50 protein-coding genes and 2 rRNA genes (1 of these 52 cut by a window edge) are annotated in these 57,671 nt (G+C 67.3%); 35 read left to right on the forward strand and 17 right to left on the reverse strand.

The window, feature by feature from the left end:
• Positions 1-30 precede the first annotated feature (30 nt).
• The 12 genes from OG254_RS35000 (at position 31) to OG254_RS35055 (ending at position 13,556) form a co-directional block, all read left to right on the forward strand.
• Positions 31-342: a WXG100 family type VII secretion target gene (locus OG254_RS35000; RefSeq protein WP_147999007.1), complete on the forward strand. Its 312-nt coding sequence runs from the start codon at positions 31-33 to the stop codon at positions 340-342.
• A 116-nt stretch (positions 343-458) separates the two neighbouring features.
• Complete coding sequence (locus OG254_RS35005) at positions 459-749, forward strand: WXG100 family type VII secretion target (RefSeq protein WP_405589831.1); 291 nt, start codon at positions 459-461, stop codon at positions 747-749.
• A gap of 234 nt (positions 750-983) precedes the next feature.
• On the forward strand, positions 984-2,270 hold the full coding sequence (mycP, locus tag OG254_RS35010; RefSeq protein ID WP_405589833.1) for a type VII secretion-associated serine protease mycosin: 1,287 nt from the start codon (positions 984-986) through the stop codon (positions 2,268-2,270).
• 75 nt (positions 2,271-2,345) lie between these two features.
• Positions 2,346-2,708, forward strand: a complete 363-nt coding sequence (locus OG254_RS35015) for a hypothetical protein (RefSeq protein WP_405589835.1) — start codon at positions 2,346-2,348, stop codon at positions 2,706-2,708.
• Positions 2,709-2,744: 36 nt separating this feature from the next.
• Positions 2,745-4,307, forward strand: a complete 1,563-nt coding sequence (locus OG254_RS35020) for a hypothetical protein (protein WP_405589837.1) — start codon at positions 2,745-2,747, stop codon at positions 4,305-4,307.
• Positions 4,308-4,423: 116 nt separating this feature from the next.
• On the forward strand, positions 4,424-5,743 hold the full coding sequence (locus OG254_RS35025) for a S8 family serine peptidase (protein ID WP_405589839.1): 1,320 nt from the start codon (positions 4,424-4,426) through the stop codon (positions 5,741-5,743).
• 658 nt (positions 5,744-6,401) lie between these two features.
• The gene (locus OG254_RS35030; protein WP_405589841.1) at positions 6,402-6,740 is read left to right on the forward strand and encodes a hypothetical protein; all 339 of its coding nucleotides are present in this window, start codon (positions 6,402-6,404) and stop codon (positions 6,738-6,740) included.
• The gene (locus OG254_RS35035; RefSeq protein ID WP_405589844.1) at positions 6,737-7,861 is read left to right on the forward strand and encodes a WXG100 family type VII secretion target; all 1,125 of its coding nucleotides are present in this window, start codon (positions 6,737-6,739) and stop codon (positions 7,859-7,861) included. Before OG254_RS35030 ends, OG254_RS35035 begins: the two co-directional genes overlap by 4 nt.
• Before the next feature lie 533 nt (positions 7,862-8,394).
• On the forward strand, positions 8,395-9,273 hold the full coding sequence (locus OG254_RS35040; RefSeq protein ID WP_405589847.1) for a hypothetical protein: 879 nt from the start codon (positions 8,395-8,397) through the stop codon (positions 9,271-9,273).
• A 370-nt stretch (positions 9,274-9,643) separates the two neighbouring features.
• A complete protein-coding gene (locus tag OG254_RS35045; RefSeq protein WP_405589849.1) occupies positions 9,644-10,771 on the forward strand; it encodes a hypothetical protein in 1,128 nt (375 codons plus the stop codon).
• 890 nt (positions 10,772-11,661) lie between these two features.
• The gene (locus OG254_RS35050) at positions 11,662-12,348 is read left to right on the forward strand and encodes a hypothetical protein (RefSeq protein WP_405589852.1); all 687 of its coding nucleotides are present in this window, start codon (positions 11,662-11,664) and stop codon (positions 12,346-12,348) included.
• Positions 12,345-13,556 carry a S8 family peptidase gene (locus OG254_RS35055; protein ID WP_405589855.1) on the forward strand — a complete coding sequence of 404 codons (1,212 nt, stop codon included), beginning with the start codon at positions 12,345-12,347 and terminating at the stop codon, positions 13,554-13,556. Before OG254_RS35050 ends, OG254_RS35055 begins: the two co-directional genes overlap by 4 nt.
• 152 nt (positions 13,557-13,708) lie before the next feature.
• Here OG254_RS35055 and OG254_RS35060 read toward each other — a convergent pair whose 3' ends face one another.
• Together OG254_RS35060 and OG254_RS35065 are read right to left on the reverse strand one after the other, a co-directional pair.
• Positions 13,709-14,293: a hypothetical protein gene (locus tag OG254_RS35060; protein ID WP_405589857.1), complete on the reverse strand. Its 585-nt coding sequence runs from the start codon at positions 14,291-14,293 to the stop codon at positions 13,709-13,711.
• Between the two features lie 40 nt (positions 14,294-14,333).
• The gene (locus OG254_RS35065; RefSeq protein ID WP_405589859.1) at positions 14,334-14,870 is read right to left on the reverse strand and encodes a hypothetical protein; all 537 of its coding nucleotides are present in this window, start codon (positions 14,868-14,870) and stop codon (positions 14,334-14,336) included.
• 173 nt (positions 14,871-15,043) lie between these two features.
• Here OG254_RS35065 and OG254_RS35070 point away from each other — a divergent pair, with 173 nt between their 5' ends.
• The 7 genes from OG254_RS35070 (at position 15,044) to OG254_RS35100 (ending at position 20,054) form a co-directional block, all read left to right on the forward strand.
• A complete protein-coding gene (locus tag OG254_RS35070) occupies positions 15,044-15,370 on the forward strand; it encodes a hypothetical protein (RefSeq protein ID WP_405589862.1) in 327 nt (108 codons plus the stop codon).
• 21 nt (positions 15,371-15,391) lie between these two features.
• Positions 15,392-16,543 carry a PE-PGRS family protein gene (locus OG254_RS35075; RefSeq protein ID WP_405589865.1) on the forward strand — a complete coding sequence of 384 codons (1,152 nt, stop codon included), beginning with the start codon at positions 15,392-15,394 and terminating at the stop codon, positions 16,541-16,543.
• 239 nt (positions 16,544-16,782) lie between these two features.
• A complete protein-coding gene (locus tag OG254_RS35080) occupies positions 16,783-17,421 on the forward strand; it encodes a hypothetical protein (protein WP_405589868.1) in 639 nt (212 codons plus the stop codon).
• 229 nt (positions 17,422-17,650) lie between these two features.
• Positions 17,651-18,064 (forward strand): hypothetical protein, encoded by a 414-nt coding sequence (locus OG254_RS35085; RefSeq protein WP_405589871.1) that lies wholly within the window; start codon positions 17,651-17,653, stop codon positions 18,062-18,064.
• 99 nt (positions 18,065-18,163) lie between these two features.
• Positions 18,164-19,294: a hypothetical protein gene (locus OG254_RS35090; protein WP_405589874.1), complete on the forward strand. Its 1,131-nt coding sequence runs from the start codon at positions 18,164-18,166 to the stop codon at positions 19,292-19,294.
• A 22-nt stretch (positions 19,295-19,316) separates the two neighbouring features.
• The gene (locus tag OG254_RS35095) at positions 19,317-19,601 is read left to right on the forward strand and encodes a hypothetical protein (protein WP_405589876.1); all 285 of its coding nucleotides are present in this window, start codon (positions 19,317-19,319) and stop codon (positions 19,599-19,601) included.
• 51 nt (positions 19,602-19,652) lie between these two features.
• Positions 19,653-20,054, forward strand: coding sequence for a hypothetical protein (locus OG254_RS35100; RefSeq protein ID WP_405589879.1), 402 nt, complete (start codon positions 19,653-19,655; stop codon positions 20,052-20,054).
• 93 nt (positions 20,055-20,147) lie between these two features.
• Here OG254_RS35100 and OG254_RS35105 read toward each other — a convergent pair whose 3' ends face one another.
• On the reverse strand, positions 20,148-20,672 hold the full coding sequence (locus OG254_RS35105) for a hypothetical protein (protein ID WP_405589882.1): 525 nt from the start codon (positions 20,670-20,672) through the stop codon (positions 20,148-20,150).
• 459 nt (positions 20,673-21,131) lie between these two features.
• On the opposite strand from OG254_RS35105, the gene OG254_RS35110 reads away from it, so the two are divergent.
• Positions 21,132-21,725, forward strand: a complete 594-nt coding sequence (locus OG254_RS35110; protein WP_405589885.1) for a hypothetical protein — start codon at positions 21,132-21,134, stop codon at positions 21,723-21,725.
• 459 nt (positions 21,726-22,184) lie between these two features.
• Here the strand turns inward: OG254_RS35110 and OG254_RS35115 are convergent, their stop codons facing one another.
• The 3 genes from OG254_RS35115 to OG254_RS35125 all read right to left on the reverse strand — a co-directional run bounded on the left by OG254_RS35115 (position 22,185) and on the right by OG254_RS35125 (position 28,663).
• A complete protein-coding gene (locus OG254_RS35115) occupies positions 22,185-24,341 on the reverse strand; it encodes an SUKH-4 family immunity protein (protein ID WP_405589888.1) in 2,157 nt (718 codons plus the stop codon).
• 96 nt (positions 24,342-24,437) lie between these two features.
• Positions 24,438-26,597 (reverse strand): SUKH-4 family immunity protein, encoded by a 2,160-nt coding sequence (locus tag OG254_RS35120; protein WP_405589891.1) that lies wholly within the window; start codon positions 26,595-26,597, stop codon positions 24,438-24,440.
• An 80-nt stretch (positions 26,598-26,677) separates the two neighbouring features.
• Positions 26,678-28,663, reverse strand: a complete 1,986-nt coding sequence (locus OG254_RS35125; RefSeq protein ID WP_405589894.1) for a toxin glutamine deamidase domain-containing protein — start codon at positions 28,661-28,663, stop codon at positions 26,678-26,680.
• A 223-nt stretch (positions 28,664-28,886) separates the two neighbouring features.
• Here OG254_RS35125 and OG254_RS35130 point away from each other — a divergent pair, with 223 nt between their 5' ends.
• Positions 28,887-30,446: a hypothetical protein gene (locus OG254_RS35130; RefSeq protein ID WP_405589897.1), complete on the forward strand. Its 1,560-nt coding sequence runs from the start codon at positions 28,887-28,889 to the stop codon at positions 30,444-30,446.
• A 39-nt stretch (positions 30,447-30,485) separates the two neighbouring features.
• Positions 30,486-30,740, forward strand: a complete 255-nt coding sequence (locus tag OG254_RS35135) for a hypothetical protein (RefSeq protein WP_405589900.1) — start codon at positions 30,486-30,488, stop codon at positions 30,738-30,740.
• A 495-nt stretch (positions 30,741-31,235) separates the two neighbouring features.
• On the opposite strand, the gene OG254_RS35140 is transcribed toward OG254_RS35135, so the two are convergent.
• Entirely contained in the window at positions 31,236-31,820 is a 585-nt protein-coding gene (locus tag OG254_RS35140) for a hypothetical protein (RefSeq protein ID WP_405589902.1), read from the reverse strand.
• A gap of 108 nt (positions 31,821-31,928) precedes the next feature.
• On the opposite strand from OG254_RS35140, the gene OG254_RS35145 reads away from it, so the two are divergent.
• Positions 31,929-32,324 carry a hypothetical protein gene (locus tag OG254_RS35145; RefSeq protein WP_405589905.1) on the forward strand — a complete coding sequence of 132 codons (396 nt, stop codon included), beginning with the start codon at positions 31,929-31,931 and terminating at the stop codon, positions 32,322-32,324.
• 36 nt (positions 32,325-32,360) lie between these two features.
• Here OG254_RS35145 and OG254_RS35150 read toward each other — a convergent pair whose 3' ends face one another.
• Together OG254_RS35150 and OG254_RS35155 are read right to left on the reverse strand one after the other, a co-directional pair.
• Positions 32,361-32,888 carry a hypothetical protein gene (locus OG254_RS35150; protein WP_405589907.1) on the reverse strand — a complete coding sequence of 176 codons (528 nt, stop codon included), beginning with the start codon at positions 32,886-32,888 and terminating at the stop codon, positions 32,361-32,363.
• Positions 32,889-32,982: 94 nt separating this feature from the next.
• Positions 32,983-33,639, reverse strand: a complete 657-nt coding sequence (locus OG254_RS35155) for a hypothetical protein (RefSeq protein ID WP_405589910.1) — start codon at positions 33,637-33,639, stop codon at positions 32,983-32,985.
• A 110-nt stretch (positions 33,640-33,749) separates the two neighbouring features.
• On the opposite strand from OG254_RS35155, the gene OG254_RS35160 reads away from it, so the two are divergent.
• Positions 33,750-34,178, forward strand: a complete 429-nt coding sequence (locus OG254_RS35160) for a hypothetical protein (RefSeq protein WP_405589913.1) — start codon at positions 33,750-33,752, stop codon at positions 34,176-34,178.
• Between the two features lies 1 nt (position 34,179).
• On the opposite strand, the gene OG254_RS35165 is transcribed toward OG254_RS35160, so the two are convergent.
• From OG254_RS35165 to eccCa, 6 genes are all read right to left on the reverse strand, one after another.
• On the reverse strand, positions 34,180-34,485 hold the full coding sequence (locus OG254_RS35165) for a hypothetical protein (RefSeq protein WP_405589916.1): 306 nt from the start codon (positions 34,483-34,485) through the stop codon (positions 34,180-34,182).
• A 40-nt stretch (positions 34,486-34,525) separates the two neighbouring features.
• Positions 34,526-35,857, reverse strand: a complete 1,332-nt coding sequence (locus tag OG254_RS35170) for an SUKH-4 family immunity protein (protein WP_405589919.1) — start codon at positions 35,855-35,857, stop codon at positions 34,526-34,528.
• Positions 35,858-35,950: 93 nt separating this feature from the next.
• On the reverse strand, positions 35,951-37,903 hold the full coding sequence (locus tag OG254_RS35175) for an ATP-binding protein (RefSeq protein WP_405589922.1): 1,953 nt from the start codon (positions 37,901-37,903) through the stop codon (positions 35,951-35,953).
• A 123-nt stretch (positions 37,904-38,026) separates the two neighbouring features.
• Complete coding sequence (locus tag OG254_RS35180) at positions 38,027-38,344, reverse strand: DUF397 domain-containing protein (RefSeq protein WP_405589925.1); 318 nt, start codon at positions 38,342-38,344, stop codon at positions 38,027-38,029.
• An 84-nt stretch (positions 38,345-38,428) separates the two neighbouring features.
• Positions 38,429-38,812: a hypothetical protein gene (locus OG254_RS35185; RefSeq protein ID WP_405589928.1), complete on the reverse strand. Its 384-nt coding sequence runs from the start codon at positions 38,810-38,812 to the stop codon at positions 38,429-38,431.
• Positions 38,813-38,964: 152 nt separating this feature from the next.
• Positions 38,965-42,909 (reverse strand): type VII secretion protein EccCa, encoded by a 3,945-nt coding sequence (eccCa, locus tag OG254_RS35190; protein ID WP_405589931.1) that lies wholly within the window; start codon positions 42,907-42,909, stop codon positions 38,965-38,967.
• A 277-nt stretch (positions 42,910-43,186) separates the two neighbouring features.
• Here eccCa and eccD point away from each other — a divergent pair, with 277 nt between their 5' ends.
• The 6 genes from eccD (at position 43,187) to OG254_RS35220 (ending at position 50,274) form a co-directional block, all read left to right on the forward strand.
• Positions 43,187-44,644, forward strand: a complete 1,458-nt coding sequence (gene eccD, locus OG254_RS35195; protein ID WP_405589934.1) for a type VII secretion integral membrane protein EccD — start codon at positions 43,187-43,189, stop codon at positions 44,642-44,644.
• A gap of 197 nt (positions 44,645-44,841) precedes the next feature.
• Positions 44,842-45,129 (forward strand): 30S ribosomal protein S15, encoded by a 288-nt coding sequence (gene rpsO, locus OG254_RS35200; protein ID WP_147994107.1) that lies wholly within the window; start codon positions 44,842-44,844, stop codon positions 45,127-45,129.
• A 302-nt stretch (positions 45,130-45,431) separates the two neighbouring features.
• The gene (locus tag OG254_RS35205) at positions 45,432-47,654 is read left to right on the forward strand and encodes a polyribonucleotide nucleotidyltransferase (protein WP_405589938.1); all 2,223 of its coding nucleotides are present in this window, start codon (positions 45,432-45,434) and stop codon (positions 47,652-47,654) included.
• A complete protein-coding gene (locus tag OG254_RS35210) occupies positions 47,651-49,030 on the forward strand; it encodes a M16 family metallopeptidase (protein ID WP_405589941.1) in 1,380 nt (459 codons plus the stop codon). Before OG254_RS35205 ends, OG254_RS35210 begins: the two co-directional genes overlap by 4 nt.
• Positions 49,031-49,059: 29 nt before the next feature.
• Positions 49,060-49,812: a 4-hydroxy-tetrahydrodipicolinate reductase gene (dapB, locus tag OG254_RS35215; RefSeq protein ID WP_405589944.1), complete on the forward strand. Its 753-nt coding sequence runs from the start codon at positions 49,060-49,062 to the stop codon at positions 49,810-49,812.
• 9 nt (positions 49,813-49,821) lie between these two features.
• The gene (locus tag OG254_RS35220; RefSeq protein ID WP_147994111.1) at positions 49,822-50,274 is read left to right on the forward strand and encodes a hypothetical protein; all 453 of its coding nucleotides are present in this window, start codon (positions 49,822-49,824) and stop codon (positions 50,272-50,274) included.
• A gap of 61 nt (positions 50,275-50,335) precedes the next feature.
• On the opposite strand, the gene OG254_RS35225 is transcribed toward OG254_RS35220, so the two are convergent.
• Together OG254_RS35225 and OG254_RS35230 are read right to left on the reverse strand one after the other, a co-directional pair.
• Entirely contained in the window at positions 50,336-50,890 is a 555-nt protein-coding gene (locus OG254_RS35225) for a PH domain-containing protein (RefSeq protein ID WP_405589947.1), read from the reverse strand.
• A 90-nt stretch (positions 50,891-50,980) separates the two neighbouring features.
• Entirely contained in the window at positions 50,981-51,217 is a 237-nt protein-coding gene (locus OG254_RS35230; RefSeq protein ID WP_351188753.1) for a hypothetical protein, read from the reverse strand.
• 210 nt (positions 51,218-51,427) lie between these two features.
• On the opposite strand from OG254_RS35230, the gene thyX reads away from it, so the two are divergent.
• The 5 genes from thyX to OG254_RS35255 form a co-directional block, all read left to right on the forward strand.
• The gene (gene thyX, locus OG254_RS35235) at positions 51,428-52,168 is read left to right on the forward strand and encodes an FAD-dependent thymidylate synthase (RefSeq protein ID WP_351188756.1); all 741 of its coding nucleotides are present in this window, start codon (positions 51,428-51,430) and stop codon (positions 52,166-52,168) included.
• Between the two features lie 200 nt (positions 52,169-52,368).
• Positions 52,369-53,268 (forward strand): 4-hydroxy-tetrahydrodipicolinate synthase, encoded by a 900-nt coding sequence (gene dapA / locus OG254_RS35240; protein WP_405589950.1) that lies wholly within the window; start codon positions 52,369-52,371, stop codon positions 53,266-53,268.
• 157 nt (positions 53,269-53,425) lie between these two features.
• Positions 53,426-55,111, forward strand: coding sequence for a ribonuclease J (locus tag OG254_RS35245; protein ID WP_147994116.1), 1,686 nt, complete (start codon positions 53,426-53,428; stop codon positions 55,109-55,111).
• 511 nt (positions 55,112-55,622) lie between these two features.
• Positions 55,623-57,148 (forward strand): 16S ribosomal RNA (locus OG254_RS35250).
• Between the two features lie 307 nt (positions 57,149-57,455).
• Positions 57,456-57,671 (forward strand): 23S ribosomal RNA (locus OG254_RS35255); it runs 2,905 nt beyond the window's last position.
• Together the 16S and 23S rRNA genes form the textbook arrangement of a ribosomal RNA operon.

Genomic DNA, 57,671 nt, shown 5'->3' on the forward strand with positions numbered 1-57,671 from the left:
GATTAACGACGACATGGGGGAAGGTTCATCATGGCCGGCCAGTTCCGGGTAACAGAGGACGAACTCACCAAGCTCTCCGGTGACATCAGCACCGCGAACGGTCAGCTGCAGGGCGAGATCCGCCGCCTCAACGGAGTGATCGACCAGATCGCCGGCGGTTGGAAGGGCCAGGCGGCCCAGTCCTACCGCCAGCTGCAGGACCGTTGGAACGCTGACGCGAAGCGGATGAGCGACATCCTCAACGACATCAAGGAAGCCGTGGACTCCACGCGGAGCAACTACTCCGCGTCGGAAGAGCAGCAGAACTCCGAGATCAGCAAGATCATGTCCGACTTCGGCTGATCCAGCCGAGCGGAATCCGGCTGTTCCAGCCGATCCGGGACGACCAGGACCCATTGAACAGGTCGGGTCGACCCAGTCGATCTCCACAGACTTCCAACGATTCTTCCTGAAAGGGAATGACGATGTCGATCCTCGTCAATTACGCCACGATCACCAACGCGTCCACGGACGTGAAGTCGACCGCCGGCCGTATCAAGCAGCAGCTCGACGACCTCGAGGCCGCCGTCAAGCGCGTCGCCAACTCCTGGGAGGGTGAGGCGCAGGAGGGCTACCAGCGCAAGCAGCGCGAGTGGGACCAGACCGCCGCTGACCTGCACGCCACCCTGCTGAAGATCTCCACGGCGCTTCAGAGCGCCGCCGAGAACTACCAGTCCACCGAGAAGAGCAACGCCTCGACCTGGGGCTGAGCCCGTCGGCGACCCGAGGGACATGAGATGACGGGATTCGGCCCAGTGGACGCCACGGCGTTTGCTGGGCCGACCTCTGCTTCGGGGTCGTGCACAAACTCCGCGGGAGTGCACACGGCAAATCCCGCAAACATTCACACACATCGCCACACGTGTGACACCTACATGACTCAGCTTCGAAGGAAGCAGCCAGCAAGGGAAGCCCTGGGGGACCTGAACATGAGGGGCCTGAGCGTGAAGGGCCGAACGGCCCGTTCGCGTAGCCGCACCGGCCGCGACAGTGGAACCCGCGCACTGCAGCGGGTTTTCGGCGTGCTCGCGGTGACCGGGGTCTGTCTGGCTTCGGCGCCGCCGGCGGCACTGGCGGACTCGGCGGCCGCCGGTTCGGGCAGCAGCCCGGACTTCGGCCTGTCGGCCAGCACGGAATGCGTCTTCGGCGGCGACGTCATCAAGTCCACGCCCTGGTCGCTCCAGCGGATCCTCCTGGACCAGCTGTGGGGACAGGCGACGGGCAAGGACGTCAAGGTCGCCGTGATCGACACGGGCGTCGACAAGTCCAACGAACAACTGCGCAGGGCCGTGTCAGGCGGTAAGACCTTCGTCGACGGCCCAGCCACCAAGGACATCGAAGGCCACGGCACGCGCGTCGCGGGCATCATCGGCGCGCGCCCGCTCAAGGGCACGGGCTTCGTGGGCATCGCCCCGGACGCCGAGATCCTCTCCTACCGCTACACGGGCGGGGAGGAGAAGCAGGGCAACTCACGGACGATGTCCCAGGCGATCGCCGCCGCGGTCGCCGCGGGCGCGAAGATCATCAACATCTCGTCGGACACCGCGAACAAGGAAGACAACGACGAGCTGCGGGGCGCGGTCGAGGCGGCCGTCGCCGACGGCGCCCTGATCATCGCGGCGGCGGGCAACGACGGAGCCGACGGCAAGTCCGCGGACACCTACCCGGCCTCCTACCCCGGCGTCCTGGCGGTTGCAGCCTCCGACCGCAACGACGAACGCGCCTTCTTCTCACAGTCGGGCGACTTCGTGGACGTGGCGGCGCCCGGCGTCGGCATGGTCTCCACAGTCCCGACGGACGGCCAGTGCACGGCCGACGGCACGAGCTTCGCGGCGCCGTACGTCGCGGGCGTCGCGGCACTGCTGAAGGACAAGTACCCGGACTGGAACGCGGCCCAGATCGCCACGCGCATCGAGGAGACGGCCCAGCGACCGGGGCGGGGCCCGAACCGGTACATCGGCTGGGGCGTGGTCGACCCGGTCGCGGCGTTGTCGGACGGTTCGACACCGGGTACCACTCCTACGCCGGATCCGCCGGTTGCGGCTGGGGCGGGCGGGGTCGTACCGATGGCTGTGACGATGGGCGAGAGCGAGACGGAGCGGGAGCAGCGGGTCGCGATCTACGTACTGGGTACGGGACTTGCGCTGGCTCTTGTGGCTGCGGGGAGCGGGGTGGCTGTGCGGGACTGGCGTGGTCGGAGGAGTGGACGGTCTGGACGGGCCGCCGGGTAGTAGTCGTACAGGGCTATGACTTGGGCACCGAGTGGGTGCTGACAACTTGAGGAACAGGGGAGAGGACAACGGGGTATGAGTAACGGAATGCGGGTTGACCTGAGCGAGCTGGATGAGGTCATCCGGAAGCTCTGGCGACTGCTGGACGACATGGACAAGGCTGGCACCACGTCGAAGTACGACACGGCAATTCCGGACCATGCCTTCGGTCAGACTTCTGGAGAAGTTGTGTTCCAGGAGGCCGCGAATCTTCACGGGGCTCAGGCCGAAATGAAGACCAAGATCGAGGGCATCATCAAGAAGCTCCATGAGTTGATCGACGACTTCAGCACGAAAACCTCGAAGGTCCGGGACAGGTACAACAACGAGGAGGGTGAGATCAAGAAGAGCGTCGGGGGCGACTCGGGCGGATCTACCAAGGGCCAGCTGGCGACATAGTTGGGTTCCGGAAAGCACTGACGAGGGGAGTGGGCCATGGCCGATGCGGCATCGGAATACAGGGCAAGCCAGGACTACGCGGCAAACCAGGAAAAGCAAAGGCAGGCAGACCAGCAGAAGAATCATGACCGCCTCATTGAGTCCGACAAGGTCGGGCGCAATAACGTGCCCTTCAACCGCGCGACCGAGAACGGGCAGACGCCGTTCGTTGAGTACTCGGTCAACGGTTTGCGCAAGATGATCATGGATTCCAATCCCGGAAAAATTTCGGAGGTTGGAACCCACTGGAAAATGGTCCACAACATCCTGTCCGGTGGCGACGGTGACGGCGCGTCCGGCGGTGTGGACGAGGTTTCCGCGAAGGACAGCGTCGCGGGCATGTTGAAGAGCGCTGTCGACACCGTCCTTGAGCACTGGGAAGGCGAAGCGGCCCAGGCATTCAAGCGCAGGGCGGAGAACGTCGCTGTCCAGATTCGCAATGGGTCTGCACACGCCAACTTCACGGCGGAGCAACTCTTTGCGATCAGTAAGGACCTCGACGCCGCCAAGAGCAAGATGGCAGACATTCACGAACCGTCCAAGCTTGAGAGCGCGGGCGACAAAATGAATGACAACTCCAACCGCGATGACGGCCAGGCGCACAAGGACCTGGCTGCAGGCGTCAGCGCCGGCACCGTTGCCGAGGCGAACGAGAAGAACCTGTCGCTGGGGATGGAGCGTCGCCTGCAGGCCATGGCGGTGATGGAGGAGCTGGCCGCCAACTACAAGGTTTATGGGCAGAACCTGAAGAGCGGCGGTGGCGTAAGAGACGACGGCGGTATTGAGCCTCCGAACAACAACGTCTCGATGCCTCCTCCGATCTCGATGCCGGGATCGTCAGCTGGCGGACCCGGTGCGGCGCGTGCGGGCAACAAGCCGTGGAGCGCAGGTTCGACCGCCAGCATCAAGCCAGCTCCCACGGTGCCGCGTGACCAGGGCATCAAGGGAGGTACACAGCTCCCGACTACCAAGACAAACGTGGACAGCATCTCCCCGGGCCTGACGGGGACCGGCCCCACCCCGGGCTCTGTGGGCGTCAGCGGCAGTGGCGGTGGTCTCGGCACCGGCGGAGCGCAGAGCTCTGGCATCGTGGGTGGCGGAGTGCCCGGTCTCGGGGGCGGCGCTGCCGCACGCGGCGGGATCGGAGCCGCAGGCGGTCGTGGTGGTCTGGCTGGTGGCGGTGCGGCAGCAGGCCGTGGAGCCGGAGGCCGAGCCGGCATGGGCGGCATGGGTGGCGGCGCCGGAGCAGGTGCGGCCGGCCGAGGCGGTGCTGGCGCTGGCGGTCGTGGAGCTCTCGCGAAGTCCCGTGGCGGCGTGGTCGGTGCGGCCAAGGGGGTCACCGGAAAGGGCGCCGGTGGTGGTGCAGGCCTGCACGGCAGCCGCGGGGGAACGCAGCGCGGCGCTATGGCAGGCGGAGCCGGCGGCATGGGAGGCCGCGGCGGTCGACGGTCCGAGGATGAGAACAGCAGGGGCGACCGTCCCGACTACCTGGTCGAGGACGAAGAGACCTGGATCTCGGAAGAAGACCGCAACCGGAACGTGCCGCGGACCATCGAGTAGATAGGCAAGCGACCGGGCGCTGCTTCCGGTCCGCCTTGAAGGCTGGCACAACCAGTCTCAGTTGAGTGAGGAGCAAGGAATTGGGTGTCAAGCGAGTCTGGTCCACGACAGGAGTCGTGGCGTTGACAGGAGCCTTGCTCCTCACTTCAGCCCCCACTGCCTCAGCGGATTACATCCGAGACAGGCAATGGGTCATTGATGTCATTGATTTCAAGAAGGTTTCGTCAGAGTCGCAGGGGCAGGGTGTCACTGTAGCCGTCGTCGACACCGGAGTGGATGGCAGCCACCCTGACTTGACGGGTCAGGTACTGAAGGGCAAGGACTTCACGGGAAGTGGCGGAGACGGCCAGAACGACACCGTCGGCCATGGTACGGGCATGGCAAGTCTCATTGCAGGTCACGGACATGGGGCGAACAATTCCGCTGGTGTGATGGGGCTGGCGCCCAAGGCCAAAATTCTTCCCATCGTCGGTGGAACTAAGGACGATTTCGAAGACCAGCAGTGGGCAGCTGGTGTCCGCTATGCCGTGGATCAAGGTGCCTCGGTGATCAACCTGTCATTCTCTGACCCTACTGCTGTGCCAGGGTCAGAAGGTGCAAAGGCCGTCGCATACGCGCAGCAACACGATGTTGTTGTCGTTTCAGGCACAGGAAATGATGGCGCTGTGGATCTCGAATATCCAGCTAAGCTGCCAGGTGTGGTGGCAGTAAGTGCTATTGATGAGTCGTTGAGCATTTGGGACAATTCTAATTCCGGCACAGGAGTAACCCTTGCCGCTCCTGGCGGGAATATTGTCCGAGCAAACCCTAGCAAGTCCAGCGGATACTCGGAGGGCAGCGGCGTATCCGACGCAACCGCCTACGTCTCCGCCACCGCAGCCCTCGTCCGCGCCAAGTACCCCGACCTCACCGCAGGCCAGGTCATCAACCGCCTGATCAAATCGGCCACGTTGCTCGACCACGACGTCAAGAAGACACCTGACGATGAGTACGGCTACGGCATCATCCGTCCGTACGCGGCATTGACGAGGGACATCCCCAAGGGCTCCAAGCAGGGCCCTCTCGCCCAGGCCTCGCCGTCCACGTCCACGAATTCCGGCGCCGCCTCCGGCGACAACGACAGCACGAGCCAGGCCGCGAAGAAAAAGAAGAAGTCCTCGTCGGGCAGCATCCTTCTCATCGCCGGCATCGCAGGCGCCGTGGTCGTGATCGGCATCCTCTTCGCGGTACTCCGCAGCCGCCGCAACGGCGGTAGCGGCGGCCCCGGCTCCGGAGGCGGAACCCCTCCTCACGGCACGGGCTACCCGCCCCAGCCCCCGACGGGCTATCAGCAGTACCCCAACACGGCTCCCAACCAGGGCTACCCCACGCCCCCGGGACAGGCCCCGCAGCACCCCAACCCCTACGCCCAGCAGCCCCCGCACCAGGGGCAGTAGGGATAACTCCCCCTCGCGCAGTTGTGAGCTCGGAACTACCGGACCTGAACTCCAAATCCGCTGCCCATGTGGCTCGGCTGCGCACAGCGAGCCACTTCACCACCATCTTGCCAGTGCTTGCAATCCTGTGCCTTGGCTGCACTTTTTTGCTCGATCATGTCTGGCACGATGTTGAGGTTATCGCTGAGATTCTGCAGTGAATGTGAAGCCAAGAATGAGAAGGGGGCTTGCCCAATGGGCATCGTTGTCCTTTTGGTTGGTGTTGTTGGCCTTGGATCCGTAATTGGCGCCGTTGTGGTTTTCGCCGTCCTGCGCAACCGCCGCAACTCCGGCACCGGCCCTCTTAACCCAGGCGCCGGAGCATACGTCCAGAACACGGGCTACCCGCCCCAGCAGCCGATCCACCCAAGTACTCAGCAGTCATACCCCTCAACTCCCCATCACGGACCTCCCATTCCTCCCGGACAGTCCCAGTACCCCCATCCCCACGCTCAACAACCCCCGCAGTACGGGCAGTAGTCGATTCAAATTCTTCCATTAGGCATTTCACTCACAGCTCTTCTCGCCTGAGCGAAAGAGGTCACTCTGACTTGAAATGCCAGGGAAGGCTCAGCTGCTCTCTGCCCGCAGCATATAGGTCATCAAAGTTGGGACGGCAATGGCTGACGACGGAACCTCGTATTACGAACCCGGAGCGGGAAGGAGCCTGGCCCGCAAGTTTGAGATGCAGGCGTACGACCTGCGGGCCTACCTCAAGAAGTTCGAGGAGGAGACCGGGGAAGAAGTGATCACCGATGGTTTCGGCGTCCTGACGGAATCGGAGGAGGTCACGTCGGCATACATCTCATACTCCGCGGATGTGGCCAGCGCCATGAAGGTGGTACATGAGCACTTGGACAGGATTGCGGATGCTTTGCGGAAGGTGAACAGGGACACCGAAGTCACCGACGATGACCTTTCGGTCCTTTTCGGGAAGCATTCGGACGGTGACCGGTGAGCGGGAACGAGTCCGTAGCCGAAGAGATCATCGAACTCGGCATTGAGATCATCAAGCCAGGCGGTCGTCCGGATGAGTTGAAGGCTGCAGCCAAGGCGTGGCGGCAGCTGAAGTCCGAAGTCGACGGCATGGTCAAGGACCTGGACAAGGACGTCAGGGCCACCGTCGGGCATACATGGCGTGGTGAGGCAGCCAATGCCTTCCAGGCCCATTGGGACGAGTTCGCCGTTGCCGTGCGGAGCACGACCGACGATTTCGACGAAGCCGCCAAGGGCCTCGAGGACGCTGCCGAGAGTATTAAGCAGGTCAACGAGGAGATTGAGGGCATCTACGCGGAGATCGGGATCTCTATCGGCGTCTCCCTGGGTATGTCGTTCCTCACGCTGGGTGTGTCGGCGGCGGTCGGCACAGCGCGAGTCACCATGTTGGTCACAAGGGCTCTCGACGCCGCGGGCAAGCTGGGGAAGCTCCTACGGGCGATCGCCACCGCTTTCCGTACCTTGTACAACTCAGGCAAGGCGGGGAAACTCGTCGCTGAGGGGCTGCTGAACTGGGCTGGTGGTACCGCTGGCGGCATGGTAACCAGCCAACTCAGCGGTAAGGGCTGGGAAGTCGGAACCAATATGGTCGGAGGCCTGGCGGGCGCGACCGTCGGGACTGCCGCTGGCAAGGCCGCGACCGCACTGGGCGGTAAGGAGGTCGTCAGTGGGATAGCCGGCGGTGCGGCTGGAGGGATGTCGGGAGACTACCTGGACTCCCTGCGCAAGGGTGAGGACTTCGACATCAGGCAGAGTGCTGTCACCGGTGTCGCCGGTGGGGCCGCTGGTGGACTCGGTGGCGGGGCAAGAGCGGTTGACAGAGGCCTTGACGATATGGCTCGAGGCCTGAGAAACGAGAACGACTTCGCCTTCGGTGGTGATCGACCGGAGCACCAGCAGACTGGAATCGACGCGGCCTTCGGGGCCTCGACTCCCATCGCGGGAGGCGTGTCCGCGAACACCGCGAAGGATGGTTTCGACGGCGTGGACGAGAGTGCTGAAGGGGCTCAGAAGTCCGCCGGGCGAGGCGTTGACGGGGATCACAGGACATCAACGGATCGGATACGCGAGGACTTCGGCTGATGAGTAGCGCGGAAGCGACTCGTGCGCCCATCGCACTGTCGACCAGGGCCGGAGTGTGGTGCGCGGGGCTGGGTTTGCTGGCGGTGGCGTCAGTGCTTGGCATGTGGTTGTTCGTTACGGTCCCGGACGTCCGGCGACTGCTGATTCTCGTTTGCCTTGGCTGTGCGTTCGTTTGTGTTGTCGAGATCGCGCTACATCAACGGTTTTCTGGGGGCCGACGGTCGGTGGGTGACATCGCCTTGGCGGTGTGCACTCACACTGCCGAAACGGCGTCTTCCTCGACCGCGGTGGCGCCCACTGTGCCGCGGACGCTCCCTTCGAGGCGGGGGCAACAACTTCGCAGTCTCGCCTGGGTGATCGGGATCGCTACAGTGCTCATAGGAATCTTTGCGCTGACGGTGGGAACCCCGCAGAGGTCGGAGCTGGTCGAGCGTATCCACGCAGCCGGAGCCGAGTTCGGAGTCGCACGGGCGGAGAAGGTCAGTGATGTGCGGCGAAAGCCCTCCAGGGGCAAGGACCCTTACACAGCGACAGTGATCGTCCAACTGCCCGCTGGAGCCGGTGTCGAGCCCGCGTCAGCAACGGTCAAGACGACGACGAAGCAACCGTTGAGTCCCGGGGACCCAGTGGACGTGTTGTACGCTCCCGCGCAGCCGCGCCTGGGGGCGGTGGCTGGGGACGAGTTCAGCCTCGGCTCTGAGCTGCGTGGAGAAACCATGCCGGCCTACATGCGTTGGCTGTTCGTCGCCGCGTGGATTCTCAGCTGCATGGCAGCCGTCAGTCATGTGTCGAGGCGGCATGGTTTTCGCTCGTTTTCCCGTCTGGGCAGGAAAGACAAGGCCATTCGAGGACGCTACACCCGAGTTGGTGGTCCTGGAGCTACGGCTGGCCAGGAGTCTTCAGGGAAGGAAATCTACCTCGAAATTCAAACGGACTCCGGATACGCTCACTTTCGCACAAAAGTCGGCAAGCACGGTTTGCCTGTCGTTATGGAACAGCAGCAGCTCTGGCTTTGCTGGGATGCTCACCGGGGAGCATCGGCGTCTCGGTTCTCTCCGAGTAGGACGCCTGCGGTGTTGGTATTCGACACGGGGCTGGTCGTGCACGGGATGATGACGGTCGACGAGGCAAAGATGCTGAATGACAGTGGGGTTTCAATAGAAAAGCTGGGGCCTGCGCCGGAAGCGGATCGACCGTTCCGGCTGTTCGACTTCCGTGCCCAGTGGCCGAGCTATGTCGAGCCGCTGGTATTGCAGACCTCCGCTGTGGCCCTTGCCTGTGCCGCGCTGTTGACCTTCGACGTCGCGGATGGGTGGCGATGGACGGCAGGAATCGTTGGCTTTCTCGGAGTCTTCGCTGCTGCTGGAGCGTATGTGAGCGAGGAAGCTTCCATGAAACGCGCCGCAGCCTAATGCTTGTCTCGTAAATGATCTCTGACTGGTGTGGACAAGGTCGGTGATCGATCCGACCGCGGGCCTATCCGGCGAGGTTCAAGCAAAAGGGTGCAGACCAGCCGAAGACGGCGTTCGGCCGTAAGCAGCGCAGTCTTGAGGAAGATTTCGGATGATGACAAGGTCCAGCACCCTGGCCCGCTGCTTGGCTCTGCTGGGCCTCAGCATTACGGCTGCGGTCGCCGCAGTTCTGATCCAGCCCTCCACTCGGCCACCCAGGTGGGACCTCTTCGCTTGCCTCGTGGTGGCAGCAGCAGCTGCTGGCGGCGGAGTCCTCTTGCTCCGCCGTCGCCCCGCTGATGACCTGGGCATGGGGGGCAAACACTGGTGGGTGGAACAACGTAACGGTTGGGTCGGGTTCGCAGCCTGGTCCTGGGTGGTGCCCGCGTTTTTGGTGGCATATGCAGCGCTGTCTCCAACCCCTGCAGCGTGGGAGATCGTTGACGCGGGTTCGGCGATGCGTACGACGGAAATCGAGAAGGTCCTCTCCTCGAAGTACGTAAGCAGTCAGCGCACCGGGCATTACACCTCCACAGTGCTGGTATCTGTGCCTTTCGACCAGGGGCCCCAGACCACCGAGGTGGAAATGACCTCGAGCGACAAGCCGAAGGCAGGAGGAGAGATCTGGGTCCTCTTCGCGCCGTCATCACCGGACCTGGAGGTATTTGTTGGGGATCGGCAGTCGCTTGAGGAGAAGATCGGTGGGCGGGCAGACCTCTGGACGGTCTTCTTGACTCTGGGGTGTTTTGCCTTCTGCTGGTTCATGAATCTGTTCGGCCGCTGGCGCTCTGATCCCGTGGTCGGCCTCCACCGTTCCCGACAGCAAGGCACACTTCACGCATTGCCCGTCTCCGTCACAGGGGTGGGAGCGGCTCTCGATGAGCGGCCGGCGTCTACATCGGTGACCAAGCAGCTCAAACCCCGTATTTGCCTGACAAGCGCGGAGTTCGGTGAGCTGTATCTGTATCTGGATGACATCGTCGACCCCCTGCCCCTGGCGCAGCCGCTCGCGGGCGTCCGTGGCCACGTCTACTGGCGACGGCCCACTCGGCAGCTCCCGTACGCGAATTCGGTCGGTTATGCCGTACTGATTCTGGACGGACAGCGTTACGTCGCCGGTTGGCTTGAGTCTCCGGACGCTTCAGTCGACCTGCCTGTGAGCGCACTTGTCCCAGCGGACCGGGAACTCCCCACAGTGGGCGAACCCCGTGCGCTTCACCCCGCCTCTCCCGTGGAGGCGAGCGTCAATTCGACCGTATTGAAAGCGCTCCTACTCGGCATCGCGCCCCTGGTCGTTATCACCTTTGGCGTGGGTGACGTGGCGACGGTTGCTCTCGCCGGCGCGTCCGTACTGGCAGTTCTGATGGGGCGGAGGCGTGCGGGACTTCAAGTGAAGCGACACCTTGAAAGCCTCGCGCCCGGCAGCGACTTGGGCACGGGCACGATCCGCGGAGCCTGATTGCCAAATCTGCGGGGTGAGGGATCTACGGATGCGCGGATGCCATCAACGTGGCACCGAGCCCCGAGGAGTCTTCTCCCCGGAACCATCACCCTCAGCTGTGCTGCGGCCGTTCCCCCGGCGGCGCTGTGTCATGCCTTCTGGGCGATGCGGCCAGGCGAGCAGTCGTAGTCCTAGGCCGTAGGCGGAGGAGGCGTCGTCGAGTTCCTTGCTCCCGGTGGTCTTCGGACCAGTCCTTGAAGGCCTCGGACGCCCCGTCGGGGTTCTCCCGTTCGCAGCACTTTCACATTTTCTCGCGAGGTAGATACCGGCGTCCGTTGCAGAGCAGACACCGCACCATCGGGGCAGGAACCTTCAATGAGATCGTTATACGAGTTCACGGGGCCGGGCAGGCCTTGCGTCTGCGAAGGTCATAAGCTGTCGTGAGATTCGCGGGGGCGCCGAAAGGTGCGCGAGTGGCTGTAGTTGGGCTTCGTAGCAACCTGGGTTGCGAGTCAGTTGAGATGTGGGCTCTGTCACGGGAGGCCGGACCACCCATCGTGCTCCCTCGCGGATAGACCTGTGAGAGGGAAGAACCGATGTCTTATCCCACGCCGCCGGGGAGCGGCAACCCGTACGGGCAGCCTCCCCCGCAGAGTGGTTGGCAACCGCAATCGCAATCGCAACCGCAACCGCAACCGCAATGGCAGGGCGCAGGCCCTGTGCCGCCGCAGACCCCGGCGGCACCCCCGGGGCCTCCGTCGCCCTATCCGGGGCCGTCTCAGTACGGCGCGTACGCCCAGCCCGGGAGCCCAGTCCCCGGGAACCCCATGCCCGGGGCACAAGTACCTCCGACGGGTGGGGGTGGCGCTGCCCGGAAGGTAATCGGCGGACTGCTCACCGTGTTCGGCGTGCTCGGCATGCTCGGCGGCGGGGCGTTGGCGGCTCACGCGTACAGCAACAGCCAGCAGGCGATTCCCAACTCCGCCTATGGGCCGACGCTATGGCGCAACGAGACCACGGAAGTGCTCTTCCCGGAGACCGTCGGCGAACCGCCCAACTACACCCACGGCGCGGCGGACAAGGAGGTCGCGCAGTGGAGCCGTATGGGCATCTCCGAGGACACGTCGTGTTCCAAGGGGCTCAGCGGAGAGACCAAGCAGACGGCGGAGCGGCTCGGCTGCGAGGCCGTTCTGCGTGCCACGTACGTCGATCTCACCGGTGAGATGGTCGCCACCGTCGCGATCACCGTGCTGCCCGAGGGTACGGCCGGCCAGGAGATGGGCGAGTACTTCGACGACCAGGAGTACGCGGATGTCCCTGACGCGGCCGTGGTGCCGTTCGCGGTGCCGGGCACGCTCGCCGCGAAGTGGCAGGAGAACAGGCGCAACGGCATGGGCGGAACCGCGCTGGGAGGCGACCAGCTCCCCTACGCCGTCGCTGTCACGACCGGCGCGGTCAATGGCCGTACGTCGGGCAACCTGCCTGGTGATTTCGGCAGTTACGGCGCGGACGACGAGGACAGGAAGCCCTGGATGGACGCGGGGAACGCGCTCAGCGAGAGCTTCTTCACCCATCTCCGAAACCTGGAAAGGTGAGCCCCGCAGTGAAGCTCCGGACCGTACGCGCGACCTCGACCGCGGTCGTTCTCACCGGCCTGCTGTGCGCGCTGGCCACGGCTCCCGCGCAGGCGGCCACGCCGGTCGGATGGGAAGGCACGGCACTCAGCCTGTCCGCGGCCCAGCAGCTGAGCCAAGGCGACGGAGTGACGGTCGCGGTTCTCGACAGCGGGGTGTACGCGGACCATCCCGACCTGAAGGGCAAGGTGACCACCGGGCCCGACTACCGCCAGGACGGGTTGAAAGAGGGCGACTCGGAGTGGGGGCAGCACGGGACCGCCATGGCCTCGGATGTCCTCAAGGTGGCCCCGAAAGCCAAGATCCTCTCCGTACGCGTCATCGACGACAAGCATCAGCAGGAGCGCAGCCAGGAGGAGTTGGAGGACGATTACCGGAATCGAGACGGCAACCCGATCGCGAAGGGCGTCAAGTACGCGGTCGACCAGGGTGCCGACGTGATCTCCATGTCGCTGGGCAGCGACGACTTGTTCTCCTCCTACGACGAGGCTGAGGCCGCCGCCCTGGCCTATGCCACACGCCGGGGTGTGACGGTGCTCGCCTCGGCCGGTAACTCCGGCGACGCGCTCAACGGGGCCTCGTACCCGGCCGGTTACGCCGGCGTGATTGCCGTCGCCGCCACACAGCAGAACGGCACGCGCGCCGATTTCTCGACCGTGCACACCTACAACGACGTGGCCGCACCCGGCGTCGACATCGTCAGCGCGACGAACACCGGCGGCTACAAGCCAGGCGACGGCACCTCACCGGCCTGCGCGCTGGCCGCCGGCGTCGTGGCGCTCATGAAGGCGAAGAACCCGAAGCTCACCCCCGCCCAGGTGAACGGCGTCCTCATCGCCACCACCCATCGCCCGGCGGGCGGCGGCAGCGCACTGCTCGGCTACGGCCGGATCAACGCGGCCGCGGCCGTAGAGGCGTCCGCTTCCCCTCCCGCGGACGAGTCAGCTCCGGTGGCATACAAAGGCAAGGAACACCTGGCGACCCCGGACGGCACATCGAAGACAACGCATCCGGAGATGGATCAGGCGCTGTGGTTGACGGGCCTGGTCGCCGCTGGTGTGGGCCTGGCGCTTCTGGCCGGTGGTGTGATGCTGGCGTTGTCGGGCCGGCGCAAGCAGGCTGCCCAGGCGCCCAGCGTGATGCAGCCTCAGGGGTCCTTCCCCGGCTGAGCCCCACCGTCGTACGACGAAAGCTCTCGTTGCCAGGCAGCACGTCCTGGCAACGAGAGCCTTCTCCTACGTTGGGGATGCGTGGCGATCAGCGTCAGCGCGCCGCGTCCATACGGCGACCCCCGTTTCCCGCGGGCACGCCCGGGCCTACGTCACGCGAAGAGCCCCACCAGCAGGCTGGTGATGAGGCCGATCCCGGCCACCAGGGTCGTGATGAGGTAGGGGCGGAACCGGCGTCGGCTCCACGGTTGCGTGGAGGAGAAGCCGGTGGTGGCGCCCAGTACGCCGATCGACAGGGGCATCAGGCCACCGAAGAACCACGCGAAACCGATGGCGATGGCGCCGACCCAGCCATGGTCCAGCTTGTAGGAGGTGTCGCCCGTCTTGAGGGCCTCGATGACGAAGCCGCGTTGGTGCAGGGCATCGCTCTTGACCTCGGCGTTGAGGTCCTTGGCGGTGCCGTCGGCGGCGACGAAGGTGCCGTAGCACCACCTGGTCTTCGTCTTCTTCCGTGAGCTGCTCGACGTGCTCGAGCGGTACTTGTAGTCGACGGTGCAGGTGTCGACGGTGAGATTGCCCGGGGTGGATGTTGCGTAGGTGTAGGGGCCGAGGTAGGCGCCGAGGGCCATGAGGACGAGGGCCACGAGGATCAGGCCCGCGCCGATGAGGCGGCCGAGGCTCGTCCGGTCTCCCGGGATGGCGGCGTTCGGCGCGGCGTTCCCTTGTACTTGTGTCATTGAGGGTTCCTCGGAAATTTCAGAGACGGGGATACGGCTGTCACAGGACGAGGGCGCAGACGAGCGCTGCCAGGGCGCCCAGGGCGAAGAGGCCGCCCAGGACGGGGCCGGTGACGGTCTGGGCCGGCAGGCGCTGCCAAGAGGCCGCGAGGCCGGGGCCGTTGCGGCCGCCGAAGCCGGTCAGGAGGCAGTAGATGCCGATGGCCAGCACGGAGAGGCAGAACGCGAGAATCGCGGCGTCGTCGCCGGGGTCCCGGTCCTGCGGCTGCTCGAAGGTGTCATCCACTTGCACCACGGGGATTTTCGCCCCGGCTTCGAAACGCGATGACGTTTCCACCACAACATCTCCATAGGTGGCCTTACCGTCTTGTGCGCTCCATTGTCCGGTGCAGCTGAACTTGAGTTCTGTAGAACGCCTGTGCGTGCCGTAGTGGGTCTTCGTGTGTGTTTCACATGAAGAAATCGTGAGGGTTCCTTCGGTGCCATCACCTGTGAGTTCACTGCGCAGTTCCGGAATCGTCACCGCGGTGACGACCGCGGCTACGAGAAGCAGCCCCAATCCGAGGAGTCGTCCCATCCATAGGCTCCCCGTGCTGCCGTAACGTGGCTGCGTTGTGACCACTCTTGGCGTCCCCTTGAATAATTTGGCGATCTCTTGACTGCCGGGTTGGCAGGGTTGTGCGCGAGGAGTCTAAGGTATCGGTCTGTCGTCCAATATGAACTACGGCAAGGGGAGTTCGGGGGAGAGCCATGGAGTTCGACACCTTTAGCGTGGACACGGATGTACTGCGAAGGCAGGGAGGGAAGTTCACCGACCTCGGAGGTGATTTCTCCACCGCGTCCAAGCGGCTTCAAGATGCCCTCGAAGTGCTTGGAGAACCCTGGGCGGAGGCGGACTTCGGGGAGATCTTCGGTCAGGTCTACACGCCGATTCGCGACGGAATCTTCACATCGATGGACAGCCTTGCGGAACGGCTTCAGAAGATCGGCGACAACCTGCAGGGCATGGCGCGCAATTACGACGCATCGGATACGTCGAACAGCGGCCTGATGAACGGGATCTCCGGTCAACTCTAATTAAATTCGGGGGATATAGGCATGTCGCTCACACTGCCCGGTGAGCTGGTCTGGGTGCTTGACCTCCTCGGCTACACCTGGCCGGAGGTCGACGAGGAAGCACTGCACAAGGTTGCCGAGACCTGGCGGGCTTTCGGCGAGGAACTCGAAGAGATCCAGAGGGAGGGCGAGGGCCTCGCCCGCACCGTCGTCGCCCACAACTTCGGCACGGCTGTCGATGGGTTCAGCAAGGACTGGGGTGCCTACACCGGCGCGAACGGTGAGGACCGCTACCTGCCGGATGCGAAGACCGCGTGTGAAGTGATCGCCTTCGCGTTCGACGCGGCTGCGGTGGCGGTGCTCACGGCGAAGCTGGCCGTGATCGCCCAACTCATCGCCCTGGCCATCGAGATCATCGCGGCGCAGGCGGCCGCTCCCTTCACTTTCGGGCTGTCCGAGGTCGGTGCGCTGGGCGCGACACAGGCCACGCGACTGATTGTCCGAGAGCTGCTGGACCGGCTCAAGAGGGAGGTCATGGAGGCGGTCACCAAGGCCATGGAGCACGCCACCATGGACGCCGTAAAGAAGATCGCGAAGGAGCAGCTCGAGAAGATCACCAAGGAGAAGGTCAAGCAGTTCGCCAAGGACCAACTCAAGGAGCAGGCCAAGCAGTTCGTCCAGGAAAAGGTGGTCGACGCCGCGAAGGACAAGGCCAAGGAAGCCGCCGTCGGAATGGCGCAGAACATCGGCCAGCAGAGCATCGAGACCTACTTCGACGCGCGGTCCGGTGTCGACCTCGGCGAGACGGCGGACGTAGCGAAAACGGCGGCCGGTGACTACGTGGACGGCCTCAAGAACGAGGTCACTGGGGGCGAGGGGTCGACCTTCGCCGACTATGTGGACCCGACAACGCACGTGAACAACGCCGTGGACACCGCGACGGAACGGGTCACCGGGGCGGCCGGAGACCGCGTGCAGCACGGTGTCGACGCGATCACCGGACGGGAGGCCGACACCGGGCAGGCGTCCGACGGCCCTGCAGCCACCGCCTCGACGGCGGGCTCCGGCGCTTCGGGTGCCACGCAGGCGCCCAACAGGCCGGCGGCCACCGCCACCGCAGCGGCGCTGGCCGGCTCCCGTTCCTCCGGTTCCTCGGGGGGCGCAGACGATTGGGCGCGAAACGAGTTCGGCTGACGCCCGCTCCTGTTTCAGCTGTGCCCCGGCAACCACTCCCACCGAGGGGGCCATCAGAGCCGGAACCAGCAGGAACCGGCCGGGACTGGAGGGGTGAGCCGTACGTCCGACAGGCCGTCTGTGTACGGGCCTTGCCTGCTTCCCGCACCAGCAAGCAGGCAAGGCTCATGCACCTCGAACAAGGCCTCGTGCGTTAGATTCGCGGCAATGATCAAGTGGAGTGCGAGGGGCCTTTTCAGGTGAGCAGATCGGACCGTAACCAGGAGACGCCCGCCGACCGGGCGCGGGCGTTGGTGCCGGCGGGCGAGGAACTGCGTGGTCAGCACGGGGTCTCATTGGCTTACCGGGCGCCGCTGCCCGGCTACTTTCGCCGCCCTCGCGCCCTGCGATCCGAGCGCCGCACGCTCAGTAGCTGGTGCATGCTCCCCGTGTACGGGGCTGTGAGGCTCTGTTCCCTCACCTGGAACCCGGTCGAGGCGCTCGTCGAAGCCTTCACGGAGCGAGAGCCGAAGAAGCCGGGCAAACCCTTCCGCGGCGGCTGGAACAGCATGGCCGGCCACCTGGCCCGCGCCACGCTGCCTCGGACCAAGAACCGCACGGCCGTGATGATGCAGATCACCGACCGCCACCTGCAGCTTGTGTACGTGTCCTGCGCCCGCTCTTTCACGGGCACGCGCGGCTCGGTCGAGGTGGGGTGGGTCACTGATCTTCGCCACGTGACCTACGTCCGCGACCGAAGCGACGTGACGGGCGGCGACCACGAGATCGGCTTTGCCGACGGCTCGTGGTGCTCGGTCCACTTCGGGGGCCACGGCTGGAGCCGTATGGCATCGGCGTTCCCGGTCAGATTGAGTCACCTCGATCTTATTCCTGGCTGAACGGGGAGAAGTCGAAGAATTGAGGGTATAAGGGATCAGGCCTCGGTAAATGATGGTGAATGATCGACTTCGCCAAGTCGGCGGCTTCACGGAGGCCAATGAGTCGCAATCCTCGTTGAGTTGAAGCGGCCTACACGATTCCCGCCATGGTCGTATGTTGAACCGTTCGCAGGTGCGTTGGTAGGTTCACGCCGGTCGACACCCGCCGAACCTCCGATGAGGTAATCCCTTGGACAGCGCCGCGAACAGTTCCGACAAGCGCGTAGACGACTCCGAGTTTCTGGAGATGACCCAGCAGGACCCTGCCCAGGCCAAGATCCTGAAGCAGTCCCTGGAGCATCTCGCCTCGGGGCTGGGAGGCCCGGCGCTCAAGGAGATGGCCCAGGAGGTCCTCTCCGGGCGCATGGGGTTGCGTGAGGCGGCCAATGTGTCGGCCTACGCCGAGGAGGCCGTGGAGCGGTCGGCTCCGCTCGCCGAGAAGTGGGCCTCCATGTCCGACAGTGAGCGTGAAGCGCTCGCCGTGGACGGGGAGCGCCGGCTCGAGGAGGAGCGGCGGCAGCTCGACGAAGAGCGGCGTGCGGCCTCCGAGGACCGGTCGAGTGCGAAGGGGCGTCACGACGGGCGTGGCTGGTCCTTGTACTGAGCGGGCGTATCTGGTGGTCAGTGGTCGTACGCCTGGTGCGTGGCCGCGCCCGGCGGCCGGACCGCCGACCGTTGAGCTGATGCAGGCGATGGGGGAAAAGTGGACTTTCGAGTAGAACCGGGTGCGATCGACGGCTTCTCGAAGCTTGTGGGCCGTGCCGCGGATGGCAGTGCGCAGGCGGTTTCCTACACCGGCACTCACGCGCAGATCGAGACGTCGGTGGGCGGGGCGGCCTGGGACCTCGTCGCGGGTGATCACGAACAGTACGTCAGCGAGGCCAAGAAGGCCCTGGACAAGGTCAAGGGCCTTCTGGAGGCGTCCGAGAAGGAGCTGACGGGCACGGCCAAGTACTACCGGGCGACCGACACCGACCAGGCGGCCAAGCTCGACGCGACCTATCCGGGCTCCAAGGTGTCGGACGGGAGTTCCGGGGGCGACCCTCAGGACTTCAACGACGCGAGCGACGCCGTCGATGTGCTGAAGCCACCGGGCGACCCCAGCAACCCCATCGTCAAGTACGCGTCGGGCCACGCGGACGAGTACCAGATGAATCCCGTGCAGAAGACGCTGGGCAGCATCCTCGACCTGGGCAGCCCCTCGGCGATGGCCGTGGAGGCGTCCAAGCTGCTCTTCGATTTCGACCCCTTCGCCGAAGTGACGAACTGGGTGTTCGGGGACTGGAACAAGTACAACGACTGCTCCGACGTATGGGGCAACCTCGCGTCGTTCTGCGACGCGGTGGCCGCCAATGTGCGCAAGGGCAGCCAGAACGTCGGTCTGAGCTGGGACGGCAACGCCGCGAACGCGGCCACCGTGTATTTCGACGAGTTCGCCAAGAAGCTCGACGAGATCAAGGAGACCTTCAAGTCCCTGCAGACCTGTTATGCGCAGGCGGCGCAGATGGCGTTCCAGTTCGCGGAATTCCTCAAGTCGTTCCTGGTGATGTTCTGCGACCTGCTCGTCATCTGGCTGGTCAATCTGCTCGCGGCGCAGGCCGTCAACCTGATCCCGGTCGGTGGGCAGGCCGCGTCGGTGGCCATGTTCGCCCTCGCCGCGGCACAGGCCATCCGGCTCATGCAGCTGTGGGCCGAGGCGGCCCAGGCGTTCGACAAGTTCGCGATGGCGCTGAGCGCGCTCGGGATGGTCATGTCCGCGGCCGTCAACGGATTCTCGGCGGCGGACGGTTTTCCCCAAGTGGGCAGCAGCAGCTACGACCACCAGGCCGTATAGCGGAGAAGGAGATCGAGGAACGATGGGTTTGCTTGGCGGGGCCGACGATCTGGAGCGATTCCTCACCCGCTCGTGCTACTTGAGCATCGGGTCCGTCCCGGCCTGCTGGGCTCTCATGATCTTCCTCATCGGAGACGGTGGCTGGCGATTCAGCTTTCTGCTGAGTGCCGTCCTCCCGCTCGTCGCCGCTTATCTAGGGGTCCGCGCCAAGCGGGAAATTCGTACGGGGATGTCGGCCACGGCGTTCGGGCTCGCCTTCGCCTCAGTGCCGTTGATGCTTGGACTGGCGTATCTCGAGGGCTCGTGACGTGATCGGCTCGCCGCCTGCGCGTGGTCGTCCCCGATAGGCTCGGTTGCCATGACAACGCATGGCGGTAACGCGGCGGACGGGTCGAACGGGGCGGGCGGATCGGGCCTGCGGCCACTCTCCTCCGGGGCGAGCGCGGACGAGCTGCGGGCGGAGTTCCAGGCTCAGGGCCGAACGGGGCTCGCGGAGGGACGGCGGCGCGACGTGCGGCAGGCACGGGGGATGTACGCGGCGTTCGCCGGGTTGGTCGCCGTCGTCTGTCTGGTCCTGATCGTCGTACGTCTCGTTCAGGGCGATGCGCTGGGCGTCTGGGTTGCCACGTACGCCGTGGGTGTGGCCCTCGGCGGTTGGGGTTTTGTGCTCGCCCGGATCGGTCACACGCGCTGGGCGATGATGGTCACCTGTATCGCGGCAGCGCTGGCAGGTCTCGGCGACAGCCCCGTTTTCCGCTGAGGCGGGTCGGGCGGCCGGCTGACGGCCGGGGTTCGGCTCAGCTGCCGACCGGGCACCAAGCGCTGGCCGCCCGGACCGGCATCTGAAGAGACGTCACGGCTGGCGGCGCCTGCTACCGATGAGGTGAGCGAGGCCCCACGCAGCGGCTGCGGCGAGCACGAGGCCGAGCGGGGAGAACCAGTCGACTCCGCCTTCGACTTCGTTGTTCCACCACGACTTGGCAGGGAAGAAGGGGTCGGCCTCCATCATGTCCCCGATGGCGGCGGGCGATTGCCCATCGGCGATGATGAGCGGGAGGGCATTGGTGTAGCCGAAGAAGGCGCCGAGTGCGGCGATGATGGCCCCGCTGATGTGGGCGCCGGTGTTGCGGTGACCCACCAGGCCGACCAGGCAGCCGACTACCGCACCGTTGATCAGCGCGTGGCCCAGGTAGAGGGTGTTGGCCGTCGTGATCGACTGGTCCTCGTACGTGGCCAGGATGAGACCGCTGTAGAGCAGCGAGACGATGACCGAGGCGAAGAACCCGAGGAAGGCCGCGCCGACCGGATGACCGCTCGCGTTCGGCAACTGCCCGAAGGGGGGCGCCTGGAACGGCGGTGCGGGGTGCATCTGATACATCGGCTGCTGTCCCGGAAAAGGAGCCATTCCGGGCTGTATCGGGGGCTGTCCCGGGACAGGCGGGGGCCCTGCCTGCATCGGCGGTTGGCCGGGGGCCTGCATCGGGGGCTGCACCGGAGGCGGCGGGGGGCCGAACCCCGGCTGCTGCAGCTGGTGCTGCTGCGGAGCAGGCTGGTTGTACGGGTTGCTGGGAGCCTGCGGTGGCTGTGAAGGCTGCGGTGGCGGTTGGAACGGCGGCTGACTCATTGAATTCCCACGGAGTGAACTGACTGGAACAGCAAGCTATCAGTGAGACAAGGAGGGGGCCGTGGGAGTCGGAGCGGGCGGCGTGAAAGGTGCGGTCTCCCAGCGGTTTGACCTGTACGCACCGACCTCGCCAAGATCTCCGGGGCCGAGGTGTGAGCCGAGGCCGGGGCCACAGGCCGGCGCACGAGCACCACGCAGAGGAACGGGACAGCATTGAAGACGGACGCGAGCGGCGAGCGGAACCTGCGGAAGAGCGGAATGGGAGGGCCGGACACCGGCCACGCTGCTGCGAGACGGGGCGCCGGCAGTCGTATCGGGGCCGGGTTGCTGGGCATTTTCGTCCTGTTGTTCGGCCTGGTTCTCGTCGCGGTGGGCTACGAGCAAGGTCCCAGGAAGGTGTCGGGCGGCACGCAGGGGACGATCACCATCGAGCGTTGCGGCAAGGACATCATCGGGGACGACGTGGAGTGCTCCGGCACCTTTCGTTCCGACGATGGCGGGGCCCGTTCCGACGTGGAGGACTTCGAGCCAGGTGAGGGCTTGGACAAGGGCGATGAGGTCCAGGTGGTGGGAGACGGCACGGGGTATTTCAACCGCGGCACCATCGCGTCGTTCTACGTCGAGGCCGTCAAATCGTGGTGCGTCGCCGCCACCATGTTCGGAGTGGCGACTTTCCCGCTGAGCACCGCCTTCCGCCGCGCGACCCGCCCCATGCGGCGCGGGACGTTCATCACCGGCCTCAGCCTGCTTTTCGGCGGCCTGCTGGGCTGTGGTGTGTGTGTCCTGGTGAACTCGGTGCTCGTTTAGTGGCCTCAGCGGAGGCGGAGGGCTGTGAGGCCTGCGGGAGCCGTTGTCAGTGGTGGGTGCCAGGATGGCCGTATGAGTGAGGAGCTGGGAGGCGTACTGGCCGACGCCTTGGCCGACGTACTGGCCGACCCCGCACGGCTGTTGACCGCTGACCGTGAGGCGCCTCCGGGCTGTACCTCGCTGTGAAGGGACCGGGCTTGCGCTTTCCGGCTGCCGGCCCCCGGCCAGGTGTCAGACCCATTCGGTCCCGCAGGAGGCCAAGTCCCAGGTGCTGTCCTCGAAGTCGTGGCCCTCGAGGATGAGCGTCCAGGCCTCGGCCCGGGCGGCGGTGCCATCGATCTGCTCGCACCACCTGGCGAGGCTGAGCTGCGCGTCCTTGTGGTCGGCGACGTAGGGGTAGCGACCCGGATGCGCCCGGTTGCGCGCGGAATGCGTCGCCGAGTAACCGGGCCCGGTCCGTCAGACCCGGTCGTCGAAGTTGTAGTCCTCGAAGACCCTTTGCCAGCCCTGTGTCTGGTAGGCCTGGGGGTCGATGAGGTTCAGCCAGTGGCGCAGGTCCGACTCCGTGTCCTCGATCGACCAGTCGGAGGCGCGCCACCAGTAGTAGAGGCGGACCATTGCGACGAACTGGGCGAGACTGCTTCCGGCCAGCTCGTCCTCGATCCCCGACCAGCCATCCAGCAGCACGCGCCCGTCGCGGCCGTCGAGGAGGAGTCGCGCGCCTTGCCAGACACCGAGGGAGAAGTACGTGGACTCCGTCTCTTCCGGTTTGCCGAACGGCTCGGCAACCGGGTGCAGGCCCATGTCCTCAAGGGCGGTGGTGTCGAGTTCGAGCAAGCCGGTGACACAGGGGAAGCCGACGTCGGAGAGGAACGCGCGTGCGCTGCTGCCGGAGAGGGCGGCCGGCAGGGTCTCCTGCGGGAACCGTTTGACCGCCGCGGTTCCGAAGATGTCCGTCAGCCAGTCGGTGGTGGGGGCCAGGGCCTGGGCGGGCAGGTCGGCCCGGGCTAGCGTCGTGTCGGTGGCCACCAGACGCTTGAGGAGGCCTGGTGCGTCCTCCTGTCCGGCGCTCTGGTTGATCTCGACCACGCACACCCCGTCCATGGTGGCCAGAGCGATGTGATGGCCCGAGCGCACGCCTTCACGGATGTACTGGGGCATGCGGGGCAGATCCACTTCGCCGCTGGCGGCTCCGGCGGGGCGCCACCCTTTGGGCCCCTGATCCGCCTGCGTGGTATCGGACGTGTCCGCGATCTCAACGGGCTCGGCTCGGGGCGTGCCCGTTGCCAGGTCCCAGGTGCCGATGTGTTCGCGGCCTGTGCGGGCTGTGACCACATCGCCGATCGGGGTGTGCACGATCTGGAGCGTCTGGACGATTGGGCGCCTGACCACTGCGTCCGTGCTGAACACGCCGGCACCGATGCCTTCGGCCCAGAGCGTCCGCCAGGGCAGGGCCACGCGGCCGGCCGCCGACAGGAGCCGATCGGCGGCTGCTTCCTCCGTCGGCCCGGCCTGCATCAGGGCCAGGTGCAACAGCGCCAGCCACTCACCCTGGGACGAAGGCCGAACACCACGGCGCGCCAGGTAATGGAGACGGGCCCCGGCACTCCCTTGCGGGATGGGCAGTCCATGAAACGCGGCCTCGAACCCTTCGAAGAGCGACTCGTGGCCGACCCCGGCGAGCGCTGCCGTGTCCTCGAGGAACGCGTTGAACCGGCCGGCCGCTGCTGCGTGACCGGCCAGGGCGCGCTTGGCGTACCAGCGTGTTGCCTCGGGGGCGTCTGCGGCCGACAGTGCGGTGACGACGCGTGCGTGCCAGGACCTGGCCTCCTCGGTGGGCATCGGCGTACGCAGATGCCGGGCCGCTGCCTCCTGCTTGAAGGAGATGAGGGGAGTGCCTGTCCCGTCGTCCGTCCGGTGGATCCAGTCCCCGGCCGCCGGGTCGTCGAGCAGCGACTCCAGCCCGGACTCGGGGATGTCCCGGCCGAGGGCGGAGCAGAGCAGGGACCACACGGGCAGGGGGACGAAACGGTGCTCGGCCAATGCCAGCGCGTTAAGGGCGGACGACAGGGCGGCATCCTCGTCCGGCTCTGCGCAGGGGGGCATACTCTCGAAGCCCCCCTGCAGGGTCAGATGCCGTCCGCCCAACTCGTCGGCCCTGCCCGGGGCATCGTCGACTTCGACCAGCAGGCGCATCCGCAGCCCGCGCGGATGGAACGTGATCAGCGCCCGTGCCACCCGATCGAGCACACGCTCCGGTTCGCGCGAGGTGCGCAGCCGACCCGCCCACTGCGTGTTCGCGAGCACGACCACGGGGTCGTCGCTGATCCGGCGGGCCACGGTGCCGAAGTTGTCGCGGAAGGAGTCCGGGGCGGCGATGCCAAGGGCTGTCGCCACCTCCCGGGCCACCTCCTCCGCTGACTTGCCGACGCAGTCGACGTGGGCCGCGGCCGGGTGGCGGGCAACGACCTCGCGCAGCAGCGCCGTTCTGCCGCTGCCCGCGCGCCCCCCGATCCACAGCCAGGCGCTGGTGTCGCGAGGCCGGTCGATCCACCGCAGCGCACGGTTCAGCGCTAGTTGTGCTGTGACTTCATCCGGGTTCGGGGTGGTACTCATGCGTCAGGTCTTTCCTACGTGCTCCTTGGCGGCGCAGTCCTCGTTGAGTCGGGGGGTAAGTACGAGCAGGGTCATCGGTCGGTCAGGGGAGATCGGTCAGTCGGTGGTTCGCAGTGCAGCAGTCCAGAAAGTGGAGGCTGTGTCTGCATCGTCGAGGTCGGGCAGCGTGTCCTCCAGATCGTCTCTGATCGCGACGCGCTCGGTACGGCTCCCCGCCGCGGCCAGCATGCACCGGGCCACAAGGTAGTGCTGGAGCAGGTCGATGAACGCGGCCAGGCTGCTGGCGATCAACACGGCGCCGGTTTCCTGCTCTCCGCCGTCGTCGGGCTCGTCGTCGAAGTAGGCATCGAAGTCGTCTTCTGCGCTGCTCCAGTCGTCCGCACCGAACAGGACGACCTGCCCCGTTCCGCCGTCCAGGACCAGGTCACCGGCACCCCACGTACCGATCTTGTAGTACTCACCTGGGACGGCGTCTGCCGGCAGGTCGCCTGGGTCGAGCGGGGAGAGACCCACTTCGTCCAGAGCCTCGAGCCGGATTGCGGCGCCTTCGAAGGCGGGCAGTCCGACGTCCGTGAGAATTCGGCGTGCCTCGGCGTCCGTCACCCCCTCGGGCAGCAGGCCGGTGGGCAGGCGACGTACGACGCCCGGTTCGAAAAGGTCGGGGTCGTACGAGCCTCGGCGTCGTGCTGTCCCGCGGTGCAGCGCGGGGAGGAAACCGGAGTCGTCGAAGAGCGGCTCCCCGTGCACCTTGCTGAGGCGCGGACTTACGGCGGGGTCGTGGAGCTCGACCGCGAAAATGCCGCCGAGCCCCGTCACGACCAGGAGGTCGCCGACCCTCACCTGATCCGACACGAAAGGTGGTTCCAGGGTGTCGAACACGGTCAGATCGTCCCAGTCGGGTGTGACGTTGCGTTCCAAGTCGGTGAGCCAGAGGGGCTCGCGCCGCCCCGGTGCCGGCATCGCCTCCGGCCAGGGGCCGGCCAGCTCCTCGCCGGTCTCGGCGTCCCAGACTCGGTATCGCTCGTCCCATTCCCCCGGAGCGGAAACGGCGTGCCGGCCAGGGAGATAGTCCTCGGGGGCGATGACCGGGTCTCCCAGTGGACCGGGCCGAACGTACGCGGCGTTCAGGGCACCCGGCGGCCGCCAATGGGCCCAGCGCACCTGCCACGGCAGCGGCGGGCCGGACGAGGCGATCTGGGCGGCGGTCTCCGTATCGCCACGCACCGTACTCATCAGGTGCAGCCACGATGCCCATTCACCCTGGGACAGGGAATCGACGCCGCACATCCACAAGTTGACCGCGTCCCCGGCCGGGGACGAACCGTTCACGACAAACGAGCCGTCGGCGTGGGCCGCGTCGATCAGGGCGACTTGATCGATATGGGCAACGAGCCGGCCGGAGCGCTGAACGGAGTCGAACTCGCCGGCCTGCACGGCATGCATCGCCAGTCCTTGTGTCAGGTACTGGCCGGTCGGCGCTGCCGCGGGCTGATCGCGCAGCCAGGCGACCAGCTCCACATTCACGGCTCGTACGATCTCGGCATCGGTGGTCAGACGCAGCGTCTCGGCGTGCCGCTCGTCACGGAAGCGGACCCAGCCGTCGCCCTCCACCTCCAGCAGCTCGCCAGAAGCCGCCAGCGTTGCGGCGACATCCGGAGACCGGCCCACCTGGGACCCCAGCGCCTGGGCGAGGGCGGTCCACACAGGCAAGGGAGCACGACGGACCTCGGCCAGTGCGAGTGCACGCAACGCTTCGGTGTCCGTGCCGTCGGACAGGTGCTCCACAGCCTCTTCGGAACTGCTCGGTTGCAGTGCCACGACCAAGTGATCGTGTGCCAACCGGACATCCGGCACGTCCCGTTCGATCACCACCTTGAGACCGCCGCCCACGGCCAGTTCACCGGTGAAGTGGTGCACCATGCGCTCAGGCTCCGTGGAGCGCCGAGTACGGCCCGCACGGTGGGCATTGACGATGATGACCAGCCCGCCACCGAGCGGGGAGTCTTCAAGCTCGAATCCCCAGTCCGCCCGCTTCTCCGGCAGAGCGGTGAACCCAGCAGCCCTCATGACCCGATCGATGAGGTCCTCACAGGTCAGCCCGGTGGCATCCACGAGCACCGCCTCGCTGCGGGCCTCACTCAGCCGCAGCAGTGTCTCTGTCCGTCCGGACCCAGGAGGGCCGGTCAGCTCGGCCACTCGCCGGGTCCCACTGTCCGACCACTCCAGGAGCTCTGCCAGGGCTTGTTCGGGTGACACGGGTGAAGGGGTGGGTGTCTGACGGCTCATCGCTGAATCTGCTGACTTTCGGTGAGTTCACACAGGGACGGGCTAGGGGGCTACTTTAGCTGCGTCGCGATCCCCTTCCAGAGGGCTTCGACCTTCCTGACATGTCTGACCATCTCTCGATCGCGGGCCTTCTCATTGGCGGTAACCGGGAATTGCTTCTTGACCTGAGCCGTGATCTTTTTCTTTTCGTCATCGGGAAGAGCGGCTCTTGGGTCCAACCCGAGTTCTGCCCGGCGTTGCTTCTGGAGTTCCCTGGTGAGTTCAGATCGCTGCTGATCCGCTGGGTCGGCCCGATATGTGGTGCTGTAGTACACAGGCGCACCGGCCAGACGCTCACCCAGCAGATTTGAGCAGTTGGAACTCCCGAGTCCGCCCTTCTTGTCGCCACACGGCTCGCGTTCGGTGTACAGAGCGGAGATCGTGTAGTTGCGCCCTGTGCCCTCATTGGCCTTGTTGACGTCGTCGATCCAGTCGGCGATGTGTCTTTCCGAATGCAGACCGGTAACCCCTGACCGGCTTGGGAACGACGAGTCCGTTACGTACTCGATGGTGCCGTCGTCCCGCTGCAACTCGACTACTGCGAAGTTTCGTTGAGTCAGGTCCGGTGTGTGGGTCTCCGGAACCCCGAGCTTCGTCATCAACTTTCTGACGCGCTCGCCGGGGGTCTTGTGCTTGGCGGCGCCTTCGGACTCCTTGCCGTTGTCCATCGGGTTGCTGTTCACGCCGTACTGCTCGTGAGCCGATTGGCTGAGACGAGCCAATGTGGAGATGACCAGCATTTTCTCGCCCCGGTTCAGGGACTCGAATCCGGGCAGGGCCTTGTTCAACCCATCGGAGGTGAAGGTACGCGGTCGATCCGGCGAGGCATCAGGGTCCGACTCGGAACCCGCGGCCACATTCAGCACATGAGCGAGATGACCGCTCTGGGCCCAGTCCCGCAGCTGTTGGTCGACGTGGCCCTGCTGCAGGCGGAAAACAGGATTGGTCTGGCGGACACGCTGCTGCGAATCGTCCGGGTCCAGGTTGCCCTGTTGCTCCTTCTTGTCGCCGAACTCGCGGTCCAGACGTGGGTGAGAGTCGTCGGGGTGTGGTTCGAGTCCGGCCTTCTTGTCCTTGCCGTCCTTGTCGCCGCTGTCGTCCTTGTTGTTCTTGTCGTTCGGGTCCTTGTCGTCTGCATTCTGGCCGTTGGATGGCTGGCCTGCCGGTTCGGCAGCTGGTCTCCGCGCTGTGTCGGCAGACGATTCCGGGGTGGATCGAGGGTTGCTGCGGTTGGCATCAGGGCTGTTGGAGTCCGTGGCACCGGGCCGGTTCGGAGTCACCGGCTGCCGGTTCGAGTCCAGCGGAATCGCGAAGACACCGTTGTTCCCACTGTGCAGCGGCTTCGAACTCTGCTGCCCCGTCTGCGCGTCGATGTATGTGATCTTGCCGTTGTGGTTGACGGCGTTCCACGCGTGCGCCCGTCCGTTGGCGTCCTGCGTGATGATCACGGCCTGTGAGCCGTGGCCGCTGTTGCGGAGGGTGTTCTCCAGGCGGTTGAAGGCGTCGCGCCCGTTGCCCATGTCGTTGAAGCGGGCGCCGAGCGTGCTCTCGATGCGGTCGCGGCCGCCCTTCTCGCCGCGGTCCGAGGGGTTGCCGTCCGCGTCCAGATCCGGCGTACGGCTGGCCGCTGCCGTGGGGTTGCCCGCGTAGGTGTCCACCGTGGACAGGGCCACGTCGACGCAGTTGTTGTTGCGGCCGGGGGCGTCCCGCCCTTCGCCGTTGATGCGCTCGACCCAGCGGCCGTCCGCCGGGTTCGGCGGTCGGGTGGGGTCGCCGTTCTCGTCTCGGGGGACCGAGTTTTCCAGGGCGTCCTGCTCGGCGCGGGTGGGGTCGGTGACGCCGCCCGGGGGGTTGGTATTGCGGGTCTGGGAGGCCGGGGTCGGGGTCTCCTTCGGCTTCGGGGTGTCCGAGGAGTCCTGCTGGTTGGGGTTGTGCGGGGTGGAGTCCGGGGTGTGTGGCGTGGACTGCTGGGGCTGGTTGTTCGGCGTCGGGGTCACGTGGTGGACCGGGACCGGGACGACCTGAGGCTGCTGCTGTTGGTTCGGGGTGTTCGCCGGGGGCTGCTGGGTGGTGGGCTGCGAGCCCGGCTGGTTCGGGGTGTTCGGGGTGCTGCCCGTGGGCTGGTGGGGTGGCCTGGTGGGGGAGTGGCCCGCGCTCGGCTGGTTCGGGGTGCCGGGCGTGCCCTGAGCGGCGGGGCCGGGCTGGGTCGACGAGTTCGGGGTGCTGTTGCTCGGTGTCGAGGAGTTCGGTGTACCGCTGCCCGGTGTCGAGGAGTTCGGTGTACCGCTGCTCGGTGTCGACGTGTGCCCGGATCCGGCGCCGGTCGATGTAGAGGGCGTCGTCGTCGGACTGCTGGTGGACGGCGATGCGGTCCTGGGGGGAGTCGACTGGGCCGTGTTCTGGTTCGGAGTGGTCGTACTCGGGTTCTGGCTCGGGGTGGGAGTACGGGTGCCGCCCGACGAGTCCGTGGTGTTGCGGGGTGTCGTGCTGCCACCCGGCGTGGTGGTCCCCGGGTTGTTGCGCGGCGGAGTGCGGTCCCCCGGCGTTGTACCCGGAGTGTTCCGCGGCGTGCTGCCGTCGCTCGGGGTCGCATTCCCGGGGCGCTGGGTCGGTATTCGACCGTCCGGCGTGCTTGACGTACGCCCATCCGCCGTACCGGGTGTACGGCCGTCCGGTGTGGGTGTCGGCGTGCTCCGAGGCGTTGTCGGCGACGTGGCGCTCGGCGTGGATGCGGGGCCGGTCCCCGTGGTGGACGGCGTGCCGGCAGAAGGATTCCTCGCCGGGCCCGAGCCGGGATTCGGGCTGGTAGCGGACGTACTGCCGCCGGAGGCGCCCGTGCTTTGGTGCCCACCCGGAGCCGCGCCCCCGGTGGAAGGCGCCGTAGGCGATGTCGGCATGGCCGAGCCGCCGCTGTCCGAACGGCCGCCGGTACTGGAGGGAGACGGGTCGGCCGTGGACGTCGGTGCCGCGTTGGACTGCGTGGGGGCGGTGGCGGCCAGGCTGTCGATATTGGTGCCGATCGAGCCGCCCCCTGGCGAGGACGACGTTCCGCCGGACGATGTGGGCGTGGGCGCGGACTGGACGCTCGGGGACGACAGGCCGGACACGGGAGAGCCGGCGCCGGAGTGCGAAGGGCCGGACGTGCTCGGAGTGCTGGACGAACCGTTGGAGTCGGAGCCGTTGGACGCGGGACCGCCGGAGGAGGGGTCGTCGAAGTCCGACAGGGACGGCCCTGAAGACGGCGTCGGCCTTGAGTACGGGGTGTCCGAGGAGGACGGGTTCCCGGAATCGGAACCCGACCCGGAGTCGGAGCCGGGGCCCGCACCGATGTTGGGTGCGCCGATGTCGTTGCCGCCGGTGTCGGCGGAGATGCCGCTGCCTATGTTCGTGCCGGGGATGTTGCCGTCGCCCGTACGCGTCGAGGTGGAGGAGTCCGATCCCGACGCATTCGAGTCGGAGGACGATGAGTTGGAGGAAGAGGAGTCCGAGGAAGAAGAACCCGAGGAAGAGGAGTCCGAGGATGAAGAATCCGAGGATGAAGAACTGGAACTCCCCGCCCCGGAGTCACTGCCGGAGTCACTGCCAGTGTCACTCCCGGGCAACCCCGACTCCGACGCCCCGTCGTATCCGTCGATTCGGCTGTCGATAGCGTTCCGGGCCCGGCTTCCGGCCTTCTGGCCCAGGCTGTCGCGCACGCCTTCGGCGAAGGTCTGCGGGCTCTGCCTGAGGGCATCAAGGCCTGCGGTGCCGCCGGCCTTGAGGGTGGCTCCGACGTCGTAGCCTTCCTGGGCGCCGAAGCCGACGTTCACGGTCTGCCGGATGAGGTCGGTGATGATCGCCTCGATCGCCGAGATCGCGGGTTCCTTCAACGTCTCCACGATCGCCTCGATCATGGCCTTCTTGAGCTCGTCGAGGAGGCGTCGGACGATCAGGCGGGTGACCTGCATGGCGCCGAGGCCGGCGACCTCGGACAGGCCGAAGGTGAAGGGCGCGGCGGCATGGGCGGCGACGATCTCGATCGCCAGGGCGATCAGCTGGGCGATCACCGCCCACTTGGCGAACTCGACGAGGTAGGCGCAGGCCTCCAGCACATTCGCGATGAGGAAGGCGGCCTCGGCGGCGCTGCGGAGGTAGCCGTCGTTGCCGCCTCCGCCGTCGAACTTCTCGTAGGCCTTGGTGAACTTGTCGATCGATTCACCGGCGTTGTGGGCAGTGACCTGGCGCGCGCTGCTGTTCGCCGTGGTGTGGAGCTCGTTGACCTTCTCGCCGAACTCCCGCCACACGGTGGCGCAGTCTCTGAGCTTGTCCTCGTTCGCCGTCGGCCACCGGTAGCCCAGCATCTGGAGAACCCACTCGAGCTCGTCCGGCAACATCATCGCCACAGCAGAAAGCACCCCCGTCAGACAACACGGCCGTACAGCTCCCTCACCAGCCAAGGGAAATCACACAGGAGTACAGCCGTCCGCAAAGTTTACGGACTCACCTGCCGATGACTTCAGGGGTTTGCTGTCACAAGTCCGTTCCAGGTCGCCGCTGTTGTCCGGGGCGGCGCGGTACGAGGCCGACCGGTCACTGCGTACGGCCCTGAGTGCGCTGTCGGTGTCCCTTGATGTCGGGTCGGCCGACGTGGCCCTCGGCGCGTTCGGAGTCGCCGAGCCAGATGTGCGGGACGTAACTCTGGACCGCCGAGACCAACTCCTGCCGGCAGGGGGCGGGGAAGGGGAGGCGGTAGCGCAGGCGGGGCAGGTCCGGATGCAACGGCTCCTCGTCGCGGACGAGGGTCCACAGGACCGGGTCGTCCCGGTCCATGGGGCCGGCGGGGAAGAGTTCCAGGGAGTAGACCTTCTGGCTTCGGCCGAACCTGCTCCAGTACAGGCCGACTCCGGCGAGGCTCTGCCAGGGGATGACGTTCCGAAGCTTTCCGTTGTCGACCCACAGGCCCGTGGGGTCGACCAGGATCCGGGCCCGGCGGTTCGCCCAGTTGGCGATGAAGAGGAACACGCCGAGCGCACCGAGCAGCAACATGAACCCGAGGCCCACGAATCCTGCCGGGTTGGACTCTCCCTTCTGGTTCCCGGTAGCAACCAGGACCGCGCCGAAGGCGCCCACGGCGCCCATCGCGATGAGCAGGACGGAGCAGGGGAGCCCGGTCATGGCGCCGCGACGGCCGGTACGTATGACCAAGGCGTCCGGGGCGGGGGAGGGAGTGTGCGAAGGCAACATGGTGCGTGAGCTTAGCGAATTGACCTAGGCTGCCTCCCCATGACGACGCACGGCCGGGAACTCGGCGGGGAACAGCTACAGACGCAGGTGCGAGGCGGCGAGGGCGAGCCGGTCCCGCCCGGCGTGGACGAATTCCGGGCGAGTTTCCAAAGGCAATCGGATCCGGGGTTCGCGAGACAGCGGTCGCAGCAGGCGCGGAGCGCTCGCGGCGGGCTCATGGGCGCCGGGGCGTTGGTGGCGCTGGTCTGCCTCATCGTGATCGTGGGGCAGCTCAAAAGCGGTACCCAGGCCGGTGTGGGGACCGTGGTGTACGGCCTGAGCCTCGCTTTTGCCGGTCTCAGCGTGGAGTTGGCGCGACGCGCCCGCACCCGCTGGGCCATGATGGCGATCATTCTCGCGGCGGCGGGCGCGTCGCTGGCGGATGCGCTGCCCTGACTCTCTCGAGTTCTGGTCAGCGAGCCGCAGGCCTGATCAGACCTTGGTGAAGCACAACGTGTAGTCGAAGCCCCGGCTGTTGCGGTACTGGATGCCGTAGTCGTACGTCGACGAGCATTCCTGGTCCTGGCCGGGCAGCAGGGCACCCGTCTTGTACTCGGCCTCGGGCGAGCCACAGTCGACGACCGTCGGCAGCGGCTTGCCCTGCGGGTCCGCGACCTTGACGCAGTCGCCGATCTCCGGGTCGTGCGTCTTGGCCTCCTCGGCCGCCGCGGACGCCGAAGCCTCCGCCTTCGCCTTGCCGCCGGTGGGGCTGGTGTTGTAGTCCCAGACCCAGTAGCCAAGGGCGCCGAACACCGCGATGACGATGACGGCGGACTTCACCACCCGCAACAGACCTCCCGGCTGCGGTCCCTGCGGTCGCTGCGGCCCGCCGGGAGGCTGCGGCTGCTGCGGATATCCGTACGGGGCCTGAGGCTGCTGAGGTTGCTGCGGGTATCCGTACGGCTGCTGCGGCTGCCCGTACGGCGGTTGGTTCTGGTACTGCGGTGGAGGCGTGGACATGCCTGTGAGACCCCGTGGTCGGCTGAACGGATGGACATCAACGGAAAGTTGACAGGCGCACGCTACTAGAACCCGTCAGAAGAAGCAGAACCGGTCAGAAGAAGTAACTGACCAGGAACGACACCGCGGCGCCGACGAGCCCCACCCCGATCGTCCCGATCACGACCGACCGCGTCACTCCCCGCCCCGCCGCCTCCCACGCCGCGTCGAACGAGATACGGCTCCGGCCGAACGGCGCGAACCCCGTCGCGAGGCAGAACACACCGAGGCCTGTGAGGACCCAGCCACCGAAGAACGCGCCGAACCAGCGCCATGCCCGGTCCATGCCGGTCTGTACGTACTCGGCATCCATCGCGCCCTCCGCCGTCGGCGCATCGGTCTGCTGCACCGCCAACTCGGCGCCCCGCGGATACCGTTGCCTTACCTGCACCGCGGCGCCGGCGTCCGTGCTCTTGCCGTTCTCGGAGACGAAGGTGCCCTCGCAGCGGACGGGCCGGCGGTTCTTACGGCTGCTGCGGGAGGCGTTGCTCGGGTAGCTCACCTCGCACTGCTGCACCGTCAGCGTGCCGCGCGTGCCCGCCCAACCCGCCGCGTACACCCCCTCGTACGCACCGAATCCGCTCACGGTCAGCCCCGCGATCAGAAAGACCAGGCCGCCCGCACGCCCCAGGCGCCCGAAGGCTCCACCGACGAGGCCGGTGAGGGAATGGTCGACGCCTGCGCCGCTTGCTGTGCCTTGCGTCCGAGCCATGACGATGCGGTCCCTCTCCTCGGTCCTTCACCACTTCGCCCAGAGGGGCCCAGCATGGCACCCGTGTGTGACGGGAGATACTTCAGGTGTCGAGAGTCGAGGAGAAGCGAATGACCAGGAAACCCGAGAACTCACCAGACCCGCACGACTCTTCGCAGGAACGCGGTGTGCTCGACGAGGCACTCGAACCGGACCAGATCCGTTCCCTGAACTCCGCCCTGCGCAAGCTGTCCGAAACCGAAGGCGCCGGCAAGGAGATGCAGGAGGCGGCCAAGAGGCTGCTCTCCGGCCGCCTTGCGCTGCGCGACGCCCTGGACGACCCCGCGGTGGCCCGCGCGCTGGGCGGCGGCATGGCGTCCTTGCGGGGGCAGTGGGAGTCGCTGCCCGAAGAGGAGCGCGACCGGATCAGGCACGGGGAGGCGCCGACGAGCGGTGGCCCCACTTCGGGGTCCGCCGGGCCGACGGGCTCGGAGGGTCAGTCCGGGCAGTCCGGAAAGAAGAACCAGGGGCGCCACAGTGGAGGGTTCTCGCTGTACTGAGTCACGACTGACGCTGCCTCCGGTACAGCGCGATGGCCGCCTCCGTCGGGAAGTTGGGGACGGTGACGGTCTCGCCGGTGTCCTTGGCGACCACGATCTTGCTGCCGCCGGGCGGAGTGGGCTGAGGCCGCCCGGCGGCGTCCGTGACCGGCGGGAACACCGCGTACACCAGGTATCCGATGTCGAACTCCGCCACGCGCAGCTCGGCCGGAGTGCCATCCGGCAGCTTGGGCTGCGCATAGCGGCTGCGCACGATGGCGAGGGCCTGCTCGGAGGTGGTGGGCGGTGCCGGGTAGTCCGAAGCCACGGGTCTCTCTCCTGGTCGTAGGGGGCCGGGCGGCGGCCGGTCAGAACAACCCGTGCCACATCTGCTCGACGATCAGCGACCACCAGGTGTCCGGGTTGCCCAGCGCGGACGCGTCCACGGCCGCCAACTGCTCCTGCAGCGCGGCCACTTCCGCACCGGCCGCGACCGGGTCCAGGCCCTGCAGCCGCTGCCGTGCGGTGGCGAGCAGGCTGAGGGAGCGCGCGAATGCGGCGGCCGAGATGTTGACGTAGCGGGCGGTCGCGGTCACCGGGTCCACGGCCCACAGCGCGCCGAGGCCGTCCGGCTGTCCCGTCCCCGGCCGGCACTGCACCGCGATGACCGCGACACCGTCGAAGCCGATCCGGACCAGGTACGACAGGGCGCCGATCTTCTCCTCGCCGGCCGGGCTGCGGCGCTCGCGCAGATTCGTGGCGACGTCGGTGAACAGGCCACCGGCCGAAGGCGCGTCGGGCCTGTCGGCGGTGAAGAAGAGCGGGAGGTCGGCCGGGAGCCCTGCCCAGGTGAGTGTCGCCTTGGTGGCCTCGGGCAGCGGGACCTCGGTGAGGTCGTCGGCGTCGTAACGACGTACGCCGTCCTGGCCGAAAACCTCGACGAGATGGCGGCCCAGGGCCACGTCACGCATCGGCTCCGCGGGCGTCACCTGCGCGGGAACTGGCAGGCGGTGCGGGCGGGGCGGCGGCTGCCGGCCGGCGATCCGGTGCATCGTGTCGACCTGCTCGACCAGCGCCGCGATGCCCTCCGCACGCGCCTCGGGACGGGCCCCGTAGGACTGTGAGCAGGAGAGCTGGGCGTTGCGGAAGGTGTTGAGGAGCTCGGCCGTGTAGCCGCCGGGGAGCAGGCTGGGACGCAGGTCGGTGTGGACGGCCACGACGTTCTCGGCGGGTACGTTCATCCGCCGCAGGTCCGCCCACGCCTGGTACTCGGCGGGGGGCAGGCCCGGGGCGGAGGTGCGGAAGAGGGTGGTCTCCTCGCCGTTCGCCGGGTCCGCGTACGTGAAGACGGCGGTGTTGCCGGGACCGGTGATGGGACGGGCGCCGCCTTCGGACGGGCCCGCGCCCTGTCCCGCGCCGCCGTGCTTCTGCCGGTACATCCGGACGACCTCGTCGACCGGCACCGACGGCCAGACGGTCAGCTCGCCGCTGCTGCGGTCCACGACCCCGCACGCGTTGCCGATCTCGGCAGGCGGCCGCCGCTCCCCGGTCTCCGGGTCACGCTCGGGCTCCGAGGGCGCCGCCCACACGACCCAGCCCAGGTCGAACTCCTGCGTCCGGACCTCGCGGCGCGGCTCCGTGGAGCCTTCCGGATTGAGCCAACGGTCGGCGATGGCGAGCGCCTGCTCCTGGCTGGTCACGGGGAGGCTCCTTCGAAGGGGTCGGTCGGGGAGGAGAGTGGAAAGAGGGGCGGACCTGCGGTCCAGGCATTCACAAGGCTGTCGTACACGTGCCTACGAGGCTATCCCCGCGCCCGCCCCACGAATGCGGAGGGCCTTTGCCCCGCGCTCGGTGGCAAGGAGGAGGATGCCGTCGGGGGACAGGTCGGCGGCGGTGAAGGGTGTGTCGGAGATCAGCGCGGCCACGACCTCCTGATCCGCCCGCTCCCAGACACGCAGGTAGTCGGCGCCGCGGCTCAGGCCCAGCGGGGCGGCGGCACGTTCCTCCTCCGAGGGACGAAGAATCTGCTCGGGATCGACGTCGCCGAGGGCGGCAGGCTGTACGAGGCCATGGACGAGCACCGCGGCACCGGACTCCTCGCCGGGCGCACCGACCGGCCGTGCACCGGGTGTGCCCGCGGGTACGACCATGACGGCGATCGGCGTGGCAGGTCCGTCGGGGCGGGGCAGGCTGCCGACGGTCACGGCGCTGATGCCGGGGACGGGCAGGCTCCACAGGGTCTGCCAGGGCAGTTCCAGGCCGAATCGCTGGTGAATCGCCTCGGCGTACTCGGGCAGACCGTCCTCGACGAACGCGGTCTCCAGCAGGGCGGCACGCAGCATGGTCGGCGCCTGGGTGCGGGTCAGCAGGGGCGCCGTACGCAGGTACGTACGGGCCGGTGCGCCCAGTTCCTCAGGGGGTACGGCCTCGATGGCGGCGCGCAGGGGCACCGGGTCGGCGTGGACGAACAGTGCCGGATCCGTGAGAAGTTGGGGCAGCAGCCCGGCTTCCAGGGTGTGGCCGGCGATGTGATCGCGCACATAGGGGTCGGCCTTGCTCCAGTCCTGCTCCGGCACGGCCTCCAGCAGGGCCATCGCGATCTGGGTCTGAGCGGCGGCGACGCTCGGCAGACCGGCGCGGATTTCGTCACCGATGGCCGGGTGCAGCAGCCGCAGGAGCGTACGCCCGCCCTCCCCCTGCTCGCCCTCTGCCGGGTCCGCGTCCTGTTCCTCGGGCTGCACGAAGGGCCCGGCGAGCAGCAACCCGCCCGCGATGGCCTGGCTCATGTCCTGCCCGGCGACCGCACTCGCCAGCCGTGCCCACAGGTGGACCGGTATGCCGTCGGCCTCGGCCAGAGCAAGCGGTGCCAGCATCAGCCGCAGCGTCTGAGAGTCGGTGCCGAGCCGCCTGGCGTGCAGATCCAGGGCCTCACCGACGGACGTCGGCAGGAACCTCTCGTCGGCCGGGTCGAATCCCTCGGGAGCCATCAGGATGCAGTTCACGGCGAGTTGGACGACCAGCGGACTGGTCCCGGCCCGGCGGCCGATCGCCGCTCCCAGGGCGAGGCGGGCGGCGGGATCCACCGTGAAGGGCAGCTCGGGTGCTCCGAACTCCGGGTTCAGCGCTGCCTGGGCATGCCGTACCAAGCCCTCGGGGTCGGCCCACTCCGGCTCGTCGAGATCGATGATCTGCACGCTGCCAGCCGGGAGACCCAGGGCCAGCTCGGCGGCCAGCGGACGCGGCACCTCGGCCAGCAGACGGACCGTCTCCGTGGCGGCCAGGGGGGAGAGCACCTCCCGTACCAGCCGTGCGGGTTCGCCCGCCGTCCGTACCGCACCGGCACGGTCGACGTCCGGTACGACGACGGTCACCGGCTCGTCGAGTGCGGCCAGCTCGGCATACACGGCCTCGACACTGGTGGCGTTCAGCTCGTAGTGGTCGGCGAGCAGCCACAGGACCTGGGCCGCGGTCAGCCCGTCGGGGGCGGGTACGGCCGGGGTCGGCAGCTCCGGCGGCACCGTCGACGGATCCATCTCGTCCAGGGGCAGCCGCTTGCGGTACTCCGGCTCGCACAGCATCAGGAAACCGGTGAGCAGCCGCGAACGCCCCCTGCCGGAACCGCCGGTGACCACGACCACGCGCGCGGCGCCGGGCGCGGCACCACGCCATGCGGTGAGCGCGCGCAGTGCGGCGGTCCGGCCGCCTATGTGGGGGTGCGGTGCGTAGTCCTCGGTCGAGCCGGTCATGGGTCCCCGTCCTCCGCCATCGCGGACGCATACTCGTACGACCCTGATCTTAGGCGCCGCGCCGGTTCCACGGGCGAGCGGTCGGCCGGCCGCGAACGCCGCCGACGTACCCCGGAAAACGGCCTACTCGGCCGCCACCCCACCGCTGTGCGGCGCCGGATCCAGATCGAACTCGCCGTCCCGCGCCCCGAGTACGAACGCCCGCCACTCCGCCTCGGTGTACCGCAGCACGGTGTCGGGATCGAGGGACGACCGCATGGCCACCGCGCCCTCGGGCAGGTACGCGATCTCGACCCGCTCCTCGTGCTCCTCGGTGCCGGGCGCGCACTGCCACTCGACACCGGAGATGTCGAGGGCGTAGAGCTCGTCCCGCTCCCGCTCCTTGCGCGCCTTGACGTCTTCGGCCTGAGTCTCGACCTTGTTGTCCCGTGCCTCGGTCATGCTGCGGGGCCTCTTCCTGACGTGCGAACGACATACGCGACTCACCCTACTGGCGTCGGTCGCGCCGCACATGCCCGTCGCGGATCAGAGGTCGTGCGGCCGCAACCTGGCGTGCGCGACCCCGGACGGCACCTCGACCTGGCCGTCGTACTGGGCCGTCGTCTCCTTCCAGATGGCGTCCTGCTCGGCCTCGTTCAGCTCGTGCGCCACGCCCATCTTGGTGAAGGCGACGCCCATCCCGGCTATGCGCTCCGCGAGGCTGGCCATCGATTCGTACATGCCGTCGCGCAGGCCCTCGTAGACGACGCCGAACTTCTCGCCGATGTCGTCGTCACCCCACGGCGGGGTGTCACCCTTTTCGAGGCCGGTCAGTTCGGTCTTCAGCTTGGTCGCGGCCTTGGCGAACTCCACTCCCACGTTGAACATGTGGAAGCCCTCGGTCTTGAGGACCTTGGGATCGGAATCCATGTAGTCCGACGGCACAACTGCCCCCCGTGGCTCGTCTTTTCTGTCGCAACGCCACTTTAGCGTCGGCCTCTGACACGGCCCACACCCCACGGGCAACGCGAAGGGGCGGCACCCACCCGGGTGCCGCCCCTCGTCGCTCGACCGACCGTCACTCAGAACCGGTTCGGTAGCCACCCCGTCTGGATCAACTGCCCACCGCGCCGCCGCGTGTGGAAGTACCCACGCCCCGGCGGCAGCTGCGTCGCCGTGATGTTGCCGAGCAGTTGCCCCTCCGACCGGTCGCCGGAGAGGACGACGCCCTGGGCACCGAGCTCGCGCATCCGCTGCATCACCGGCTCGTACAGCGACCGGCTCGCACCGCCCGAGGCACGCGCGATGATGACGCGCAGACCGACGTCACGGGCGAACGGCAGGTACTCCAGGAGCGGGGCCAGCGGGTTCACGCCGGTCGCGACCAGGTCGTAGTCGTCGACGATGACGAACGCGTCCGGGCTGTTGTACCAACTGCGGTTGCGCAGCTGCTCGGGCGTGACGTCCGGGCCGGGCATCCGGCGGTGCATCGAGCCGGCCAGGCCCTCCAGCGTCTCCGTGAGGGCCGGCGCCGAGGCGCAGTACCGCGACAGGTGCGAGTCGGGCACACCCTCCAGGTGGGCGCGCCGGTAGTCACCCATGACGATCTTCGCCTGGTCCGGCGTGTAGCGCTCGGTGATCTGCTTGACGAGCATCCGGAGCAGCGCGGACTTACCGGACTCGCTCTCACCGAAGGCGATGAAGAGCGGGTCGGTCTCGAAGTCGACGAAGACCGGCGACAGCGACGACTCGTCGATACCGATGGCGACACCGCGGTCCGGGTGCTCGAAGCCCTTGGGCAGCCGGTCCGCCGGCATCATCGTGGGCAGCAGGCGGACGGCCGGGGCCTGCTGGCCCTGCCAGTTCTCGTTGATGCCGCGCACGAGGATCGACGTCGCCTCGGACAGGTCCTCCGTCTCCGAGGAGCCGTCGACCCGCGGCAGCGCCGTCATGAAGTGCAGCTTGTCCTGGGTCAGACCACGGCCCGGCACGGTGGCGGGGACGTTCTGCGCGACCTTGCGGTCGATCTCCGACTCCGTCGGGTCACCGAGGCGCAGCTCGATGCGGTTCTGGAGCATGTCCTTGAGCGCGGGCCGCACCTCGGTGTAGCGGCTCGCCGCCAGGATCACGTGCACACCGAAGCCGAGACCGCGGGTCGCGATCTCGGTGACGGTCGCCTCCAGCATCTCGTAGTCGGTCTTGAACGTGGCCCAGCCGTCGATGACGAGGAAGACGTCTCCCCAGATCTGGTCGGGCAACTGGCCGGCGGCCCGGCGCTGACGGTAGGTCTGCACCGAGTCCACGTTGTTCGTGCGGAAGTACTCCTCACGCGCGTTCAGGATGCCCTCGACCTCGCTGACCGTACGGCGCACCTTCTCGGCGTCGAGACGGTTGGCGACACCGCCGACGTGCGCCAGCTCCTCCATCGAGATCAGCGAGCCACCGCCGAAGTCCAGGCAGTAGAACTGCACTTCGGACGGCGTGTGGGTGAGCGCGAACGACGAGATGAGCGTCCGCAGCAGCGTCGACTTGCCGGACTGCGGACCACCGACGAACAGGCCGTGACCGGCGCCGCCCGCGAAGTCCCGGTACAGCACGTCACGCCGCTGCTCGAACGGCTTGTCCACCAGGCCGACCGGCACGTTGAGCCGGCCGAGCGCGGTGTAGTCCGGCGCGGTCAGGCCGCGCTCCGGGGTGACGGCGAGCTGCGGGAGCAGCTGCTCCAGCGACGGCGCCTCCTCCAGCGGGGGCAGCCACACCTGGTGGGCGGGCGGTCCCTGGTTGATCATCCGGCTGACCAGCACGTCCAGGACGGTGTCGGCGAGCGCGTCGTCCACCCGGTTGTCGGGCTCCGGCTCCTCGATCACCGGCTGCGGCGGCAGCGCCACGTGCTCCGCCGAGAACAGCGCGGGACGCAGCTGCGTCGAGCGGTGCACCCGGGACGGGCCCTCGCCGTGGTACGCCCCCGACACGTACGCCGCCTTGAAGCGGACCATGGTGTCGGTGTCGTACCGCAGATAACCGGAACCGGGGATCGACGGCAGGTGGTAGGCGTCCGGGACACCGATCGCCGTACGGGACTCGGCGGCGGAGAAGGTCCGCAGACCGATCCGGTACGAGAGGTACGTGTCCAGGCCGCGCAGCTTGCCCTCCTCCAGGCGCTGCGAGGCCAGCAGCAGGTGCACACCCAGCGAACGGCCGATACGGCCGATCTGGATGAACATGTCGATGAAGTCCGGCTTGGCCGTGAGGAGCTCGGAGAACTCGTCGAGCACGATCACCAGCGAGGCCATCGGCTCCAGCGCGGCACCGGCGGCACGGGCCTTCTCGTAGTCGTGCAGGTTGGCGTAGTTGCCCGCCGAGCGCAGCAGCTCCTGACGGCGCTGCGTCTCACCCATGATCGAGTCGCGCATACGGTCGACGAGGGTGAGGTCGTCCGCGAGGTTGGTGATCACGGCCGCGGTGTGCGGCATGTCCGCCATGCCGGCGAAGGTGGCGCCGCCCTTGAAGTCGGCGAGGATGAAGTTCAGCGTCTCCGAGGAGTGCGTCACCGCGAGACCGAGCACCAGCGTGCGCAGCACCTCGGACTTGCCGGAACCGGTGGCGCCGACGCACAGGCCGTGCGGGCCCATGCCCTCCTGCGAGGCCTCCTTGAGGTCCAGCATGACCGGCTCGCCGTTCTCGCCGACACCGATCGGCACGCGCAGCCGCTCGTGCAGCGTGCGCGGACGCCAGGTGCGGGAGACGTCGACCGTGCCCGCGTCGCCGATGCCCATGAGGTCCGTGAAGTCCAGGTTGGACAGGAGGGGTTCGCCCTCCTCCGCGGAGCCGACCCGGAAGGGGGCCAGCTGCCGCGACAGGGACTCGGCCTGCGCCGGGTTGAGCAGGTCGGGCTTGCCGGTGTACGCGGACTCGTGGCCGACGAACAGCCGCATCCGCCCCGGCTTCACATAGACCGTCAGACCGGCGCGCAGCTCCTCCTCCAGCTCGCCCGGGGCGATCTCCAGGAAGGTGACGCCCTGCAGGCCCTCGCTGCCGGCGAGTTCGGAGTCCGGCGGGACGGTGCCGCCGTCGAGCACCACGATCAGGTGCGGCTGGTCGTAGACGGGGTTGGCCTCACGGTTCCAGCGGGGCCGGTCGTCCAGCTGGTCCGCGAGCGCCTCCTCCAGCTCACCGAGGTCGTCGAAGAGGAGCCGGGACGAGCCCGCTCCGTCCTTGGCCTTCGGGTGCTGGCTGTGCGGCAGCCACTTGATCCAGTCCCAGTCCGCCGCCGCGGAGGGGTGCGCCACCACCGCGATCATCATGTCCTCGGGCGAGTGCAGCGTCGCCAGCTGGGACAGGGTCGAGCGGGCGCTGCCGTAGACGGTGTCCGTCTCGCCGCAGATCGTGACGTGGTAAAAGGCGCGCAGCGAGATGGCGACCGGGAGGTCGGACAGGCTGCCGTGCGCGTCGAGGAAGGCCTTCATGGCCGCCGCGGTCAGCGGCTCCAGCTCCTCCTTGGGAGCCGTCTCCGGGGCGACCAGCGGGGTGTTCAGCTGCTGCACACCGCGGCCGATCCGCACGGACGCGAAGTCCGCGTCCGTCGGACGCCGCTCCCAGAGCCGCTTGCCGTCGGCGGCGACCGCCCACAGCTGTTCCGGGTCGGGGTGCTGGAAGAGCTGGCTCTGCCGCTGCAGTTCCGCGGTCTTGTGCACGTCCTTGCGGACCTGCTCCAGGTAGCGGAAGTAGTCACGCCGGTCCTGGGCCATCCCCGCGCCGCCGCCCTGCCGGGACTTGGCGAACTGGGCGATGGCCATGGCCAGCGTGGAGGCCAGCATCAGCCCGCCGACCACCCTCATGTAGGAGGGCAGGTTGGGCATGAAGAAGAAACCGACGGAACCCAGCATGCCCATCATGGGCAGCAGGTTCATGAGCATGCTCTCGTCGCCCTCGCGAGGGATCTCGGGAGGCGTCTCCAGTTTGACCTCGCCGTCCGGGACGGCCGGAGGCACTATCCGCGGTGGCCGTTTGATGATGACGACGCTCACCGATGCACTCATCCTTCGCGATTGATACGTGATACGTCCTGGCACCGACGCCCCCGTTGTACCGCGACGTGTTCTCGTTCGCGTAGGCGTCGTTCGCGTAGAGGTCGATCCTACTGATGCGCCGGGTGCCCGATGGAGGGAGGCGGATGGAGATGCGGCGCAGGTCCTGGGAGGAATGCGGGAGGTAGGTCCTGTACCGGGTACGCCAGCGGATAGGGTGGCGAGCCGCGCCGTAGGAGCGGTGTGAAGATGCCTTGTCTAGCAGGGGGAACACCAGGTGAGCACGGGGACTTCGACAGGTTTCTGCCGAATCACCATCGCAGCGCCGGACAGTCGCGTGGATGTGGCGCTGCCGGAGGACCTGCCGGTCCAGGACCTCTTTCCCGAGATCATCAGGCTCTCGGGCCTGGTCCAGTCGGACACCAGTCCCGCCGGATACCACCTCGTGACCCGCGAGGGCCAAGTACTCGACGCGAGCCGTTCGTTGCTGGAGCACCGCGTCAGGGACGGTGAGGTGCTGCTGCTGCGCACCTTCGCCGACTCGCTGCCGCCGGCCGTGCACGACGACGTGGTCGACGCCATCGCCGCCGCGGTCAAGCAGGACACCCGCAGCTGGAACGACAACCTCATGCGGGTCGCCGGCCTGGTCGCGGGGTCGTTGCTGCTGGTCATGCTCGGCTTCGTCTTCTGGTTCGCGGATCCGGTACGGCACGACATGCACGGCCTGCAGGGCATCATGGCCGGCGTCACGGCGCTCGCCCTGATGTCGCTCGCCGGCGTGCGGGCCCGGGTGTACGAGGACCGTGCCTCCGCCGTCGCGCTCGGCATCTCCGCGCTGCCGCACGCGCTGATCGCGGGCTCCGGCGCCATTCCCCAGGACGCGGGCGAGGGCCCCGGACGGATCCAGTTCCTCGTCGGCTGTGTCGCCGTACTGCTCTGCTCCGTCGTACTGATCATGCTGCTGCCGCAGGGCGACGCCCCGTTCGTGGCCGCCGCGCTGGCCTCCGCGATCGGCACCCTCGCGGTGTTCTGCGGGGTGCTCACCGAGGCGGAGCCGCGGGAGATCGCCGCCGGTACCTCGGTGGTCGCCCTGGCGGTCGTCGGCTTCCTGCCCGGCTGGTCGTCCCGCTTCGCCAAGCTGCCGATCGGCTTCCGCAACCCCGAGGACCTGGCCCGGGCCCGCCGCGACGGCCGCGACGGCGACCTGGAGGCCGTCGACGTCCAGCGCATCGTCGCCCAGACCAGCCGGGGCCACGAGCTGCTGCTCGGCCTGGTCGGCGGCTGTGCCGCGGTGATCATCGGCGCGGGCGGCGCGGTGCTCGGCTTCAGCGACAACGGCTGGGCCCAGCTCCTGGCCCTGTGCACCGGCCTCGCCGCGATGCTGCGGGCCCGCCTGTTCCGCTACACCGCGCAGGTCACCTGCCTCTTCGTGGCCGGTGTCCTCACCCTCGCCCTGCTGGTCCTCGGCCTCGCGATCTCGCCGCCGGCCGACGTCATCATGGAGATGCTCCAGGGCAACTCCGGCCCGGTCGACGTACGCACCCTGTGGCTCGGCGCCTCCGTCGGGGCCGGCGTACTGCTGCTGATCGCGATCGCCCTGATCGTGCCGCAGAAGGGCCTGTCCCCCTTCTGGGGCCGCATGCTGGACCTCGCCGACTCGCTGGTCCTGCTCTCCCTGGTCCCGATCTGCCTGGCCGTCCTCGACGTCTACGCCAAGGTCCGCGGCGGCATCTGACCCGGGCGGTGCCCGGCGCACCGCCTGTCAAGAGCGTGCCCGCGTGCTGGTACGCTGTGTGACGGCCGTTTGTGTACGCACCCCCGGGTCCACCTGGGGGACGCGCCCAGCGGATCCCCGCCTCCCGAGTCACGGAAGCTCCCCTGAGAAGTGGACCAGGGGCACTCGGTGGCAATCAGAGACTACGAGGAGTACACGTGTCGCTCGACACCGCCACGAAGAAGCAGATCATCGCCGAGTTCGGTACCAAGGAGGGCGACACCGGCTCCCCCGAGGTCCAGGTCGCCATGCTCTCGCGTCGCATCTCGGACCTGACCGAGCACCTCAAGACCCACAAGCACGACCACCACTCCCGTCGTGGTCTGCTGATCCTCGTCGGTCAGCGCCGCCGCCTTCTCCAGTACCTGGCGAAGAAGGACATCCAGCGTTTCCGTGCGCTGGTCGACCGCCTCGGCATCCGCCGCGGTGCGGCGGGCGCGAAGTAAGACGCCATGAGGGGAGCGGTTCCCGGAAGGATCGGGAGCCGCTCCCTTTGCCGTACGTACGGAAACGTGCGGAGTGTCACTGACGCTTTGTAGTGTGGTAGCACAACGCAACAACACGAGGAGAAGTGCACCTCGCCGCCGCCGGTCCTCGGTAGTGGCCCCCGGGCAATGCGAACCCGGGTGCTTCGATCGAAGACCGGCCCGCACCAGATGGAGCAGCTTCTCCGCTCACGTCCCCCCGCCACACGGGCGGATCGGGACAAAAGACGCAACGCAGACGAAAAGTAACGGAGAAAACGCTAGTGGAGAACGAGACCCACTACGCCGAGGCCGTCATCGACAACGGCTCCTTCGGCACCCGCACCATCCGCTTCGAGACGGGCCGCCTGGCCAAGCAGGCCGCCGGCTCCGCCGTGGCGTACCTGGACGACGACACCATGGTGCTGTCGGCCACCACCGCCTCCAAGAACCCCAAGGACCAGCTCGACTTCTTCCCCCTGACGGTGGACGTCGAGGAGCGGATGTACGCCGCCGGCAAGATCCCCGGCAGCTTCTTCCGCCGTGAGGGCCGCCCCTCCGAGGACGCGATCCTCACCTGCCGCCTCATCGACCGCCCGCTGCGCCCGTCCTTCAAGAAGGGCCTGCGCAACGAGATCCAGGTCGTCGCCACGATCATGGCGCTCAACCCCGACCACCTGTACGACGTCGTGGCGATCAACGCCGCCTCCGCGTCCACGCAGCTGGCCGGTCTGCCCTTCTCCGGTCCGATCGGCGGCGTCCGCGTCGCGCTGATCCGCGGCCAGTGGGTGGCCTTCCCGACGCACACCGAGCTCGAGGACGCCGTCTTCGACATGGTCGTCGCGGGCCGCACCCTGGAGGACGGCGACGTCGCGATCATGATGGTCGAGGCCGAGGCCACCGACAAGACCATCCAGCTGGTCAAGGGTGGCGCCGAGGCCCCGACCGAGGAGGTCGTCGCCGCCGGTCTGGACGCCGCGAAGCCCTTCATCAAGGTGCTCTGCAAGGCCCAGGCCGACCTCGCGTCGAAGGCCGCCAAGCCGACCGGCGAGTTCCCGATCTTCCTGGACTACCAGGACGACGTCCTCGAGGCCCTCACCGGTGCCGTCCGCCCGGAGCTCGCCTCCGCGCTGACCATCGGCGGCAAGCAGGAGCGCGAGGCCGAGCTGGACCGCGTCAAGGCGCTCGCCGCCGAGAAGCTCCTGCCGGAGTTCGAGGGCCGCGAGAAGGAGATCTCCGCCGCGTACCGCTCCCTGACCAAGCAGCTCGTCCGCGAGCGCGTGATCAAGGAGAAGAAGCGCATCGACGGCCGTGGCGTGACGGACATCCGTACGCTCGCCGCCGAGGTCGAGGCCATCCCGCGCGTGCACGGTTCCGCGGTGTTCGAGCGTGGCGAGACCCAGATCCTGGGCGTCACCACCCTCAACATGCTCCGTATGGAGCAGCAGCTGGACACCCTCTCGCCGGTGACCCGCAAGCGCTACATGCACAACTACAACTTCCCGCCGTACTCCACCGGTGAGACCGGCCGCGTCGGCTCCCCGAAGCGCCGCGAGATCGGCCACGGCGCCCTCGCCGAGCGCGCCCTCGTCCCGGTCCTGCCGACGCGCGAGGAGTTCCCCTACGCGATCCGCCAGGTCTCCGAGGCGCTGAGCTCCAACGGCTCGACGTCCATGGGCTCGGTCTGCGCCTCCACCATGTCGCTGCTGAACGCCGGTGTGCCGCTGAAGGCCCCCGTCGCCGGTATCGCCATGGGCCTGATCTCCCAGGAGATCGAGGGCGAGACGCACTACGTCACCCTCACCGACATCCTCGGTGCGGAGGACGCCTTCGGCGACATGGACTTCAAGGTCGCCGGCACCAAGGAGTTCGTGACCGCCCTCCAGCTCGACACCAAGCTGGACGGCATCCCGGCCTCCGTCCTGGGCGCCGCCCTCAAGCAGGCCCGTGACGCCCGCCTCCACATCCTCGACGTGATGATGGAAGCGATCGACACGCCGGACGAGATGTCCCCGAACGCCCCGCGGATCATCACCGTCAAGATCCCCGTGGACAAGATCGGCGAGGTCATCGGCCCCAAGGGCAAGATGATCAACCAGATCCAGGAGGACACCGGCGCCGACATCACGATCGAGGACGACGGCACGATCTACATCGGCGCGGTCGACGGCCCCTCCGCCGAGGCCGCCCGCACCACGATCAACGGCATCGCCAACCCGACGATGCCGGAGGTCGGCGAGCGCTACCTGGGCACGGTCGTGAAGACGACCACCTTCGGCGCGTTCGTGTCGCTGCTCCCGGGCAAGGACGGTCTGCTGCACATCTCGCAGATCCGCAAGCTGGCCGGCGGCAAGCGCGTGGAGAACGTCGAAGACGTGCTCGGCGTGGGCGCCAAGGTCCAGGTCGAGATCGCCGAGATCGACTCCCGCGGCAAGCTGTCGCTCGTCCCGGTCATCGAGGGCGAAGAGGCCTCCGACGAGGACAAGAAGGACGACACCGACCAGTGACGTCGAGTAGCTCCACGGCGACGGCCCGCACCTCTTCGGAGGCGCGGGCCGTCGCCCGTACCCAAACCCTGATCAAGGGCACCAACGGCATCGGTACGGTCCGCAAGACCACCCTCCCGGGCGGCCTGCGCATCGTCACCGAGACCCTGCCCTCGGTCCGCTCGGCGACCTTCGGCATCTGGGCGCACGTCGGCTCCCGCGACGAGACGCCGGCTCTGAACGGCGCCACGCACTACCTGGAGCACCTGCTCTTCAAGGGCACGACCCGCAGGTCGGCACTGGACATCTCCTCCGCCCTCGACGCCGCCGGCGGCGAGATGAACGCGTTCACGGCGAAGGAGTACACGTGCTACTACGCACGCGTGCTCGACACCGACCTGCCGCTCGCCATCGACGTCGTCTGCGACATGCTCACGGGCTCCCTGATCCTCGAAGAGGACGTGAACGTCGAGCGGGGCGCGATCCTCGAAGAGATCGCCATGACCGAGGACGACCCGGGCGACTGCGTGCACGACCTGTTCGCGCACACGATGTTCGGCGACAACCCCCTCGGCCGCCCGGTCCTCGGCACGGTCGACACGGTCAACGCCCTCACCGCCGACCGCATCCGCCGCTTCTACAAGAAGCACTACGACCCGACGCACCTGGTCGTGGCGGCCGCCGGCAACATCGACCACAACAAGGTCGTACGACAGGTCCGCGCGGCCTTCGAGAAGGCAGGCGCCTTCAAGAACGGCGACGCCGCGCCCATCGCCCCGCGCGACGGACGCCGCACCCTGCGCACCGCGGGCCGCGTGGAGCTCCTCGGCCGCAAGACCGAGCAGGCCCATGTCGTCCTCGGCATGCCCGGCCTGGCCCGCACGGACGAGCGCCGCTGGGCGCTGGGCGTCCTCAACACCGCCCTCGGCGGTGGCATGTCGTCCCGCCTGTTCCAGGAGGTCCGCGAGAAGCGCGGCCTGGCCTACAGCGTGTACTCGTACACCTCGGGCTTCGCCGACTGCGGCCTGTTCGGCGTGTACGCGGGCTGCCGGCCCTCACAGGTCCACGACGTGCTGAAGATCTGCCGCGACGAACTCGACCAGGTCGCCGAACACGGCCTGTCCGACGACGAGATCGACCGCGCCATCGGCCAGCTCCGCGGCTCCACCGTCCTCGGTCTGGAGGACACCGGTGCGCTGATGAACCGCATCGGCAAGAGTGAGCTGTGCTGGGGCGAGCAGATGTCCGTCGACGACATGCTGGTCCGGATAGCGGCGGTGACCCCGGACGATGTCCGCTCGGTCGCCCGCGACATCCTGGGCCGGCGGCCCTCGCTGTCGGTCATCGGCCCGCTGAAGGACAAGCAGGCGTCCCGGCTGAACGAAGCTGTCGCCTAACAACCGTTTTCGGTAAGGAAGCAACAAGGATGAGCAAGCTGCGCGTGGCGGTCCTCGGAGCCGGGGGCCGGATCGGCTCCGAGGCGGTACGGGCGGTCGAGGCCGTCGAGGACATGGAGCTGGTCGCCGCCCTGAGCCGGGGCGACAAGCTGGAGACGCTCGCGGAGACGGGCGCCCAGGTGGCCGTCGAACTGACCACGCCGGACTCGGTGATGGCCAACCTCGACTACTGCGTGAACCACGGCATCCACGCTGTCGTCGGCACGACGGGCTGGACCGACGAGCGCCTCACGCAGCTGAAGGGCTGGCTGGCCGCCTCCCCGCAGACCGGCGTGCTCATCGCGCCGAACTTCTCCATCGGGGCCGTCCTGACGATGAAGTTCGCGCAGATCGCCGCGCCCTACTTCGAGTCGGTCGAGGTCGTCGAGCTGCACCACCCGAAGAAGGTCGACGCCCCGTCCGGCACCGCCACCCGCACGGCCCAGCTCATCGCAGAGGCGCGCGCGAAGGCGGGTACGGCCCCGGCGCCGGACGCGACGGAGACCGCCCTGGACGGCGCGCGGGGTGCGGACGTCGACGGAATCCCCGTCCACTCCGTCCGCCTGCGCGGCCTGCTGGCCCACCAGGAGGTCCTGCTCGGCGGCGAGGGCGAGACCCTCACCGTCCGCCACGACTCCCTCCACCACAGCAGCTTCATGCCGGGCATCCTGCTCGGCGCCCGCCGCGTGGTGACCACTCCCGGCCTGACGTTCGGCCTGGAACACTTCCTGGACCTGGGCTGAGGCTCGCAGATGCGCGCGAAGCTCTCCTATGCCATAACGGCCGCCGTCCTGGTCGTCTACTTCGTCCTGGTCGGCAGCCGTGGCGTGCTGCTCATCCAGTCCGGCACCCTCCTCACCGTCACCTTCGGCGTGGCGGTGCTGATCCTGCCGGTGATCGGCCTGTGGTTCCTGTGGAAGAACACCCAGTTCGTCCGCAGGGCCAACGCGCTGGCCGCCGAACTCGACGCCGAGGGCGGCCTGCCCGTCGACGAGCTGAAGCGCACGCCCGGCGGCCGGATCGACCGTGACTCGGCCGACGAGGTCTTCGCCAAGCGCAAGGCCGAGACGGAAGCGGCGCCCGACGACTGGCGCAGCTGGTTCCGCCTCGCCGTCGCCTACCACGACGCCCGGGACACCCCGCGGGCGCGCAAGGCGATGCAGCAGGCCATCGCCCTGCACGACGGCAGGACCATCGAGGCCTGAGCCATACGCCGAAGGGGCCGGCCCGCTGCTGCGGACCGGCCCCTTCGCATGTCTGTCGCGGTCAGCCGCGCCTGTTCTCCGCCGCCCACGCCTCGACCGCGTCGGCGGCCCGGTCGAACGCCGCGAACCGCGCCAGGAAGTCCGCGTTGTGCGTGGTCATCAGAGTCGGCGCGTCATCCGCCGCACGGCCCCGCCGTACGAGCAGCAGCGCCTGCCCCTGGACCGTGCGCGGCAACCCCAGCCAGCGCACCGGCTGCTGCACCGTCCGCACGGCGGCGATCTGATCCCAGGGCACCGTGCGCGTCAGGAAGAAGCCCACATGGCGCAGCCCGCGCGCGCTCACCCACACGCCCGCGCGCAGCAGCCGCAGGGCACCGGCGATGATGGCCAGCGCGATCCCGAAGACCACGCCGGCCCCGGGCAGGGTGCCGGTCAGGGCGATGATGACCGCCGCGAACAGCACGTACGAGGCGAGCAGCAGCCACAGCGCCGCCATGCCCACCCGCCATGGACCGGGGCGGTAGGGACGCCGCCAGCGGTCGTGGTCGTCGAAGGGGAGCGCGACGTCGTCGGCTGCCTCGAAGGCGCGATCGGCCGTCAGGAAGGGCAGGGGCACGGCTGGTCCTCACTCAATCCATGCATGGGCTGTGCCCGGTGAGGCTATCGACCCGGGTCCCCACTCACCACCCTTGGGGGTCCGATGGGGTCAGCGCCCTTGGGAGGCCTGCGACTGCTGGGTCGGTGAGGCCGTATCGACCGACAGGGCCGGCATCCCGACCACCAGCGAGCCCACCAGCCCGGCGACGAGGGTGAGCCCCAGCAGCCAGTGCCCGGCCATCTGTCCGGCGGACGCCCGCTCGCGGGGCGGGGGAGCGACATTGCTTCGGAATCGGTCGGCTTCGGCGAGGAAGGCGAAGGGTACGGACTCGCGCCGACGGAACATCGGTGGGTCTTCTCCTCTCGGGAGTGTATGAGTGGTCGTCACCAACACAGACGAGCGAGTGCCCCAAAAGGTGCCCGGTTTCACCGAATTCACAGAAATTCGCCGAAGTTCGCCGACGTATGTCGTGACCCGGCACCGAACGCCCCGTTGTCAGTGCCGGGCCGTAGAGTGGGCGCCGCCCAGAGAAGTGATGGAAGGACCCCGCGAGCCGTGACCGACACCCCCGCCGACGAACCCAAGCCCAGCTTCCGCAGTGACGTCACCGTCGAGCTGGTCAAGCACAGCGCGGCCGACTCCGACGTGCTGTGGGCCGCCCGCGTCTCCACCGCCGGCGAGCAGTCCCTGGAGGAGCTGCAGAAGGACCCCGAGCGCTCCAAGGGCCTGATCAACTACCTGATGCGGGACCGGCACGGCAGCCCCTTCGAGCACAACTCGATGACCTTCTTCATCAGCGCCCCGATCTTCGTCTTCCGCGAGTTCATGCGGCACCGCGTGGGCTGGTCGTACAACGAGGAGAGCGGTCGCTACCGGGAGCTCCAGCCGGTCTTCTACGTCCCCGCCGAGTCCCGCAAGCTGGTCCAGGAGGGCCGCCCCGGCAAGTACGTCTTCGTGGAGGGCACCCAGGCCCAGCAAGAGCTGGTCGGCCGCGTCATGGAGGACTCGTACCGGGAGTCGTACGAGGCCTACCAGGAGATGCTCGCTGCCGGCGTCGCCCGCGAGGTCGCCCGTGCGGTCCTGCCGGTCGGCCTGTTCTCCTCGATGTACGCCACCTGCAACGCCCGCTCGCTGATGCACTTCCTCGGCCTGCGCACCCAGCACGAGCTGGCCAAGGTCCCGTCCTTCCCGCAGCGGGAGATCGAGATGGTCGGCGAGAAGATGGAGGCGCAGTGGGCCAAGCTCATGCCGCTGACGTACGCCGCCTTCAATGCGAACGGCCGCGTGGCGCCGTAAGACACTCCGGGCGCGGGGGCAGGCGTCAGCCTCATGAAGTGTCCGTATTGCGGCATTTAGAGATGTTCATCTAGCCTGATCAAACGGACCCGGCACTGCTTGAACCCCCGAGCAGGCAGTGCCGGGCTCCATATTTGTCCTGACTTTCCCGCACCCCCCTAGGGCAGACCAGGCCGTGCGCAACGAGTAGCGTGTAACCCATGGCTCCGACCTCCACTCCGCAGACCCCCTTCGGGCGGGTCCTCACCGCCATGATCACGCCTTTCACGGCGGACGGCGCAATCGACCTCGACGGCGCACAGCGGCTCGCCACGCACCTGGTGGACGCAGGCAACGACGGCCTGATCATCAACGGCACCACCGGCGAGTCGCCCACCACCAGCGACGCGGAGAAATCGGACCTGGTACGAGCGGTACTGGAGGCGGTCGGCGACCGCGCTCACGTGGTGGCCGGAGTCGGCACCAACGACACCCACCACAGCCTCGAGCTGGCCCGTACGGCCCAGCAGGTCGGCGCACACGGCCTCCTGGTTGTCACGCCGTACTACAACAAGCCCCCGCAGGAAGGCCTGTACCGGCACTTCAAGGCCATCGCCGACGCCACCGAGCTGCCGGTCATGCTCTACGACATCCCCGGCCGCAGCGGCGTCCCGATCAACACCGAGACGATCGTCCGCCTGGCCGAACACCCGCGCATCGTCGCCAACAAGGACGCGAAGGGTGACCTCGGCCGAGCCAGCTGGGCCATCGCCCGCTCCGGCCTCGCCTGGTATTCCGGCGACGACATGCTGAACCTGCCGCTGCTCTCCGTGGGCGCGGTCGGCTTCGTCTCGGTCGTCGGCCACCTCGTCACCCCCGACCTGCGCGCGCTCGTCGACGCGTACGTCTCCGGCGACGTACAGAAGGCCACCGAGATCCACCAGAAGCTGCTCCCGGTCTACACCGGCATGTTCCGCACCCAGGGCGTCATGACGACGAAGGCCGCGCTCGCCCTCCAGGGCCTGCCCGCCGGACCGCTGCGCGCCCCCATGGCCGAGTGCTCCCCCGAGGAGATCGAGCAGCTCAAGATCGATCTTGCCGCAGGCGGGGTACAGCTCTAACACCAGACTTCGCGCGCCGGCCGCGCAGCAGACTCCACAACTGAATAAGCAGGCCACCGGTGCCTGCGCACTACACACAACGACAACTGCTTCTGCACGAACGTCATGCGCGCCACGTGCCCGACCGGTACGTGGCGTGCGTGGTGAGGAGAGTCTTTTGAGTCATCCGCATCCTGAACTCGGCCCGCCCCCGCCGCTCCCCGAAGGCGGCCTACGGGTCACCCCGCTGGGCGGTCTCGGTGAGATCGGCCGCAACATGACGGTCTTCGAGTACGGCGGCCGCCTCCTGATCGTCGACTGCGGAGTGCTCTTCCCTGAGGAGGAGCAGCCCGGAATCGACCTGATCCTGCCGGACTTCTCGTCCATCAGGGACCGCCTCGACGACATCGAGGGCATCGTTCTCACCCATGGCCACGAGGACCACATCGGCGGCGTCCCCTACCTCCTCCGCGAGAAGCCGGATATCCCGCTGATCGGCTCCAAGCTGACCCTCGCCCTCATCGAGGCCAAGCTCCAGGAGCACCGCATCCGCCCCTACACCCTCGAAGTGGCGGAGGGTAACCGCGAACGCATCGGCCCCTTCGACTGCGAGTTCGTCGCGGTCAACCACTCCATCCCGGACGCCCTTGCCGTGGCGATCCGGACCCCCGCCGGCATGGTGGTCCACACCGGCGACTTCAAGATGGACCAGCTCCCGCTGGACAACCGCCTGACCGACCTGCACGCGTTCGCGCGTCTGAGCGAGGAGGGGATCGACCTTCTTCTCTCCGACTCGACGAACGCGGAGGTCCCGGGCTTCGTCCCGCCCGAGCGGGACATCTCCAACGTCCTGCGCCAGGTCTTCGCGAACGCCCGCAAGCGGATCATCGTGGCGAGCTTCGCCAGCCACATCCACCGCATCCAGCAGATCCTGGACGCGGCCCACGAGTACGGCCGCAGGGTCGCCTTCGTCGGCCGCTCGATGGTCCGCAACATGGGCATCGCCAGGGACCTGGGCTACCTGAAGGTCCCCCCGGGCCTGGTGGTGGACATCAAGACGCTGGACGATCTCCCCGACAGCGAGGTCGTACTGGTCTGCACGGGTTCGCAGGGCGAACCGATGGCAGCCCTGTCGAGGATGGCGAACAGGGACCACCAGATCCGGATCGTCAACGGCGACACGGTGATCCTGGCGTCCTCCCTGATCCCCGGCAACGAGAACGCGGTGTACCGCGTGATCAACGGTCTGACCCGCTGGGGCGCGAACGTCGTCCACAAGGGCAACGCCAAGGTCCATGTCTCGGGCCACGCCTCGGCCGGCGAGCTGCTGTACTTCTACAACATCTGCCGCCCGAAGAACCTGATGCCGGTGCACGGCGAATGGCGCCACCTGCGCGCCAACGCCGAGCTGGGCGCCCTCACCGGCGTCCCGCACGACCGCATCGTCATCGCCGAGGACGGCGTCGTCGTCGACCTCATCGAGGGCAAGGCGAAGATCTCCGGCAAGGTCCAGGCGGGCTACGTGTACGTCGACGGCCTCTCGGTCGGAGACGTGGGCGAGCCGGCGCTCAAGGACCGCAAGATCCTCGGCGACGAGGGCATCATCTCGGTCTTCGTGGTGGTGGACTCCTCCACCGGCAAGATCACGGGCGGCCCGCACATCCAGGCCCGCGGCTCCGGCATCGAGGACTCCGCCTTCGGAGACGTCATCCCGAGGATCACGGAGGTACTGGAGAGGTCGGCCCAGGACGGTGTGGTCGAACCCCACCAGATGCAGCAGCTGGTGCGGCGGACCCTGGGCAAGTGGGTCTCCGACACGTATCGCCGCAGGCCGATGATCCTGCCTGTGGTGGTGGAGGTCTGACGGTCCGTCGGACGCTCGACCGCGTGAGCCTGGAGCGGGGCTCCTCGATTTGCATCGAGGAGCCCCGCTCCAGTACGTTTACGGCTCCGCCCAACCGGGAACCCGGCCACCTCGTGTGCCGGATCCAGTCCCCGCAGGGGGGCGGGAATTCCGACTCAGAATCTCTGATAAAGTCGGAACCGCCGGAAAGGGAAACGCGAAAGCGGGAACCTGGAAAGCGCCGAGGAAATCGGATCGGGAAACGGTCTGATAGAGTCGGAAGCGCAAGACCGAAGGGAAGCGCCCGGAGGAAAGCCCGAGAGGGTGAGTACAAAGGAAGCGTCCGTTCCTTGAGAACTCAACAGCGTGCCAAAAATCAACGCCAGATATGTTGATACCCCGTCTCCGGCCGGTCTTCCGGTTGGGACGAGGTTCCTTTGAAATAAACACAGCGAGGACGCTGTGAACGGTCGGGCCTATTCCGCCTGACTGTTCCGCTCTCGTGATGTGTGCACCCGATTACGGGTAAACATTCACGGAGAGTTTGATCCTGGCTCAGGACGAACGCTGGCGGCGTGCTTAACACATGCAAGTCGAACGATGAACCACTTCGGTGGGGATTAGTGGCGAACGGGTGAGTAACACGTGGGCAATCTGCCCTTCACTCTGGGACAAGCCCTGGAAACGGGGTCTAATACCGGATAACACTTCCACTCTCCTGGGTGGAGGTTAAAAGCTCCGGCGGTGAAGGATGAGCCCGCGGCCTATCAGCTTGTTGGTGAGGTAATGGCTCACCAAGGCGACGACGGGTAGCCGGCCTGAGAGGGCGACCGGCCACACTGGGACTGAGACACGGCCCAGACTCCTACGGGAGGCAGCAGTGGGGAATATTGCACAATGGGCGAAAGCCTGATGCAGCGACGCCGCGTGAGGGATGACGGCCTTCGGGTTGTAAACCTCTTTCAGCAGGGAAGAAGCGAAAGTGACGGTACCTGCAGAAGAAGCGCCGGCTAACTACGTGCCAGCAGCCGCGGTAATACGTAGGGCGCAAGCGTTGTCCGGAATTATTGGGCGTAAAGAGCTCGTAGGCGGCTTGTCACGTCGGGTGTGAAAGCCCGGGGCTTAACCCCGGGTCTGCATTCGATACGGGCTAGCTAGAGTGTGGTAGGGGAGATCGGAATTCCTGGTGTAGCGGTGAAATGCGCAGATATCAGGAGGAACACCGGTGGCGAAGGCGGATCTCTGGGCCATTACTGACGCTGAGGAGCGAAAGCGTGGGGAGCGAACAGGATTAGATACCCTGGTAGTCCACGCCGTAAACGGTGGGAACTAGGTGTTGGCGACATTCCACGTCGTCGGTGCCGCAGCTAACGCATTAAGTTCCCCGCCTGGGGAGTACGGCCGCAAGGCTAAAACTCAAAGGAATTGACGGGGGCCCGCACAAGCAGCGGAGCATGTGGCTTAATTCGACGCAACGCGAAGAACCTTACCAAGGCTTGACATACACCGGAAAGCATTAGAGATAGTGCCCCCCTTGTGGTCGGTGTACAGGTGGTGCATGGCTGTCGTCAGCTCGTGTCGTGAGATGTTGGGTTAAGTCCCGCAACGAGCGCAACCCTTGTTCTGTGTTGCCAGCATGCCCTTCGGGGTGATGGGGACTCACAGGAGACCGCCGGGGTCAACTCGGAGGAAGGTGGGGACGACGTCAAGTCATCATGCCCCTTATGTCTTGGGCTGCACACGTGCTACAATGGCCGGTACAATGAGCTGCGATACTGTGAGGTGGAGCGAATCTCAAAAAGCCGGTCTCAGTTCGGATTGGGGTCTGCAACTCGACCCCATGAAGTCGGAGTTGCTAGTAATCGCAGATCAGCATTGCTGCGGTGAATACGTTCCCGGGCCTTGTACACACCGCCCGTCACGTCACGAAAGTCGGTAACACCCGAAGCCGGTGGCCCAACCCCTTGTGGGAGGGAGCTGTCGAAGGTGGGACTGGCGATTGGGACGAAGTCGTAACAAGGTAGCCGTACCGGAAGGTGCGGCTGGATCACCTCCTTTCTAAGGAGCACTTCTTACCGAGTCCTTCGGGACGAGGTCAGAGGCCACTACGTCGGCAAACGTTCGACGGTGGTTGCTCATGGGTGGAACGTTGATTATTCGGCACACTTGATCGTCTTCTCCTTCTAGTACTGCTCTTCGGAGCGTGGAACGTTGAGGGGAGCGGGGAGTGTGCCGGGCACGCTGTTGGGTGTCTGAGGGAATGAACTTTCCTCAGTTGCCGGTCCCAGTGAACTCCAGCTTGAGGTTGGGGGTGATGGGTGACTGGTCGTTGTTTGAGAACTGCACAGTGGACGCGAGCATCTGTGGCCAAGTTTTTAAGGGCGCACGGTGGATGCCTTGGCACCAGGAACCGATGAAGGACGTGGGAGGCCACGATAGGCCCCGGGGAGTCGTCAACCAGGCTTTGATCCGGGGGTGTCCGAATGGGGAAACCCGGCAGTCGTCATGGGCTGTCACCCTTGCCTGAACACATAGGGCAAGTGGAGGGAACGCGGGGAAGTGAAACATCTCAGTACCCGCA

Origin of the sequence: Streptomyces sp. NBC_01092 (assembly GCF_045039535.1) — a bacterium.
Classification (GTDB): Bacteria; Actinomycetota; Actinomycetes; order Streptomycetales; family Streptomycetaceae; genus Streptomyces.

What these genes read in the sequence shown, in the direction of transcription:
- OG254_RS35000 (WP_147999007.1), top strand. Translation starts at nt 31, where the DNA reads ATGGCCGGCCAGTTCCGGGTAACAGAGGACGAACTCACCAAGCTCTCC.
- OG254_RS35005 (WP_405589831.1), top strand. Translation starts at nt 459, where the DNA reads ATGACGATGTCGATCCTCGTCAATTACGCCACGATCACCAACGCGTCC.
- OG254_RS35015 (WP_405589835.1), top strand. Translation starts at nt 2,346, where the DNA reads ATGAGTAACGGAATGCGGGTTGACCTGAGCGAGCTGGATGAGGTCATC.
- OG254_RS35020 (WP_405589837.1), top strand. Translation starts at nt 2,745, where the DNA reads ATGGCCGATGCGGCATCGGAATACAGGGCAAGCCAGGACTACGCGGCA.
- OG254_RS35030 (WP_405589841.1), top strand. Translation starts at nt 6,402, where the DNA reads ATGGCTGACGACGGAACCTCGTATTACGAACCCGGAGCGGGAAGGAGC.
- OG254_RS35060 (WP_405589857.1), bottom strand. Translation starts at nt 14,293, where the DNA reads ATGACACAAGTACAAGGGAACGCCGCGCCGAACGCCGCCATCCCGGGA.
- OG254_RS35065 (WP_405589859.1), bottom strand. Translation starts at nt 14,870, where the DNA reads ATGGGACGACTCCTCGGATTGGGGCTGCTTCTCGTAGCCGCGGTCGTC.
- OG254_RS35070 (WP_405589862.1), top strand. Translation starts at nt 15,044, where the DNA reads ATGGAGTTCGACACCTTTAGCGTGGACACGGATGTACTGCGAAGGCAG.
- OG254_RS35075 (WP_405589865.1), top strand. Translation starts at nt 15,392, where the DNA reads ATGTCGCTCACACTGCCCGGTGAGCTGGTCTGGGTGCTTGACCTCCTC.
- OG254_RS35095 (WP_405589876.1), top strand. Translation starts at nt 19,317, where the DNA reads ATGGGTTTGCTTGGCGGGGCCGACGATCTGGAGCGATTCCTCACCCGC.
- OG254_RS35100 (WP_405589879.1), top strand. Translation starts at nt 19,653, where the DNA reads ATGACAACGCATGGCGGTAACGCGGCGGACGGGTCGAACGGGGCGGGC.
- OG254_RS35105 (WP_405589882.1), bottom strand. Translation starts at nt 20,672, where the DNA reads ATGTATCAGATGCACCCCGCACCGCCGTTCCAGGCGCCCCCCTTCGGG.
- OG254_RS35115 (WP_405589888.1), bottom strand. Translation starts at nt 24,341, where the DNA reads ATGAGTACCACCCCGAACCCGGATGAAGTCACAGCACAACTAGCGCTG.
- OG254_RS35135 (WP_405589900.1), top strand. Translation starts at nt 30,486, where the DNA reads ATGAGGTCGGTGATGATCGCCTCGATCGCCGAGATCGCGGGTTCCTTC.
- OG254_RS35140 (WP_405589902.1), bottom strand. Translation starts at nt 31,820, where the DNA reads ATGACCGGGCTCCCCTGCTCCGTCCTGCTCATCGCGATGGGCGCCGTG.
- OG254_RS35145 (WP_405589905.1), top strand. Translation starts at nt 31,929, where the DNA reads ATGACGACGCACGGCCGGGAACTCGGCGGGGAACAGCTACAGACGCAG.
- OG254_RS35150 (WP_405589907.1), bottom strand. Translation starts at nt 32,888, where the DNA reads ATGTCCACGCCTCCACCGCAGTACCAGAACCAACCGCCGTACGGGCAG.
- OG254_RS35155 (WP_405589910.1), bottom strand. Translation starts at nt 33,639, where the DNA reads ATGGCTCGGACGCAAGGCACAGCAAGCGGCGCAGGCGTCGACCATTCC.
- OG254_RS35160 (WP_405589913.1), top strand. Translation starts at nt 33,750, where the DNA reads ATGACCAGGAAACCCGAGAACTCACCAGACCCGCACGACTCTTCGCAG.
- OG254_RS35175 (WP_405589922.1), bottom strand. Translation starts at nt 37,903, where the DNA reads ATGACCGGCTCGACCGAGGACTACGCACCGCACCCCCACATAGGCGGC.
- OG254_RS35180 (WP_405589925.1), bottom strand. Translation starts at nt 38,344, where the DNA reads ATGACCGAGGCACGGGACAACAAGGTCGAGACTCAGGCCGAAGACGTC.
- OG254_RS35185 (WP_405589928.1), bottom strand. Translation starts at nt 38,812, where the DNA reads ATGGATTCCGATCCCAAGGTCCTCAAGACCGAGGGCTTCCACATGTTC.
- dapB (WP_405589944.1), top strand. Translation starts at nt 49,060, where the DNA reads ATGAGCAAGCTGCGCGTGGCGGTCCTCGGAGCCGGGGGCCGGATCGGC.
- OG254_RS35220 (WP_147994111.1), top strand. Translation starts at nt 49,822, where the DNA reads ATGCGCGCGAAGCTCTCCTATGCCATAACGGCCGCCGTCCTGGTCGTC.
- OG254_RS35230 (WP_351188753.1), bottom strand. Translation starts at nt 51,217, where the DNA reads ATGTTCCGTCGGCGCGAGTCCGTACCCTTCGCCTTCCTCGCCGAAGCC.
- dapA (WP_405589950.1), top strand. Translation starts at nt 52,369, where the DNA reads ATGGCTCCGACCTCCACTCCGCAGACCCCCTTCGGGCGGGTCCTCACC.